Source organism: Blautia sp. AF17-9LB, assembly GCF_003479185.1.
Classification (GTDB): Bacteria; Bacillota; Clostridia; order Lachnospirales; family Lachnospiraceae; genus Fusicatenibacter; species Fusicatenibacter saccharivorans.
On the sequence record NZ_QUGU01000007.1, the window covers coordinates 115344 to 173014 of the forward strand.

At 50.9% G+C, this 57671-nt stretch carries 57 protein-coding genes and 2 tRNA genes (2 of these 59 cut by a window edge); 48 read left to right on the forward strand and 11 right to left on the reverse strand.

Annotated elements, in window-relative coordinates; genetic code table 11:
* Window positions 1–738, forward strand: partial view of a DUF6320 domain-containing protein gene (locus DWX00_RS09275; protein WP_117509492.1) — the 3' end only. 1071 nt of this gene lie to the left of the window's left edge; only the last 738 of its 1809 coding nucleotides appear in the window; its start codon lies beyond the left edge, outside the window; its stop codon occupies window positions 736–738.
* Window positions 739–857: 119 nt separating this feature from the next.
* Here the strand turns inward: DWX00_RS09275 and DWX00_RS09280 are convergent, their stop codons facing one another.
* Window positions 858–1289 (reverse strand): MerR family transcriptional regulator, encoded by a 432-nt coding sequence (locus DWX00_RS09280; protein WP_118595092.1) that lies wholly within the window; start codon window positions 1287–1289, stop codon window positions 858–860.
* A 244-nt stretch (window positions 1290–1533) separates the two neighbouring features.
* On the opposite strand from DWX00_RS09280, the gene DWX00_RS09285 reads away from it, so the two are divergent.
* A complete protein-coding gene (locus DWX00_RS09285) occupies window positions 1534–2502 on the forward strand; it encodes an AraC family transcriptional regulator (RefSeq protein ID WP_118595093.1) in 969 nt (322 codons plus the stop codon).
* Window positions 2503–2581: 79 nt separating this feature from the next.
* Here DWX00_RS09285 and DWX00_RS09290 read toward each other — a convergent pair whose 3' ends face one another.
* The 4 genes from DWX00_RS09290 to uxuA all read right to left on the reverse strand — a co-directional run bounded on the left by DWX00_RS09290 (window position 2582) and on the right by uxuA (window position 8212).
* Window positions 2582–3835 (reverse strand): HlyC/CorC family transporter, encoded by a 1254-nt coding sequence (locus DWX00_RS09290; RefSeq protein WP_118595094.1) that lies wholly within the window; start codon window positions 3833–3835, stop codon window positions 2582–2584.
* Window positions 3836–4073: 238 nt separating this feature from the next.
* On the reverse strand, window positions 4074–5468 hold the full coding sequence (uxaC, locus tag DWX00_RS09295) for a glucuronate isomerase (RefSeq protein ID WP_118595095.1): 1395 nt from the start codon (window positions 5466–5468) through the stop codon (window positions 4074–4076).
* 17 nt (window positions 5469–5485) lie between these two features.
* Window positions 5486–7120 (reverse strand): mannitol dehydrogenase family protein, encoded by a 1635-nt coding sequence (locus DWX00_RS09300; protein WP_118595096.1) that lies wholly within the window; start codon window positions 7118–7120, stop codon window positions 5486–5488.
* 15 nt (window positions 7121–7135) lie between these two features.
* Window positions 7136–8212, reverse strand: coding sequence for a mannonate dehydratase (uxuA, locus tag DWX00_RS09305; protein WP_117509484.1), 1077 nt, complete (start codon window positions 8210–8212; stop codon window positions 7136–7138).
* Window positions 8213–8962: 750 nt separating this feature from the next.
* Here uxuA and DWX00_RS09315 point away from each other — a divergent pair.
* The 9 genes from DWX00_RS09315 (at window position 8963) to DWX00_RS09360 (ending at window position 17985) form a co-directional block, all read left to right on the forward strand.
* Window positions 8963–10201 (forward strand): glutathione S-transferase C-terminal domain-containing protein, encoded by a 1239-nt coding sequence (locus DWX00_RS09315; protein WP_118595098.1) that lies wholly within the window; start codon window positions 8963–8965, stop codon window positions 10199–10201.
* Between the two features lie 102 nt (window positions 10202–10303).
* The gene (locus DWX00_RS09320; protein WP_118595099.1) at window positions 10304–11227 is read left to right on the forward strand and encodes a transporter substrate-binding domain-containing protein; all 924 of its coding nucleotides are present in this window, start codon (window positions 10304–10306) and stop codon (window positions 11225–11227) included.
* 95 nt (window positions 11228–11322) lie between these two features.
* A complete protein-coding gene (locus DWX00_RS09325; RefSeq protein ID WP_117509481.1) occupies window positions 11323–11823 on the forward strand; it encodes a GNAT family N-acetyltransferase in 501 nt (166 codons plus the stop codon).
* Between the two features lie 15 nt (window positions 11824–11838).
* On the forward strand, window positions 11839–12591 hold the full coding sequence (locus DWX00_RS09330; protein ID WP_118595100.1) for an amino acid ABC transporter permease: 753 nt from the start codon (window positions 11839–11841) through the stop codon (window positions 12589–12591).
* The gene (locus tag DWX00_RS09335) at window positions 12578–13336 is read left to right on the forward strand and encodes an amino acid ABC transporter ATP-binding protein (protein ID WP_022462084.1); all 759 of its coding nucleotides are present in this window, start codon (window positions 12578–12580) and stop codon (window positions 13334–13336) included. Before DWX00_RS09330 ends, DWX00_RS09335 begins: the two co-directional genes overlap by 14 nt.
* Before the next feature lie 35 nt (window positions 13337–13371).
* Window positions 13372–14490, forward strand: a complete 1119-nt coding sequence (locus DWX00_RS09340) for a M20/M25/M40 family metallo-hydrolase (RefSeq protein ID WP_179964632.1) — start codon at window positions 13372–13374, stop codon at window positions 14488–14490.
* A 359-nt stretch (window positions 14491–14849) separates the two neighbouring features.
* Window positions 14850–15824: a 1-aminocyclopropane-1-carboxylate deaminase/D-cysteine desulfhydrase gene (locus DWX00_RS09350; protein WP_055218684.1), complete on the forward strand. Its 975-nt coding sequence runs from the start codon at window positions 14850–14852 to the stop codon at window positions 15822–15824.
* Complete coding sequence (locus DWX00_RS09355) at window positions 15821–16768, forward strand: glycosyltransferase family 2 protein (protein ID WP_117509476.1); 948 nt, start codon at window positions 15821–15823, stop codon at window positions 16766–16768. Before DWX00_RS09350 ends, DWX00_RS09355 begins: the two co-directional genes overlap by 4 nt.
* The gene (locus DWX00_RS09360; protein ID WP_117509475.1) at window positions 16765–17985 is read left to right on the forward strand and encodes an ATP-binding protein; all 1221 of its coding nucleotides are present in this window, start codon (window positions 16765–16767) and stop codon (window positions 17983–17985) included. Before DWX00_RS09355 ends, DWX00_RS09360 begins: the two co-directional genes overlap by 4 nt.
* Window positions 17986–18080: 95 nt before the next feature.
* Here the strand turns inward: DWX00_RS09360 and DWX00_RS09365 are convergent, their stop codons facing one another.
* Together DWX00_RS09365 and DWX00_RS09370 are read right to left on the reverse strand one after the other, a co-directional pair.
* Window positions 18081–18398 (reverse strand): hypothetical protein, encoded by a 318-nt coding sequence (locus DWX00_RS09365; protein WP_226906320.1) that lies wholly within the window; start codon window positions 18396–18398, stop codon window positions 18081–18083.
* A 45-nt stretch (window positions 18399–18443) separates the two neighbouring features.
* Window positions 18444–18671, reverse strand: coding sequence for a hypothetical protein (locus DWX00_RS09370; RefSeq protein ID WP_117509474.1), 228 nt, complete (start codon window positions 18669–18671; stop codon window positions 18444–18446).
* A gap of 150 nt (window positions 18672–18821) precedes the next feature.
* On the opposite strand from DWX00_RS09370, the gene DWX00_RS09375 reads away from it, so the two are divergent.
* The 9 genes from DWX00_RS09375 (at window position 18822) to DWX00_RS09415 (ending at window position 27074) form a co-directional block, all read left to right on the forward strand.
* Complete coding sequence (locus DWX00_RS09375) at window positions 18822–19277, forward strand: putative ABC transporter permease (protein WP_158554976.1); 456 nt, start codon at window positions 18822–18824, stop codon at window positions 19275–19277.
* Between the two features lie 28 nt (window positions 19278–19305).
* Complete coding sequence (locus DWX00_RS09380; RefSeq protein ID WP_117509472.1) at window positions 19306–21255, forward strand: fructose-1,6-bisphosphatase; 1950 nt, start codon at window positions 19306–19308, stop codon at window positions 21253–21255.
* Window positions 21256–21355: 100 nt separating this feature from the next.
* Window positions 21356–22405 (forward strand): L-threonylcarbamoyladenylate synthase, encoded by a 1050-nt coding sequence (locus tag DWX00_RS09385; protein WP_118595102.1) that lies wholly within the window; start codon window positions 21356–21358, stop codon window positions 22403–22405.
* Between the two features lie 2 nt (window positions 22406–22407).
* Window positions 22408–22866: an arsenate reductase/protein-tyrosine-phosphatase family protein gene (locus tag DWX00_RS09390; protein WP_055218690.1), complete on the forward strand. Its 459-nt coding sequence runs from the start codon at window positions 22408–22410 to the stop codon at window positions 22864–22866.
* Window positions 22863–23306, forward strand: a complete 444-nt coding sequence (gene rpiB, locus DWX00_RS09395; protein ID WP_055218692.1) for a ribose 5-phosphate isomerase B — start codon at window positions 22863–22865, stop codon at window positions 23304–23306. The genes DWX00_RS09390 and rpiB overlap by 4 nt, the downstream gene beginning before the upstream one ends.
* Before the next feature lie 29 nt (window positions 23307–23335).
* Entirely contained in the window at window positions 23336–23965 is a 630-nt protein-coding gene (gene upp / locus DWX00_RS09400; protein WP_022462095.1) for a uracil phosphoribosyltransferase, read from the forward strand.
* A 43-nt stretch (window positions 23966–24008) separates the two neighbouring features.
* Complete coding sequence (locus DWX00_RS09405; protein ID WP_022462096.1) at window positions 24009–24497, forward strand: deoxycytidylate deaminase; 489 nt, start codon at window positions 24009–24011, stop codon at window positions 24495–24497.
* A gap of 94 nt (window positions 24498–24591) precedes the next feature.
* The gene (locus DWX00_RS09410) at window positions 24592–25491 is read left to right on the forward strand and encodes an AraC family transcriptional regulator (RefSeq protein WP_118595103.1); all 900 of its coding nucleotides are present in this window, start codon (window positions 24592–24594) and stop codon (window positions 25489–25491) included.
* Window positions 25492–25604: 113 nt separating this feature from the next.
* Complete coding sequence (locus tag DWX00_RS09415; protein ID WP_118595104.1) at window positions 25605–27074, forward strand: glycoside hydrolase family 30 protein; 1470 nt, start codon at window positions 25605–25607, stop codon at window positions 27072–27074.
* A 75-nt stretch (window positions 27075–27149) separates the two neighbouring features.
* On the opposite strand, the gene DWX00_RS09420 is transcribed toward DWX00_RS09415, so the two are convergent.
* Window positions 27150–28559 carry an AI-2E family transporter gene (locus tag DWX00_RS09420; RefSeq protein WP_158578793.1) on the reverse strand — a complete coding sequence of 470 codons (1410 nt, stop codon included), beginning with the start codon at window positions 28557–28559 and terminating at the stop codon, window positions 27150–27152.
* 141 nt (window positions 28560–28700) lie between these two features.
* On the opposite strand from DWX00_RS09420, the gene DWX00_RS09425 reads away from it, so the two are divergent.
* Window positions 28701–30029, forward strand: coding sequence for a CCA tRNA nucleotidyltransferase (locus DWX00_RS09425; RefSeq protein WP_118595106.1), 1329 nt, complete (start codon window positions 28701–28703; stop codon window positions 30027–30029).
* Window positions 30030–30103: 74 nt separating this feature from the next.
* On the opposite strand, the gene DWX00_RS09430 is transcribed toward DWX00_RS09425, so the two are convergent.
* On the reverse strand, window positions 30104–31969 hold the full coding sequence (locus tag DWX00_RS09430) for a beta-N-acetylhexosaminidase (RefSeq protein ID WP_118595107.1): 1866 nt from the start codon (window positions 31967–31969) through the stop codon (window positions 30104–30106).
* A gap of 248 nt (window positions 31970–32217) precedes the next feature.
* Here DWX00_RS09430 and DWX00_RS09435 point away from each other — a divergent pair, with 248 nt between their 5' ends.
* The 11 genes from DWX00_RS09435 (at window position 32218) to DWX00_RS09485 (ending at window position 43061) form a co-directional block, all read left to right on the forward strand.
* On the forward strand, window positions 32218–33195 hold the full coding sequence (locus DWX00_RS09435) for a CotS family spore coat protein (protein WP_118595108.1): 978 nt from the start codon (window positions 32218–32220) through the stop codon (window positions 33193–33195).
* Window positions 33196–33436: 241 nt separating this feature from the next.
* Window positions 33437–33709, forward strand: coding sequence for an HU family DNA-binding protein (locus DWX00_RS09440; RefSeq protein ID WP_022462103.1), 273 nt, complete (start codon window positions 33437–33439; stop codon window positions 33707–33709).
* Between the two features lie 10 nt (window positions 33710–33719).
* A complete protein-coding gene (locus DWX00_RS09445) occupies window positions 33720–33959 on the forward strand; it encodes an RNA-binding S4 domain-containing protein (RefSeq protein ID WP_022462104.1) in 240 nt (79 codons plus the stop codon).
* Window positions 33960–34046: 87 nt separating this feature from the next.
* On the forward strand, window positions 34047–34325 hold the full coding sequence (gene yabP / locus DWX00_RS09450; RefSeq protein WP_022462105.1) for a sporulation protein YabP: 279 nt from the start codon (window positions 34047–34049) through the stop codon (window positions 34323–34325).
* Window positions 34326–34327: 2 nt separating this feature from the next.
* Window positions 34328–34735 (forward strand): spore cortex biosynthesis protein YabQ, encoded by a 408-nt coding sequence (gene yabQ / locus DWX00_RS09455; protein ID WP_118595109.1) that lies wholly within the window; start codon window positions 34328–34330, stop codon window positions 34733–34735.
* A gap of 100 nt (window positions 34736–34835) precedes the next feature.
* Window positions 34836–35165: an FtsB family cell division protein gene (locus DWX00_RS09460; protein ID WP_022462107.1), complete on the forward strand. Its 330-nt coding sequence runs from the start codon at window positions 34836–34838 to the stop codon at window positions 35163–35165.
* A 74-nt stretch (window positions 35166–35239) separates the two neighbouring features.
* A complete protein-coding gene (locus DWX00_RS09465; protein WP_055218705.1) occupies window positions 35240–36721 on the forward strand; it encodes a SpoIIE family protein phosphatase in 1482 nt (493 codons plus the stop codon).
* Between the two features lie 15 nt (window positions 36722–36736).
* The gene (tilS, locus tag DWX00_RS09470) at window positions 36737–38158 is read left to right on the forward strand and encodes a tRNA lysidine(34) synthetase TilS (protein WP_118595110.1); all 1422 of its coding nucleotides are present in this window, start codon (window positions 36737–36739) and stop codon (window positions 38156–38158) included.
* Complete coding sequence (hpt, locus tag DWX00_RS09475; RefSeq protein ID WP_117801456.1) at window positions 38155–38691, forward strand: hypoxanthine phosphoribosyltransferase; 537 nt, start codon at window positions 38155–38157, stop codon at window positions 38689–38691. The genes tilS and hpt overlap by 4 nt, the downstream gene beginning before the upstream one ends.
* Window positions 38692–38700: 9 nt before the next feature.
* Window positions 38701–40563: an ATP-dependent zinc metalloprotease FtsH gene (ftsH, locus tag DWX00_RS09480; protein ID WP_117509464.1), complete on the forward strand. Its 1863-nt coding sequence runs from the start codon at window positions 38701–38703 to the stop codon at window positions 40561–40563.
* Between the two features lie 407 nt (window positions 40564–40970).
* Window positions 40971–43061: an alpha-glycosidase gene (locus tag DWX00_RS09485; protein WP_118595111.1), complete on the forward strand. Its 2091-nt coding sequence runs from the start codon at window positions 40971–40973 to the stop codon at window positions 43059–43061.
* Between the two features lie 399 nt (window positions 43062–43460).
* On the opposite strand, the gene DWX00_RS09490 is transcribed toward DWX00_RS09485, so the two are convergent.
* Window positions 43461–43546 (reverse strand) — tRNA-Leu (locus DWX00_RS09490).
* A gap of 3 nt (window positions 43547–43549) precedes the next feature.
* A tRNA-Tyr gene (locus tag DWX00_RS09495) sits at window positions 43550–43631 on the reverse strand.
* 180 nt (window positions 43632–43811) lie between these two features.
* Between DWX00_RS09495 and DWX00_RS09500 the strand changes: the two genes are divergently transcribed.
* From DWX00_RS09500 to guaA, 16 genes are all read left to right on the forward strand, one after another.
* Window positions 43812–44621 (forward strand): FAD binding domain-containing protein, encoded by an 810-nt coding sequence (locus tag DWX00_RS09500; protein ID WP_022462113.1) that lies wholly within the window; start codon window positions 43812–43814, stop codon window positions 44619–44621.
* On the forward strand, window positions 44621–45091 hold the full coding sequence (locus tag DWX00_RS09505) for a (2Fe-2S)-binding protein (RefSeq protein WP_022462114.1): 471 nt from the start codon (window positions 44621–44623) through the stop codon (window positions 45089–45091). The genes DWX00_RS09500 and DWX00_RS09505 overlap by 1 nt, the downstream gene beginning before the upstream one ends.
* Window positions 45088–47427 carry a xanthine dehydrogenase family protein molybdopterin-binding subunit gene (locus DWX00_RS09510; protein ID WP_082424894.1) on the forward strand — a complete coding sequence of 780 codons (2340 nt, stop codon included), beginning with the start codon at window positions 45088–45090 and terminating at the stop codon, window positions 47425–47427. The genes DWX00_RS09505 and DWX00_RS09510 overlap by 4 nt, the downstream gene beginning before the upstream one ends.
* Entirely contained in the window at window positions 47418–48005 is a 588-nt protein-coding gene (locus DWX00_RS09515; RefSeq protein WP_118595112.1) for a nucleotidyltransferase family protein, read from the forward strand. The genes DWX00_RS09510 and DWX00_RS09515 overlap by 10 nt, the downstream gene beginning before the upstream one ends.
* A 127-nt stretch (window positions 48006–48132) precedes the next feature.
* A complete protein-coding gene (locus DWX00_RS09520) occupies window positions 48133–48714 on the forward strand; it encodes a xanthine phosphoribosyltransferase (protein ID WP_055218716.1) in 582 nt (193 codons plus the stop codon).
* A gap of 12 nt (window positions 48715–48726) precedes the next feature.
* Window positions 48727–48978, forward strand: coding sequence for a hypothetical protein (locus tag DWX00_RS09525; RefSeq protein WP_022462118.1), 252 nt, complete (start codon window positions 48727–48729; stop codon window positions 48976–48978).
* Entirely contained in the window at window positions 48975–49454 is a 480-nt protein-coding gene (locus DWX00_RS09530) for a sensor histidine kinase (RefSeq protein ID WP_118595113.1), read from the forward strand. Before DWX00_RS09525 ends, DWX00_RS09530 begins: the two co-directional genes overlap by 4 nt.
* Window positions 49455–49609: 155 nt before the next feature.
* Window positions 49610–50707 (forward strand): glycoside hydrolase family 172 protein, encoded by a 1098-nt coding sequence (locus tag DWX00_RS09535; protein WP_055227238.1) that lies wholly within the window; start codon window positions 49610–49612, stop codon window positions 50705–50707.
* Window positions 50708–50985: 278 nt separating this feature from the next.
* Window positions 50986–51759, forward strand: coding sequence for a polyphosphate polymerase domain-containing protein (locus DWX00_RS09540; RefSeq protein WP_118595114.1), 774 nt, complete (start codon window positions 50986–50988; stop codon window positions 51757–51759).
* 287 nt (window positions 51760–52046) lie between these two features.
* Window positions 52047–52280, forward strand: coding sequence for a hypothetical protein (locus tag DWX00_RS20710; protein ID WP_330410108.1), 234 nt, complete (start codon window positions 52047–52049; stop codon window positions 52278–52280).
* Complete coding sequence (locus DWX00_RS20715) at window positions 52252–52500, forward strand: hypothetical protein (protein ID WP_330410107.1); 249 nt, start codon at window positions 52252–52254, stop codon at window positions 52498–52500. The genes DWX00_RS20710 and DWX00_RS20715 overlap by 29 nt, the downstream gene beginning before the upstream one ends.
* Window positions 52500–54482 carry a carbohydrate-binding domain-containing protein gene (locus DWX00_RS09550; protein ID WP_118595115.1) on the forward strand — a complete coding sequence of 661 codons (1983 nt, stop codon included), beginning with the start codon at window positions 52500–52502 and terminating at the stop codon, window positions 54480–54482. The genes DWX00_RS20715 and DWX00_RS09550 overlap by 1 nt, the downstream gene beginning before the upstream one ends.
* A gap of 138 nt (window positions 54483–54620) precedes the next feature.
* Entirely contained in the window at window positions 54621–55121 is a 501-nt protein-coding gene (locus tag DWX00_RS09555) for a GreA/GreB family elongation factor (protein WP_022462124.1), read from the forward strand.
* A gap of 28 nt (window positions 55122–55149) precedes the next feature.
* On the forward strand, window positions 55150–55629 hold the full coding sequence (locus DWX00_RS09560; RefSeq protein WP_118595116.1) for an S-ribosylhomocysteine lyase: 480 nt from the start codon (window positions 55150–55152) through the stop codon (window positions 55627–55629).
* Between the two features lie 90 nt (window positions 55630–55719).
* Window positions 55720–56598, forward strand: a complete 879-nt coding sequence (locus DWX00_RS09565) for an aldose 1-epimerase family protein (RefSeq protein ID WP_055218725.1) — start codon at window positions 55720–55722, stop codon at window positions 56596–56598.
* Window positions 56599–56758: 160 nt separating this feature from the next.
* Window positions 56759–57671, forward strand: the 5' portion of a protein-coding gene (gene guaA / locus DWX00_RS09570; RefSeq protein ID WP_117801446.1) for a glutamine-hydrolyzing GMP synthase. Its footprint extends 632 nt past the window's final position; the window shows 913 of its 1545 coding nt (coding positions 1–913); the start codon lies at window positions 56759–56761; its stop codon lies off the right edge, out of view.

A 57671-nucleotide genomic window follows, 5' to 3' on the forward strand; every position in this document is an offset into this window, starting at 1 on the left:
ATTGAGCGGTTCGGATTTTTCACCAGCACCGACAAAGTACAGATGTGTTCCTGTTCCTACGGTGACAGCATGGTGCTTGGAATCACATCTAAAATCGCTGATTCCAATATTGAACGGAACCTGATGCATCTGCTGCAGAAAGAGGGCATCGCCTGTGAACAGGAGGAAAATGATTTTCCGGGACAGAAAGAACAGCCGCACGGGACGGCCAAACTGGGATTGAAAATTTTTTCTTTCACCTGCATCGCGGCTGTCGTACTCTGCTGGATGATGAATTTCCTTGCAACGCCGCAGATGTGGTGGGCAGGTTATGCGACAGCGGGTGTGTTCTGCGCCTGGCTTCTGATCCGGGTGGGATATCAGAAACGGAAAAATCCACTCAAAAACAGTATGTGGCAATTGATCTTTATTATGATCGGTGCGATTCTGTGGGATTATGCGACGGGCTGGATCGGCTGGTCTGTCGATTTCGCAATTCCGCTCGCCGTTCTTATGAATGGCGCGACGATGCAGATTCTGGCAAGAGCGTACAAAATGGAGGTCAGTGAATATCTTTTTTATCTGATGCAGTCCGGAGCAGCAGGAATCGTTCCGGCGATTTTGTGGCTGACGGGAACTGTCCGCATTACCTGGCCGTCCGTGATCTGCGTGGGCCTTAGTGTGCTGTATCTGATCGGGCTGTTTTTTTTCCGCGGAAAAGATTTTATGCGGGAAATGCAGAAAAAATTCCGGGTATGAAGGGAAAAGGTGATAGAAAAAATAAGAAGAGCAGGTAAGAAAAGTGGATGTTGGTCCCTTTTCTTACCTGCTCTTTTGAAACTTGTGTGTGTCTGCGGCGGAAAAGCCTGGAGAGATATCTACTGCGCCTTCTCCTCACAGCCGCAGGAATCCCACGACGGCATTTCATCCCCATTTTTAATCGCATCGCGAACCGCGCTGTAATACCGCACTTTCTGCTGAATATGCTCGAGATCAGATTCCATGCGCTCGATTTTCTCGCGTGTATTCTGCTCATGTTCCTTGAGAATGGCAACCATCTGGTCAATATTTCCCGGGATATCGTTCTCAAGCCGGAAAAACTCCTGAATCCCCGCAATCGGAAGCCCGGTGCGTTTGAAGCAGAGAATTGCGGTCATGCAGTTAATGTGCTGCTGGGTGTAAATTCGTTTCTTACTTTCGGTATGAATGACATCCGTCAAAAGTCCGATCTCCTCATAATAACGAAGCGTAGAGGCCGGAAGTCCAAAACGCTCGGACATTTCACGAATGGTGTAGGTCTGCTGTTCCATGAAAAAACCTCCTTGAACGATAGAGTTTGAATAGTAGAATAACTTCTTAAAGTATACTTTAAGAAAGTGAAATTGTAAAGAGAGAATCTTCGTTACGTTTCACTTGGCAGTGCAGCACTTGCTGTTTTGATGCGTAGGAAAGGAATATTTATCAGAAAGTGAGAAGAAAAAGTACATTGCTTATTTGCACTAGAATGGAATATAATAAAAAGCAGAAAAAACGTGAAAAATGTGAGGAATAATCGTGAAACAGGAAATTATAGCAGACCTGTCCCGGATTACGGAGGAGGAACAGGCGATTCTGGACGGCAAGACGGAAGTGGAAAAGGAGCGGTATTCGAGCGGGCAGAAGTTTGTGATGGATGCGGGAAAGCTGCTGGAGCGGGGAAAATTGATTGATATTCGGCCGCACACGCGGTTTATTCGTTTTCCGGCGCACAGCCACAATTATGTCGAGATGATCTACATGTGCCAGGGAAGCACCGTGCACACCATCAACGGGGACCGGATCGAGCTGAAAACGGGTGAGCTGCTGATTCTGAATCAGAATGCAGTGCAGGAAATTGAACCGGCAGGGCGTGACGATATCGCGGTCAACTTTCTGATTCTGCCGGAGTTTTTTGACCAGACGCTGCGAATGATCGGGGCAGAGGAGAATCAGTTAAAGGATTTTGTCGTCGGCTGTCTGAAAAGCGGGGAGGTACCGCTCTGTTATCTGCATTACAGAATCGCGGATGTCCTTCCGGTGCAGAATCTGATCGAAAATCTCGTCTGGACGCTCTTACATCACCAGAGCAATAAGCGGAGCATCAATCAGATTACGATGGGCCTTTTATTCCTGCAGCTCATGAACTACACCGAACGCGTGCAGGTGGGAGAGCAGTATTTTGAACAGGAGATGCTGCTCGGCGTATACCGCTATATCGAGGAACATTACCGGGAGGGCAGTCTTTCGGAACTGGCGGAAGAACTGCACTACGATTTTTATACCTTAAGCCGCATGATCCGCCGTCTGACCGGGAAAAACTACACCGAACTCGTTCAGAACAAACGCCTGACCCAGGCCGCGTATCTGTTGGAAACGACGGGACTTTCCGTGGCAGACATCGGCGAGCGGGTCGGGTATGAGAACATGAGTTATTTCCATCGGATTTTCAAAGAGCGCTATGGAATATCGCCGAAGAAGTACCGGGTGGAGAAGAAAATACAATAGGACAAGAAAAACGGATCGAGAATCTGAACTTAAAACCAGATTTTCGATCCGTTTTTTGCGTGTAAATCGTATCAATTACTTACTGTTCATTTTCATCCTTCGGCAGCCGCACGATCCGTACCTTGTCGACTCTCCGGTCTGCCATTTTCAGTACGGTTACGTCGAGGCCATCCGAGACGAAATGATCGCCTTCCTTTGGCACGCGCTCGAGGATCCCCATGATCCATCCGCTGACCGTAAAGACGTCAAATTCTTTGTCAATATCGAGCTCTTCATACACCTTGTCGATGCTTGCCGTTCCGGTCACGAGGTATTCGTTTTCGGAAACTTTCTGGATTTCCTGTACAACCGCATCATGCTCATCCCAGATTTCGCCGACGAGCTCTTCGAGGATATCTTCCATGGTGATGATACCGTCGGTGCCGCCGAATTCATCAATGATAATGGCAATATGCGATTTCTTCGCCTGCATTTTTTTCAGCAGCGGGCCGACCTTCGTATTCTCGGTTACAAAGAGCGCCGGGCGGATGATGCTGCTTAGCGGTTTGTTGGTGTGGTAAATGTGGTTGTGGAAATCCTTCTGATACACAATTCCCACAATGTGGTCGATATCATCATCATACACCGGCAGCCGGGAAAATCCGGTGTCGGAGAAAGTCTTAGCGATCTCGGATTTCGTCGCATCGAGCGGAATGCCGATGACGTTGACACGCGGAGTAAAGATCTCTGCGGCCTCCATCTCCATGAAGCCGATTGCATTCTGAATCAGATCGCCTTCCTGGTCGTCGATGTCGCCCTCCTGGGTCGCCTCCTCGACGATGGTCATCAGTTCCTCATCGGTGATGCCGTGGTTTTCCGAGGATTTGAAGATGCGGGAGAGCAGCTTCTTCCACTGGGAAAAGAAAAACGTCACCGGGGTCAGCACGATCATCAGAATGTGGAGAAACGGTGCGGAAAATTTGGCGATCGTCTCCGGAGATTCTTTTGCAATGCTTTTCGGGGAAACTTCGCCGAAGATCAGGACCACGATAGTGGTTACGATCGTGGAAACCGTCGCACCGGAGTCGCCGCCGAGAAGCTTGATAAAAAGCACCGTGGCAATGGAGCTGAGTCCGATGTTGACGATGTTGTTGCCGACGAGAATCGTGGAGAGCAGCTTGTCAAAGTTCTCCAGCAGCTTTAACACCAGTTCCGCCCGCTTGTCGCCTTTTTCTGCCATATTTTTCATGCGGATGCGGTTCAGCGAGGTGAAAGAAGTCTCCGTCGCCGAAAAGTAGGCTGAGAGCATGACGCAGATAAGAATGATGATGAGTGACACAATGTCGCTGTTCATTTGTTTTTCCTTTCTTAGGAAACCGGGACACGATGCAAAAAATGTACAAAAAGACATAACCTATCTTGAATCTGGCAGAATCAAAGATAGATTATGTCTCCGTTTATCAAATGATGAAAATAAAGCATCGTCGAGGCATACTGCCTGAGTCGTCCATGTTTCTGTAATCCTTTCGTTGATCAGTAATCCCTTTTATTGTACGGTATGTGGGAATAATTGTCAATAAGGCATGCGAAAATCACAGGAAATACGAAACCGCATTGTTGTAGCTGATATTTTCCACCATCTCTTTCAGAAACTCCAGGTTCGCCGGGTACTCCCCGTTTTCCACCCAGTTTCCGATTTGATTGCAGAGAATCCGGCGGAAATATTCGTGGCGCGGGAAGGAGAGGAAGCTGCGGGAGTCGGTCAGCATGCCGATGAAGGTGGAAAGCATGCCGATGCTGGAAAGCGTCGCAAGCTGGGATTCCATGCCGTATTTGTGATCGTTGAACCACCATGCGGTACCGAACTGCACTTTCGAGCGGATGCCAGGCGCAGCAAAGTTTCCAGCCATGCTTGCAAGCATCGGGTTGTCGCCCGGGTTCAGAGAGTAGAGCACAGTTTTCGGCAGTGCGTCGTCCTCGTCCATATCGTTTAAGAAAGCGCCGAGCATCGGGGCAAAGGCGAAATCGTTCATGCTGTCAAAGCCGGTATCGGCACCGAGCGCACGGAACATCCGCTTCGAGTTGTTGCGGAGTGCTTTGATATGAAGCTGCATGGCGATATTGTGCTTATGATACAGCCGTCCGAGGTTCGTCAGAAGGAAGCCCTTGTACATGCCGAGCTCTTTTTCAGTGAGAGCACCGCCGTTCATGCGATTTTCAAATACATCATTCGCCTCAGCAGCCGTGCATGGCACATAGAAGCAGCCCTCAAGGCTGTGGTCGCTGACAACGCAGCCGGCGGAGAGGAAGAAGTCGAGGCGGCAGGAGAGGGCATGCACCATATCCTCTGCGGATGCAATCGTCCTGCCGGCGGCAGCGGCAAGCTTTTCCACGTATTCCGGGAAATCCGGCTTTTCGAGATGAACGGCGCGGTCAGGGCGGAAGGACGGCAGAACGCGGCAGGCAAAGTATTCCTTCTGTAATGCCAGATGGCAGTGCAGATCATCTGCAGGATCGTCGGTGGTGCACAAATGCGACACATGCTGGTTCAGAATCAGATTGCGCACGGTAAACTCCTTCGTCTGCAGTTTTGCATTCGCCTCATCCCAGAGCTCCTTCGCTGTTGCGCGGGAGAGCGGTGTCGTGATGCCGAAGTACCGCTGCAGCTCCAGATGTGTCCAGTGGTATAAAGGATTGCCGATCGCGTTCTCAATCGTCTCGGCAAACGCCAGATATTTGTCGTAATCATCGGCGTTTCCGGTGATCAGATCCTCCGAAAAGCCCATCGCACGCATGGCACGCCATTTATAATGATCCCCGCCGAGCCAGACGCGTGTCAGATTCTCCATCTGGCGGTCTTCGAGAATCTCCTGCGGATTCAGATGGTTGTGATAGTCAAAAATGGGCATTTTTTCAGCTGCCTCGTGGTACAGCGTTTTCGCCGTATCGGTCTGCAGCAGAAAGTCAGCGTCCATAAAAGGTTTCATATGGAAATACCTCCCTTTTAGAATTGAGCAGTCAGCGCAGCAAGCGTATCTGCCACAGCGCCAGGTCCCTGAAGCATCGAGACAAAAGCATTCAGCACACGGTCAGAAAGTCCGGCAGAAATCAGATCCACACCGAAAATCGAAGCATCGGAGAGCAGCGGAGCCAGAGTTTTGGAAAGCGCCTTACGGTCAGCCGGTGCGCCGAGTTTCAGATCCTGCACATACGGGCGGACCGTGGCAAGCAGCGGATCCGGGCTCAGATCAAATGCATCGCCGTTGTCATCCACGCCCATCAGATACCTCAGCCATCCCGCAAATACAGCCGGAATTGCCTGAAGATCCGAGAGTGACAGCTCCGGAGAAGCAAGATACGATTTGATCGTCTCACCGAACCGGATCGACAGCTTCTGTGACGTGTCGGTCGCAATTCGCTGCGGCGTATCCGGCATAAACGGATTCGGGATGCGGATGTTCAGCACTTCATCGATAAACTGCTTCGGAGAGAGAATGCCAGGATCGGTGACAACCGGAAGTCCTTCCACATATCCGATGCGCTCCACGAGCTTTTTCAGCACCGGATTTTTCATCTCATCACTGATCAGTTCATAGTCCAGCAGGCAGCCGAACACAGCGAGTGCGGTGTGCAGCGGGTTCAGGCAGGTGCAGACCTTCATGCGCTCTGTTTTGTTGACAGTTTCCCGGTCGGTAAAGATCCATCCGCTCTTTTCCATCGGCGGCCGTCCGTTCGGGAAATGATCTTCGACTACGAGGTACTGGCATTCCTCTGCATTGACGAACGGAGCAACGTAGGTGTGGCGGGAGGTGACGATCGGCTGTGCATCGGCGAGGCCGTCCTCCTCGAGCATCTTTTCGATGGAAGCATCCGGCCGCGGGGTGATCTTGTCGATCATGGTCCACGGGAAGCTGACTTTTTCCGGGTTCTGCAGATAGGAGAGGAAGCCTGGCTGTACCAGCTTGTTTTCTTCCCATGCAGAAGCGTAGGCTGTCAGGGCAAGGGAAAGTTTTTCGCCATTGTGGGAGCAGTTGTCGGTGCTGACCATCGCAACCGGTTTTTCGCCTGCAAGAAATCTTTCATATAAAAGAGAAGCAACTTTTCCCATATAGCTGGTAACGGAAGAAGGTCCGGCAGCAAAATTGGCAGCAACAGACGGAAGCAGTTCGCACGCACCGTTTTTCAGGGAATATCCCTTTTCGGTGATCGTAAACGTCGCCATCTGCAGGGAATCCTTGGTAAAGATTTCTTTTAACCGGGCAAAATCCGGAGAATCCGCCGTATCGGCAGCCAGCGATTCTGCGATGCTTCCAACAATGGTTTTCTCGACAGAACCATCGGCTTTTAAGGTCACCAGAATGCTTAAATTATCGTGCGGCTGGTACATATCACGGATGATTTCTGTATCGAAGCCCTCCGCAACGATGACACCGCGGTCAAAGGTACCGTTGTTCAGCAGTTCCTGTGCTGTATTTGCCTGGAAGGCACGGAAAATATTTCCGGCTCCGAAATGCACCCAGCACGGAGATTCTTTCGTGCGGGTGATCATTGCTTCGCGGTCATAGGATGGAAGCGCATAGCCTGCGGCTTCCCACGCTTTTTGATCTGCCAGTCCGGCAGCTGTTAAGTTAAGAGACATCAGTAGAAACCTCCTTTAAATTCCACGTTTGTGACTCTTGTCAATAGCTTCCCAGAGTCCGTTTAAATAAGTCGCGCCGAGTGCGCGGTCATACAGTCCATAGCCCGGCATTGCCTTCTCTCCCCAGATCATACGTCCGTGGTCCGGGCGGATCGGGCCGTCAAAGCCGATGTCGTACAGCGCTTTCATGATCTCATACATATCGAAGCTGCCGTCAGAGGAAAGGTGTGCGGCCTCCTCGAAATCCTGCTGGCTGTGGAATTTCAGATTGCGGACGTGAGCGAAGTGGATGCGGCCCTTTAAGGAACGGATCATATCCGGCAGATCGTTCTCCAGGTTCGTTCCGTAGGAGCCCGAGCAGAAGGTCACGCCGTTGTGCGGGTCATCGACCATCTTCATCATGCGCAGAATGTTTTCTTTATTAATGATGATTCTCGGAAGACCGAAGACACTCCATGCCGGGTCGTCCGGGTGAATGGCCATTTTGATGTCGTACTCGTTGCAGACCGGCATGATGCGTTCGAGGAAGTATTTGAGGTTGGCAAACAGTTTCTCATCATCCACATCGCGGTAAGCGTCAAAGAGCTCTTTCACTTTTGCCATGCGCTCCGGCTCCCAGCCAGGAAGAATTGCGCCGTTTGCATCACCTGCGATAGATTCAAACATTTTTTCCGGAACAAGTGCGTCTACGGCGGACTGTTTGTAGGCAAGTACGGTCGAGCCGTCCGGACGGACGCGTGCGAGTTCTGTTCTGGTCCAGTCGAAGACCGGCATGAAGTTATAGCAGACAAGGTGAATGTCTTCCTCGCCGAGGTGCTTTAACGTTTCAATATAATTATCGATGTACTGCTCACGGTCCGGGCTGCCGATTTTGATGGCGTCGTGGATGTTGACGCTCTCGATGCCGGAGATGTGAAGTCCAGAGGCCTCAACCTCTTCTTTTAACGCGTGAATCGCTTCGCGTGTCCACACCTCGCCCGGGGTAGTGTCGTACAGGGTTGTGATGACTCCGGTTACGCCCGGAATCTGGCGGATCTGCTCTAAGGTAACGGTATCAAATTTGGAACCATACCAGCGAAATGTCATTTCCATAAGAAAAACTCTCCTTTATTTTGTAATGTACTCTCGGAATCTTTCTGCACTTGCCTTTGCGGCTGATTTTCCGCCAGCTGCACCCGAATTTCATCAACGTACGCACCGCGTACGCCTCAGAAATTTGGGCACAACTGACAAAAAATCATCTCACAAAAACAAGCACAGAAAGATTCCGAGAGTACATTGTATTTTGCAAGTGGTGTTCTTTGCTTTTTATTGTATCGTTTCTTAAGAAAAAAGCCATGGCAAGAATTGTTGAGCACATTGCAAAAGTTGCGGCGGTTGGCCGGGAAAAAGCAAAATCAGACTACAGGTGTGATAAGTAATATCTTTCTGGTATGACTAACCAATAGGAAAAACCTATAAGCGATTCATCGAAATAACAATTACCAAAAGGCGTTTTAGGGGTTGCACATAGAAAAAATATGCATTATAATATGCCATGTAATCGAGAAACATATTAAACATATCGACTTAATAGGAAAGGAGAACAGCAAATGAAAAAAACAGACAACAGACGAATGCAGGAGAACAGAATGATGGAGATGTGTTGTTGCTGTTGCTGCAGCTCCAATCAGAATAAAGAAAAATAAGAAACATTCGCAGGCAGAAAAAGCATAGCAGAAATTGCATGTGCGGGCAGGCCGGAACGAATGCCTGCTATTTTTTTAACCTTTTTTAAAAGAAATGCGAATGAACAACATAAGAATAGTCAATAAACAGACATAGAAAACGGAGGACAAAAACATGAGCGGATGCGGATGCAGCTTCACCCCAGTTGAAAATAAAGAAACCGAAGAAATCAAATACACCGATGCACTGGCAGAACAGTTTGCAGCAGAAGTCGGAGTAGACCCAAGACCAAATGAAACCCTTGTAGAGATCGATGAGCGCGGCGCTTTCATCCGTCAGCCAAATGCATTTATCCAGCCATTCGGCGATAAAGAAGGCGACCTGAAAGCAGAAGCAAACCGCTTCGGGATCTACTGGGCAACCGGATGCAACTGGTCCAACCGTCCGATCATCGTGCGGGAGCTTTTAGGACTGCAGGATGTGATCTCGGAGACGAGAGTTTCTCCATCCGGCGAGACAAACCGTTACGGACATGCATTCGGACAGTATCCGGATTTCAAGGATCCGGCGACAGGCGCTTACTTCTTAAGTGAGTTCTATAAAAGAGCAAACCCGGACTTCAAAGGAAGAGCAACGACACCGACCCTGGTGGATGTCAAAGAGAAAAAGGCTGTGAACAACGATTATCACCGCCTGACGAACTACCTCGAAGTGCAGTTCCGTCCATTCCAGCCAAAAGATGCGCCGGACCTGTACCCGAAAAAATTCCGGAAAGAGATCGATAAGTTTAACGACTGGCTCTTCCCGCATGTCAACAACGGCCATTACCGCATGGCATTCTGCCAGTCACCGGAAGCATACGATGAGGCATACGAAGATTTCTATGAATCCCTCGATAAGCTGGACAAACGGCTGGAGACGAACCGTTTCCTGTTCGGCGACTACATCACCGACAGCGATGTCCGCGCTTACGTCACTCTGATCCGTTGGGATGTCAGCTACTTCCGCAACGTAGGACCGGTGAAGAAACCGATTCGTGATTACAAAAATATCTGGGGCTACTTAAAAGAGCTGTATGCGATCCCGGCCTTCCGTCACGGAAGCGATCCGCAGGTGCTGGCACTTTCGAGACCTGGAAAGAAATTAGGCGAGGTTCTCTTCCGCGGATACAACGAACGAATCCTTGCAAAAGTAGATTTCGAGAAGCTGATGGCAGACGATGGATCGAGAAGAACACTCAGCAAAACACCGGACGAAGTATTCCTTCGCCATCCGGAGGGAGAGACCTACGAGGATTACGCAGGAGAAATCTCAAAAACCATCTGGAACAGCCCGAAATGGGAAGACAGAAACCCGAAGAACGGCGTACTTTCCGTGGATGCATCGATTAATCCGCTGAAAGGACTTTTATAAAGAGATAAGACAGAAGAATCCGGAGCGCTCTGGTGGAACACTCTCAGGCAGCCGGGGCGCGGCCGGAACTGAAAAGAACGAGGAAATGAGGAGGATTTTATTATGAAAAAGACAAAGAAATTCTGGGCAGTATTGGCAGCGGCGGGCCTTTTGGCAGTAAGCTTTGCAGGATGCGGAAGCAATGCATCAGCAAATGCAGGAAGCAGCAGTGGTTCCGCAGCATCATCTTCCGCAGAAGGCAGCTCCGCATCGGATTCCGGTGAGAAAAAAGTGATCAAAGCTGTAACAAGCGGCACACTGGCACCGTACTTTTACGTAAATGATGACAACGAGCTGACCGGTGTCGATATCGATATCGTAAAAGAAGTGTTCAACCGCCTTCCGCAGTATGAACTGAAAATTGAGCAGGCAGATGCACTGCAGGGTGTGCTGAGCGGTCAGTACGACATCGCAGTCAACAACTATGGATATACCGATGAGAGAGCAGAATCCTACTACTTCTCTTTACCATATAAAACCAGCTTCAACGAATACATTCAGAGAACCGGCGATGAGCCGCTGACTTCTCTTACCGATCTGGCAGACCGCGGATACAAAATTGAGCTGAGTGCAGGAAGCCTTACCGCAAATGCACTGGAAAAATGGAATACAGACAACCCGGATCACCAGATCAATATCGTATATTCCAATGCAAACTTCCAGGTCCGCTACCAGCACATCGTAGATGGAACCGCTGATGTGGCAATCGACGACGGACCGATCATCGACAACCTGCTTCCGCAGTTCGGACTGGAAGGTCAGCTGGAAGCAAACGAGATCGACGAGGAGACCGAAGATTTCCTGTTCCCGCAGAACAATACCTACTTCCTGTTTGGAAAGAACGAAGAGGGCGCAGCACTCCGCGAGGATGTTGACAAAGCCTTAAAAGAGATGAAAGAAGACGGAACTCTTTCCAAGATCACAACCGAGTATCTCGGCGTGGACACCAGCCCGGACGAGAAATACTTTGATGAGACACCAAACTAGAATATCGTTTTCGAAATAAAAACAGAAGAGATTACAAAACAGACGGGAAGCGGATCGAGAACATCCGTTTCCCGATTCTAAAAGGAGCGAAAAACATGGCAGAAATTTACCGGGTAGAAAAGGGAAGCGAAGAGTGGAAATACAAAGCATATGATTACGTCAGAACCGATGCGTTCTGCTGCGGACAGAACATTCCGATTGAACTGGAATTCGGACAGGACGAGAGCAAAGATGATCTGCAGGCGATTCTGCTGACAGAAGATCACAAGCCGGTAGCCGGCTGCCGCATCGCATTTCCGGCGGAAAAGACAGGAAAAATCGAGCGTGTCTGTGTTGTCAGAGAAAAACAGAAAAGCGGATACGGCCGCGTGCTGATCGAAGCCGCTGAGAAATGGCTGAAAGAATACGGTGTCGATCACATCGTCATCACGAGCCAGGACCGCGCCGCAGGCTTTTATGAGAAATTAGGCTACAAACTGAATCCGGACGCTGACCTGTCGGTATACGACCACCATGCACCGAAGAAAGACGAAGAGCCGAAAAAGCCGAAGAAAAATCTTGGCTTTACCTGTGTACTGGTAGAAAAATACGTGTAAGAGAGGAAAAAAATCATGGGAAAATTATTTGACGTTTCACTGGTATTTTCATCCATACCAGAATTGCTGACAAAGCTGCCGATCACGCTGGAACTGGCCGTGGTTTCTATGCTGATCGGACTGGGACTGGGACTTGTGATGGCGATCATCAAAATGAAAAAAATCAGAGTGCTGACGCAGATTACGAATCTTCTGATTTCACTGCTCCGCGGCACGCCGGTCATCGTACAGCTGTACGTTGCGTTCTTTGGTATTCCCATGATGTTCAAGACAATCAACCAGCAGTTCGGAACGAATCTGGCGGTTGCCAATATTTCCGGTTTCGTCTATGCGATGATCGCTCTGGGACTGAACCAGTCGGGCTTTATGGCTGAGATTATCCGTTCGGCCCTGCAGTCCGTTGACCCGGGCCAGATCGAAGCAGCACATGCACTTGGCATGACGTATCCGCAGACACTGCGCCGCATCATTCTGCCGGAGGCCTTTGAGGTTGCGCTTCCGACCCTTGGAAACTCTTTTATCAGTATCATCAAAGGAACGTCTCTTGCTTTTACCTGCGCCGTTGTCGAGATTACCGCACAGGGCCAGATTATTGGAGGAAGAACGTATCGCTACTTTGAAGTTTACGTTTCACTGGCTATCATTTACTGGCTGGTAACGCTGGTGATCGAGCAGATCATCCGCGTAATTGAAAATAAAATCCGGATTCCGGACCAGGTAGAGCTGGCGTCCGCAAACGGGGAGGGTAAGAAAAATGATAAAAATTGATCATTTATCAAAAAAATATAACGACAACGTGGTGCTCGACGACATCAGCCTCGAGATCAAACAGGGCGATGTTGTGGGAATCATCGGTCCTTCCGGAACCGGAAAATCAACGCTTCTGCGCTGCGTCAACCGCCTTGAGACACCGGAGAAGGGAACGGTGACGATCGGGGACAAGGTGATCGGCCTTTCCGAGCGGAAACCGAAAGAGCTTCTGTATTTAAGACAGAACACAGGAATGGTGTTCCAGCGGTTCAATCTGTTTGAGAAGAAAACCGCACTGGAAAATGTGATGGAAGGCCTGATTGTTGTCAAGAAGATGAAAAAAGACGAGGCCAGAGCCATTGCATTAGAAGAACTGAAACTGGTCGGCATGGAGAAATGGGCAAACCATTATCCGAAACATATGTCCGGCGGACAGCAGCAGAGGGTGGCGCTCGCAAGAGCCCTCGCCATGAAACCGCAGATTCTGCTGCTCGACGAGCCGACTTCAGCCCTTGACCCGGAGCTGGTTGGAGAGGTTCTGGATGTTATTAAAAAAGTTGCGGCACAGGGATATACAATGCTTCTGGTTTCCCATGAGATGAACTTTATCCGCCATGTGTCGAACCGTGTGATCTTCCTTGATAAAGGACACGTAGTAGAAGACGGAACACCGAAAGAAGTATTCGAGCATCCGCAGAATCAGAGAACACGGGAGTTCTTCAGCAAGATGCATATTATGGCGCAGCCTGAGTATGTTATTTAAATTGCGGACACAGCCAAAGAGTAGGAGAAAAGATTATGATAGATGAGAAAAGAATTGCTGATTTTTTTGCGGAGCTGGTATCTATCAATTCGCCGTCCTTAGAGGAGCGCGAGATGGCGGACACCTTAAAAATAAAATTCGCCGAAATCGGGGTTACGCTTACAGAAGATCATACGCAGGAGCAGACCGGCTCCAATGCGGGCAATCTGTTCGCGCGCATTCCGGGCAGCCTTGCAGGAGCCCCGGTTCTCTTTGCGGCCCACATGGACACTGTTGAGCCTGCAAAAGGCAAAAAAGCCGTCTCCCATGAGGATGGAACCGTAACGAGCGATGGCACGACGGTTCTTGGCGCCGACGACCTCGCCGGTGTGACAGCCATCTATGAAGTTGTCCGCCACATCATCGAGACCAAAACACCGCACCGCCCGATCGAAATCCTGATCTCGACTGGTGAGGAGCTGTACTGCAAAGGCGCAAATGCCTTCAACTACAGCCAGGTGCAGGCAAAAGAAGCATACGTTCTGGATTTAAGCGGCGCGATCGGTGCAGCCGCCTACGCGGCACCGACACTCGTTTCCTTCGCGGCGAAAATCCAGGGAAAAGCCGCCCACGCCGGTTTCCACCCGGAGGACGGCATCAACAGCATCCAGGCGGCCGCCCGCGCAATCGCACAGCTTCCGCAGGGCCACGTGGATGAAAGCACCACTGCCAACATCGGAAAAATCGGCGGCGGCTCCGGTACCAACATCGTTTCGGAAAGCTGCGTGATCGAAGGCGAAATTCGAAGCCTGAACCACGAGACGGCCATGGAGCTTCTGGAAACATATCACAGAACCTTCCAGCAGGAAGCAGAGAAGATTGGTGCGAAGCTGGTCTGGGAAGAAAAGCTGAATATCCATGCGTATGAGACGCCGCTGACAAGCGATGCCGCAAGGCATTACGAGAGCGCCGTTGCAGAAGAAGGCCTGACCGCTGCATTCGAAAAAACTTTCGGCGGCAGCGACAACAACGTCTTTGCACAGCACGGCATCGAAGGGCTTGTCATCGCAACCTCGATGAATCAGGTACACAGCTGCGCCGAGTACACAAAAATCCCGGAGATAGCCCAGGTGGCGCGGATTGTGGCCAATCTTGCCGCACCGCAGGAAGCCTGAACAGGTCCCGGACGAAAAAACAGAATACGTAAAAAATCCCCAAAGCCCGCCGGCAGATGTGAAAACAAAAACCGGCGGGCTTTTCCTGTTTCCGGCACGGCTTGCCACGCAGAGAAAAATAGTCTATAATAGGGAAAAGCTTCCGGTACATGCCGGAATTTAACACCAGTAGACAAGAAGTCCCCAGCTTCTAAAGCGGTGGGATGAATTGTTAAAAGAAACATAACGGAAGTGGCGGGCGGAGAAAAATCGGTATCCTCCACTGACATGAGGCAAGTCACAGTCGAACTATTTTCGGCATGTCAGACTCCGTGAAAATACCGACTGTGAGTTGAAACAAGAATAAAAGAGGAGAAACAATGATACAGACACCAATTCAGAAACTGGAATTTCCAAACGACAGAGGCGTCCGCCTGTACTGCAAGCGGGAGGATCTTCTTCCGTTTTCCTTAGGCGGAAACAAAGTCCGCATCGGACGTGCTTTTTTCCAGGATATGCAGGAGAAAAACAAAGACTGCATGATCATCTACGGAAACAGCAGATCCAACCTCTGCCGCGTGCTGGCCAATCTGTGCTGTGCCGAGAAAATTCCATGCTATATGATCTGTTCTTCTGAAGAAAACGAAGAACACCCGATCGAAACCAACAACAGCCGTCTGATGAAATGGCTCGGAGCCGAAGTCATTCCGTGCAGAAAAACAGAGATTGCACAGACCGTCGAGAAGACGATGAACCGTTTGACAGAAGAGGGATATCACCCATATTATATTTTCGGGGATAAATTCGGAACGGGCAATGAAGGCACACCGGTACAGGCCTACGTGGACGGCTACCGCGAGATTCTTGCGTGGGAGAAAGAACAGAACATTTCTTTTTCTCATATCTTTGCAGCATCCGGAACCGGCTCGACCCAGTGCGGCCTGGTAAGCGGAAAACTGCTCGAGCAGGGAACGGAGCAGATCATCGGCCTTTCGATTTCATCCCGCGAGTACGACCGAGCCATCCGCATCATGGAGAGCGGCATTTCCGATTATTTTGCGAAGAATCATCTCGTGCTGCCGGAAGGATGGGAGAGTGAACTTCATCTGGAAATGGGATACCGCCAGGGCGGATACGGCCAGTACGATGAGCGGATTTTACAGGTGATCCGGGAAGAGTTCTGCCGGAACGGCCTTCCGCTGGATCCGACGTACACCGGAAAGGCATTCTGGGGAATGAAGCAGTACATAGAAGAACATCAGTTACAGGACTGCGATGTGCTTTTTATCCATACCGGAGGCACGCCGCTGTTCTATGACTGCATTCTGAACGATACCGATGGAGGAAAAAAATGAAACTGATTTCAATAGTCATCCCATGCTACAATTCCGAGGCAACGATCCGGAAAGTTGTAGAGATGGTGATGGAAGAATTCAAGAAAATGGACGGATATGACTGCGAATTTGTCCTGGTGAACGACGGTTCCCCGAAAGACAATACGTATGGGGAGATCAAGAAGCTCGGTGAGCAGTATCAGAATGTCAAGGGCATCAACCTGCTGCGCAATTTCGGCCAGCACAATGCGCTGATGGCGGCACTCCACTACACCGAAGGAGATTTTATTCTCGGCATGGACGATGACATGCAGACACATCCGTCCCAGATCAGCAAACTGATCCACAAGATGGAAGAAGGATACGATCTGGTTTACGGCTGCTATCCGAAACGGAAAAATTCGTTCCTGAAAAATGTCACCAGCAAACTGAACGAAGTTTCCTCCCGGATTCTTCTCGGACGGCCAAAAGACATCGTTTCCAGCAATTTCTGGATGATTACCCGCCAGATCAAGGACGAGGTGGTAAAATACGACAGCTTCAATCCCTATATTGACGGCATTTTCTACCGCACGACACACAAAATCGGAAATGTAGAGGTGGAGCATTTCAAACGTGCAGTGGGAACTTCCAACTATACGTTAAAGAAATTGATCAAATTGTGGCTTGCCTACTGGAACTATTCTGTAATTCCGCTTCGCATATCGTCCGTTCTCGGCGGAGTTTCTGCAGCCGGCGGTTTTCTGGCAGCCATCATGATTGCCATCCGAAAGCTCATCAATCCGACCGTGATGGTTGGCTGGTCTTCGACGATCTGCGCCATCGTTGTTTTTTCCGGATTGATTCTGATGGTGCTCGGCATCATCGGAGAATACCTCGGAAAGATGATTCTGATTCTGAACCGCACGCCGCAGTATATTGTGCGGGAAACCATTAACGTATCTGATGAGGAAGAAAAAAAGTGAAAAAAATCATGATTTTAGGTGCCGGTATTTACCAGGTGCCGCTGATCCGGACTGCACGCAGAATGGGTCTTTACACGATCGTAGTGAGTATTCCCGGCGATTATCCGGGTTTTGCACTTGCAGATAAAATTTATGAACTGAATACGCGGGATAAAGAAGCGATTCTTGCGGCGGCGGAAAAAGAACAGATCGACGGAATCTGTACATCGGGAACCGATGTGGCCGTCAGCACAATCGGCTATGTCTGTGAAAAGATGCATCTGTCCGGCATTCCGTATGAGGCGGCGGAAATTCTGACCGATAAGGCAAAGATGAAAGACGCATTCCGGCAGGGCGGCGTTTCCGCGGCAGACGGGATGCGGGTAAGAAGCGCAGAGGAGGCACAAAAAGCCGCAGAACAGCTTGGATACCCGGTTGTCGTAAAACGGGTGGACAGTTCAGGAAGCCGCGGAATTACCGTGGTGGAGCATTCCGGACAGATCGAAGAAGCGTATGAAAATGCGAGAAACGGTTCGGCAAGAGATTATGTGCTGGTTGAAAAATTCCTCCGCGGAACGGAAATCGGCGTGGATGGATTTGTGCAGAACCACAAACTGGTCTTTCTGGCACCGCACACGAAATTTGTATACCGCGGTGCACACACGACCGTTCCGGTCGGCCACGCATTTCCGTATGGATGCAGCGGGGCACTGCGGGAAGAAATTGCCCGCCAGATGCAGCTGGCCGTCACCGCATCCGGTGCCGATCAGTGCTCCGTCAATGCGGATGTCTTTGTGGACGGAGAGAAGGTCTGGATCATTGAAATGGGCGGAAGAACCGGGGCAACCTGCATTCCGGAACTGATTTCAACGTATTACGGATTTGATTTTTATGAGCAGATGATCAAAAGCGCCCTCGGGGAAGAAACGGATTTTCAGCAGACGGAAAGCTGCCCGTGCATGGCAAAACTGCTGCTGAGTCCGGTAAGCGGAACCATCACACAAATCGACCGGGATCAGGTCGAACGTCTGCGTCAGGAAGGGCTGGAGCTTGTCCTGGATTATCCGGAGGGGCATGAAGTTTCTGCCATGGCAGATGGAACTGACCGGATCGGCCATGTGATTGTAAAGACGGACCGGGAAGCGGAACTGGATGAGCAGATGAAGCGGGTGTACCGCTGTATCTGGATTGATGGAAAAAATCTGGAGACAATCTGGGAAGAGAAAACAGCAAAATAAAAAACCCGGAATCTTTTCAAGACCTCAGAAGAGGAGCGAAAGGATTCCGGGTTTTGCGTTGCCAGGCATATCAATATCCGGTGGACCAATTTTGATTACACTGTTTTTACAGGCTTCATCATCATCCGATAGTAGACTGGAATCAGCAGTGCAACCGCACCGAACCAGGCAAACGGTGTGCGTCCGTTCTGCATACTCTGAATCGAGGTGCGGTAGACGGCGAGAAGGCCGAGCAGGAAGTAGAACGGCGCTTCGATCGTCAGGAATGCATCGGAGTAATGGTAAGAATCCGTGATTTCGCTCGAAAAGCTTGGTGAGCAGGTGCATCTGTCCCGCGAGGTCTGCTGCCGCCGCTTCCGGAAAATGACGGGAAAGACGGTGACGCAGTATCTCGAGGAATATCGTGTGTCCAAAAGCCTGCCGCTCGTCGAAAGCGGCTTTTTGCCACGAAAAATATGTTACATCTGTTTGATTGCCTGCAGCATTTCAAGATCCGAAGCAGTCACCTTGATATTGGAAACCATCGTTCGGCCGTCCGGTTTTTTCACCGTGACTTCGAGAATCGTTCCCTCCTCGATCTGCGAGGATGCGAGATCGCTCATGAATTTTACGAACTTCGGGTGGTTTTGGGCGAAACGGTTTCTCAGATTTTTTAATTCCATTAACTTTATTGGGTTAAATGCCATTCTTTTTTCTGTCCTTTCTATTCGAAACTTCTTTCGAAACATGAAAGTATTGTAACATGGAAAAGAAAAAATGCAAGCGGATAAAAAGAGAAAAGACAGAGATACTGGGAATAAGAGAAAAGATTCTCAATTAGAATGGGAGAAAAACGAATGAAAGCGAAGAAGTATCTGCTGTTTTTTCTTTTGGGCTACTGTATTTATATTGCCATCGAAGTCACCTACCGGGGTTACAGCTTCCGCCTGATGGGCATTGCCGGAGGAATGTCCCTTGCAGGAATCGGAATGCTGGAAGACGCCGGGCTGCGCCGCTTTCCGCTGGCGTTTCAGATGATGGTATCCGCCGTCCTGATTACGGCCATTGAACTGTATTCGGGGATGTTTTCCCTGAGGGTGCTGCATTACCGCATGTGGGACTATGGTACGCTGCCGTTTTCCATCTGCGAAGGATTAATCTGCCCGTGTTTTTTCGGGATCTGGTATCTGCTCTCGGCGGTTGGGATTTTTCTTACGGACTATGTGAGCTATTATATCTTCCATGAGGGGACGCACCCGGTGTATCGAAAGAAGAAAAAGGGTTGTGCCGAAGGGGAGTTCGTTATAAAATAAGAAAAAACAACCCAGGCAGGAGGTCCTCATGGAAAACGAAAAAAATTATCTGGAATATCTCGCAGAATTGTACCCGACCATCGAAAAAGCAGCGACCGAAATCATCAATCTGCAGTCCGTTATCAACCTTCCCAAAGGCACGGAGCATTTCCTTTCGGATATTCATGGCGAATACGAAGCCTTTTCTCATGTACTCCGCAACGGTTCCGGTGCCGTGCGAAAGAAGATTGACGATGTCTTCGGCCACACGCTCGGCATTTCGGAAAAACGTGCGCTTGCAACCCTTATCTATTACCCGAGAGAGCGCCTGGAGATGGAGAAAAAGCAGCAGGAGGACATCGATGACTGGTACAAGGTCATGCTGTACCGCCTGATCGACGTCTGCAAAATCGTTTCTTCCAAATACACCCGTGCCAAAGTGCGGAAAGCCCTGCCGGCGGATTATGGCTATATCATCGAGGAGCTGATCACCGAAAAGCCGGAGGTGCTCGACAAAGAAGCATACTACGAGGCGATCATCCAGACTATCCTCGAAATCGGAAGCGCCGAGAACTTCATCATTGCCGTGGCAGAGCTGATTCAGCGGCTCGTTGTTGATCATCTCCACATCATCGGCGACATCTTTGACCGCGGTCCGGAGCCGTATAAAATCATGGACTGCCTGATGAATTACCATTCCCTCGATATCCAGTGGGGCAACCACGATGTGCTCTGGATGGGCGCTGCGACCGGCCAGCCGGCGTGCGTGGCCAGCACGATCCGCATCTGCCTCCACTACGGCAATCTCGATGTGCTGGAGGACGGCTACGGCATCAATATGCTTCCGCTTGCCACCTTTGCTCTCGAGACGTACGGCGATGATCCGTGCGAATGCTTTGCCGCAAAAGGCGGCGAGGACAGCGGAAATTCCCAGCAGATGCTGGAGCGCCGCATGCACAAGGCCATCACCGTAATGCAGTTAAAGCTCGAGAACCGTCTGATCCGTGAGAACCCGGAGTACGGCATGGAAAACCGCCGTCTGCTGGAAAAGATCGATTACCAGAACGGAACGGTGACGATTGGGGAGAAAACATATGCTCTGCGCGACAAGAGCTTTCCGACGATCGACCCGGCGCATCCGGACGAGCTGACAGAAAAAGAGGCAGAAGTGCTCGATAAGCTGATCTTCGCCTTCCGAAACAGCGAAAAACTGCAGGCGCACGTCGATTTCCTGCTCAAAAAAGGAAGCCTCTACCGCGTCTACAATGGAAATCTGCTGTACCACGGCTGCATGCCGATGAATGAGGACGGCACCTTAAAAGAGGTACAGGTCGACGGAAAGAAATACAAGGGAAAAGCACTGTACGATATCCTCGAGCACAACGTGCGCCGCGCATTTGTAAGCCGCGATCCGAAAAAACGGGAGCAGGGCCGCAATACGCTGTGGTATCTGTGGACTGCGCCGAATTCCCCGCTGTACGGCCGCGACAAGATGACAACATTTGAGCGGTATTTCCTCGCAGAAAAAGAGACCTGGACCGAGGTGAAAAACGCGTATTACCGCCTGATCGAGAAAGAGGAGACGGCGGACCGGATCTTACAGGAGTTCGGGCTTGCCGGTGAAAATGTACATATTATCAACGGCCACGTCCCGGTACACCAGAGTGCTGGTGAAAGCCCGGTCAAATGCGGCGGCAAGGTGCTGATCATCGACGGCGGCTTCTGCAGGGCGTACCACAAAGAAACCGGCATCGCGGGTTACACGCTGATTTACAACTCGTACGGCCTCAGCCTCACCGCGCACGAGCCGTTTGAATCGACAGAAAAAGCAATCCAGGAGGAGAAGGATATTGTCTCCCGCCAGGTGGCGGTGCGGTACAACATGAAGCGCCAGTTAGTCGGCGATACGGATCAGGGACGGCAGATCCGGCAGCGCATCCGTGAATTAAAGGAACTGATCGAGGCGTACCGCACGGCTCAGTTAAAAGAGCTTCTTTAAATCAAGGGTTTTCAACTGCGCCGGAAAATGGTATAATCAAAACAGTGTGCGCAGATGGAAACACTGTGCGCTGGAACAGATGGAAAGAAGGAAGAAACATATGAGGGCATGGATTGCCAGGATGACAGAAGATAACATAGATCAGAGCGCGATCGAAAAAGCAGGAGAGATTCTGAAAAACGGCGGTCTGGCGGCATTCCCGACCGAGACCGTATATGGTCTTGGCGGAAATGCGCTGGATGCCAAAGCTTCCGAGAAAATTTATGCGGCAAAGGGCCGTCCGTCGGACAACCCGCTGATCGTCCACATCGGAAGAATGGAGGACCTCGAAACCGTAGCGGCAAACGTGCCGGAGAGTGCACGCAAACTGGCAGCTGCATGCTGGCCGGGACCGCTGACGATGATTTTTGAGAAAACAAATGCCGTTCCGCTCGAGACGACGGGAGGCCTTACCTCCGTAGCCGTGCGCTACCCGAGCAACAAAGTGGCAAACGCACTGATCTTAGCCGGAGGCGGCTTCATCGCAGCGCCGAGCGCCAATACATCAGGCCGGCCGAGCCCGACGAAAGCCGAGCATGTGATCGAGGACCTTGGGGACAAAATTGACTGTATCATCGACGGAGGAGACGCCGAGATCGGCCTCGAATCCACCATCGTCGATTTTACAGAGGAGATTCCGACGATTCTCCGCCCGGGCTATTACAACAAAGAGATGCTGGAAAAAGTGCTTGGAACCGTGCGTGTCGATCCGGGAATCCTTGCGGAGGACAGCCATGTGCGTCCGAAGGCACCGGGCATGCGCTACAAACATTATGCGCCGAAGGCAGACCTTACGATTATCCAGGGCGAGATGGAACGGGTGATACCGGAAATCAACCGCCTTGCCGCAGAACAGGAAAAGGCAGGAAAGAAAGTGGGCGTAATCTGCACCGATGAGACACGGGAGCAGTACACCACAGGAGATATCAAGAGCATCGGGCTGCGCGCCGAAGATGCGACGATCGCGCATCACCTGTTTGCGATTCTGCGCGACTTCGATGAGGACGGCGTGGAAGTGATTTATTCCGAGGCTTTCGACACCCCGCGTATGGGGCAGGCGATCATGAACCGCCTGTTAAAAGCCGCAGGCCACAAAGTAGCAGAGGTATAACAGTGAAACATTACAGCAGGATTTTATTTGTGGACGCGGACGATACCGCGCGCGCACCGATGGCGAAGGCGATTCTGCAGAGCAAAGAGCTTCCGTGGCCGATGGAAATTGGTTCCCGCGGGCTTGTCGTTCTGTTTCCGCAGCCGGTCAACCAGAAGGTAGAGGCAGTGCTTGCGCGCAACGGGCTTTCGGCCAAAGACCACACCACCACACCGCTTACCGCGGAGGACATCAACGACGACACGCTGCTTCTTGTGATGGAGGACAGTCAGAGGGAAAAGATCCGTGAGGACTTCCCGGATGCGCCCCATCTGCAGACGATCGCCGGATTTCTGCGGCTGGCAGGAGACATCCCCGCCCTTTACGGGGAACCGCTTACCGAATACGGAAAATGTTATGAAGCGCTGGAATTCCTGATTGAAGGTGTTCTTGCGCGGCTGAAAGAGGAGGAAGAACAATGATAGCTTTAGGATGTGACCACGGCGGATATGAGCTGATGCAGGAGGTAAAAGCATATCTGGATAAACAGGGACTGGAATATCAGGACTTCGGATGCTACAGCAACGAGGCAGTTGATTATCCGGTTTACGCCAGAAAAGTAGGCCATGCGATCCAGAACGGAACGTGTGATAAGGGAATCCTGATCTGCGGAACCGGAATCGGCATTTCTATCACGGCAAACAAAATGGAAGGAATCCGTGCAGCACTCTGCACCGACTGCTTCTGCGCAGAGGCAACCCGCCTGCACAACGATGCCAACGTACTGGCGATGGGAGGACGCGTTGTAGGCCCTGGCCTTGCAATCAAAATCGTAGAAACCTTCCTGAACACTCCATTTTCCGGAGAAGAGCGTCACGAACGCCGGATTCATTTGATTGAGCATGAAGGAGAAAATGAATAAATTTTAAACAAAACAAAGGAGAAGGGAAAATGGCAAGAACAGTCATCATGGATCACCCGCTGATCCAGCACAAAATCGGTATTATCAGAAAGAAAGACACAAGCTCCAAGGAGTTCCGCGAGATGATCAGCGAGATTGCAATGCTGATGTGCTACGAGGCAACCAGAGAGCTGCCGCTCACAGACGTTGAAATTGAAACCCCGATCTGCAAAACAACCGTAAAAGAGCTCGAAGGAAAGAAAATGGCAGTTGTGCCGATCCTCCGTGCCGGTCTTGGTATGGTAGAAGGTATGCTGGCTATGATTCCGGCAGCAAAAATCGGACACATCGGTCTGTACCGTGATCCGGAAACCCTGGCACCGGTTGAGTATTACTGTAAACTTCCGTCAGACATCGCAAGCCGTGAAGTATTTGTAACCGACCCGATGCTGGCAACCGGCGGTTCTGCAACGGCAGCCATCACCATGCTGAAAGAAAAAGGCGCAAAGAAGATCCACTTCATGTGCATCATCGCATCTCCGGAAGGAATCGAGAAAATGCATGAGGTTCACCCGGATGTCGATGTTTTCGTCGGAGCACTGGATGACCATCTGAACGAGCACGGCTACATTGTACCAGGCCTCGGCGATGCCGGAGACCGTATCTTCGGTACGAAATAAGAGCGGAAGCAAAGTACGTTAAGAAAACACAGGGGAAATGGGTATGAGCGATAAACGAGAGGATTATATTTCCTGGGATGAATATTTCATGGCAGTTGCCCAGCTTGCCGGTATGCGCTCGAAGGATCCGCACACACAGGTGGGAGCCTGCATTGTGAGCGAGGACAACAAGATTCTGTCCATGGGATACAACGGTTTCCCGAGAGGCTGCTCGGACGACGAGTTCCCGTGGGGAAAGACAAGTGAAAATCCGCTGGAAAACAAGTATCTTTACACAACGCACAGTGAACTGAACGCCATCCTGAATTACCGCGGTGGAAGCCTCGAGGGAGCCAAGCTGTATGTGACATTGTTCCCATGCAACGAGTGCTGCAAGGCGATTATCCAGGCGGGAATCAAAACGGTGATCTACGACTGCGACAAGTACGCGGACACCCCGTCCGTGATCGCATCGAAACGGATGATGAAGGCGTCCGGAGTCACTTTTCAGAAATACCACCGCACAGGGCGGGAAATTACCATGTCCCTGTAGCAGAAAAGATAATAGAAGGAGCGCGCCTGAACGAACAGAAAGTTCAGACGCGCTTCGTCTGTATACACGAAAAGACAAGAAACGGGAGGGCACCATGGAGAGCAATTTCGAATGGATTACGGCAAACGGGGATATCGGCATCCGCTTTTTCCACAGCATCGACGACGGCGGCTACAGCAACCCGCCGCACTGGCACAACGATCTGGAGATCATTTATCTTCTGGAAGGCCGTCTGAAAGTGCGTTTCGGTGACGGCGGCGAGCGGCAGATCGGGGCAGATGAACTTCTCGTCATCAACTCCGGCACGATCCACGCCGTGACGGCCTATCCGAATCAGGCCATCGTCCTGCAGGTTCCGTACGAGATGCTGCTGCAGTACATGGAGCATTACGATCAGCTTTACTTTGTTGTGGATGAAAGATCGGCCAGTGAGGCGGAAAAACAAAAACTTGCAGAATTCAAAGCAGTTCTCCGGGAGATGGATGAGGTGTACGGTGCGCAGAAAGAAGGGTATCAGTTAAAATTCGACAGCCTTCTTCTTGAAGCGCTGTACCGCTTACTGGTGGACTATGCGGTGCGGATCGGAAAAGAACACATTCCGCAGAATCAGAAGGCCGTACAGCAGATCCGCGAGGTCATGCGGTATATTGAGGAGCATTACGCCAAAAAGCTGACGGTGGCGCAGGTCGCGGAGCACTTTGGTTATACGCCGAATTATCTGTCGAAGCTTCTGAAACGGTACCTCGGTCTGACGGTCTACCAGTATCTGTATGAAATCCGGCTCGACCGGATCTGCCGCGACCTGCAGCATCCCGAGGCGCGGATCATGGAACTTCTGCCGAAACACGGCTGCGAAAACTACAAGTCGGTGTCGCGTCTGTTTAAGGAGCGGTACGGCTGCAGCATGAAGGAAATGCAGAAGCGGTATGAAAAGGAAAAAGGAGACCGCCCGATGGGCCAGTGGGTAAGAATCAGAAAAGCGGAAATGCCCTAATTTTCTGCCGAAAAAGGCACTAAACAAGAAGATGAGAGCATGGTATAGTGGAAGCATGAAACAGCGGATTTTCAGTAAATGCCGCAAAACATGTGAAAAATGGAGTGTAGAAAATGAAAGCAAAACAGATTACAACGTACCATGTAAAAGGGGAAGCAAAAACCTGGGAAAAAGCGCTGGCACCGGAAGACGAGTCCAAGAGCGTAAAAATGATTGAGTCGAACGTCATCAACCTGTATCCGGACTTTGCGTTCCAGACCATCGAGGGCTTCGGCGGCGCCATGACCGAGAGCAGCGCATACCTGCTGTCCCGTATGGATGAGGAAACACAGAATCAGGCATTACAGGATATTTTCGGACCGGACGGCCTTCATGCAAGATTTGTCCGCGTGCCGATCGACAGCTGTGATTATTCCCTTGAGGAGTATCAGGCAGTCGCAGACCCGATCGCAGACCCGGATCTGGCAACCTTCTCGATCGACCGCGACCGCAAATATGTCCTTCCGATGCTGAAAAAAGCCATCGAAATCTCCGCAGAGCCGATCAGTGTTCTGATGAGCCCGTGGTCTCCGCCGTATCAGTGGAAAACTGCACCGAAGATCGCAAAGAATGATGCTGCTGTTTACGGTGCAATGGGAATGCCGGTTCCGGAAGAGATTCCGCAGAGAAACCACGGCGGCAGCCTGAAACCGGAGTATTACGGAAGCTGGGCAAAATACGTCGTAAAATATCTGCAGGCATACCTCGATGAGGGAATCCCGGTGACGATGCTGAGCCTGCAGAACGAGACCGTAGCGGCTACCACCTGGGACAGCTGCGTATGGACACCGGAAGAGTCCAAAACCTACCTGAAAGATTATCTGTATCCGGAGATGAAAAAAGCAGGCCTGACGGACAAGATCGGCATCTTCATCTGGGATCACAACAAAGAGCGTATGATCGAGCACGTTCTGACCGTCCTTGACGAGGAGACCATGGACATGGTAGCCGGTATCGCATTCCACTGGTATTCCGGCGACCACTTCGAGGCTGTTGAGCTGATGAAACAGAAATACCCGGACAAAACCTTCATGCTTTCCGAGTGCTGTGCCATTCACATGCCGGGCAGAATCGGTTTTGGCGACGGTGGTTTCGGACCGGTGAACTTCCAGACACCAGAGTACGTCGATTACCTTGACGCCGCAGATTATGCACACGATATGATCGGAAACCTGAACGCCGGCATGAACCGCTGGATCGACTGGAACTTCCTCGTAGACAAAGACGGCGGCCCGCGCCACGTACCGATGGGATTCACCTCAGGTCTGATTGTAGATGATGATTTCCATTACCGCAAACCGATCATGTACCACTACATCGGCCACATTTCCAAATATATTGCTCCGGGTGCAAAACGCATCGGCTGGAGCAAATACGGAGCAAACCTGGATGTAACGGCCGCAGTCAATCCAGACGGAAGCTACGTTGTGATCCTGCTGAACCGCACAAAAGAGGATTCCGGCTGCTTCCTGCGTGTCAACGGACATATCATGCGTGTCGATCTTCCGGCAGAGACACTCAGCACGGTTGTAATCGAGAAATAAAAAGCAAAAATAAGAAAATGCCTTCTGTGCAGAATGGAAACAGTCTGCACAGAAGGCATTTTTGTAAGATACGATTTATTTTTGATCGGAATCGGAAGAATCTGAGTTTTTCTCTTCGGTCGAAGGCTTTGCCGGTGTATACGGCGCATCAACCGGAGACTCTTCCGTGGTCAGCTTTGTCAGCGCTTTGCGCAGCCGGTAGCCCGGAAAGTGGAAGACTTCGGCCTCGTCGATCTTCTTTTTCTGATATGGGATCGCCTGTCTCGTTTCCGGATCAATGTGGTCCATGTGGAAGTAAAACGCATCGTCATCCGGCAGGTGATATTTTTCAAGACGACGGTTGGCGAAGTTGCGGCAGACCGTGCAGATAATGGCACAGACCGGAACGGCGATGATCATGCCAAAGACACCCCAGAAGCCGCCGCCGATCAGAATCGAGATGATGATAAGGAAGCTGGACACGCCGGTCGTCTCGCCGAGGATTTTCGGTCCTAAGAAGTTTCCGTCAAACTGCTGCAGGAGAACGACGAAAATCAGGAAATACAGTGCCTGCAGAGGGTCGATCAGAAGGATCAGCAGAAGACACGGAACGGCGCCGAGGAACGGGCCGAAAAACGGAATGATATTCGTCACACCGATGATTACGCTGACCAGCAGTGCGTACGGGGTGCCGATCAGGCTCGTCACAAGATAGCAGATGGCACCGATGATGATCGAATCGATGACTTTTCCAACGAGGAACCCGCTGAATTCCTGGTTCACATACTGGCAGTCGCGGATCACGGCATTTCCGTGATCCAGACCGAGCAGCGCGTAGACTGCTTTTTTCAGCTTGGCAATGTAGCTTTCCTTGTTGTACAGCATGTAGATCGCAACGATCGCGCCAAGCAGAATGTTTTTGAAAAACGTAACCATGTTGACGAGCTGTCCGGAGAGGTTCAGAAGGAACGTACGGAGCATCGGCATCAGGTCATTGGTCAGCCAGTTGGAAAGCTTTGCGGAGAACGTGGAGATGTACTGGTCTGCCGTCTGCTGCATCTCCGGGTAATTCGCCAGCACTTTTGTGGCAAAATCCTGAATGTTGTTTGCGTAGTTGGAGAAGTTGGAGACGATGTTTGTGATACTTGAGAACAGCTCCGGGATCAGGGTCGCAATGAGTCCGTACAGCGCGAAAAGCATGGAGACGTACGTCAGAAGAATCAAAAGCGCCCGCGCAAGCTTTTTACAGCGTACCGACTGTGTTTTTCCGTGCCGGGCAAAGAGTCTGGCGATGATCCGCTGTTCTATGAAGTTAATGATCGGGCTGATCACATAGGCGAGAATCAGGGCTGCAATCAGGGGGGAGAGAATGTTGAGGACATTGTGAAAGGCGGTCCGCACAGAAGTCTGGTGGAAGAGCAGGTAGTAAAAAATCATGGACGCTGCAAGTACCAGAAAGGCAGTAACGCCGGCCCGGACATATTTTCGGTAACGATCCAGTTTCATAAAAATGTAAATCCCCTTTCGAATTTTATTAACCTCTATTATACACATGCAATCCCCAAAATACAACCGCAACCACACTTGCGGTAAAAAAAGGAAACTGCTATACTGGAAAAGCAGATTTAGAAAAAGGAGATAACAAATTTGAAGATAAAAATGCCGCCAAGCGTAAATATGGTAATCGATTCCCTGCATGCGAAAGGCTTCGAAGCGTACGCGGTCGGAGGCTGTGTGCGCGATACGATTCTTGCGCGGGAGCCGGACGACTGGGATATTACAACCTCTGCTTCCCCACAGCAGGTAAAAGAAATTTTTGACCGCACCGTGGATACGGGACTGGAGCACGGAACGGTAACAGTTCTGGCCGGAAGCGGCGCGCACGAGGTCACGACGTACCGCATCGACGGAGAGTATGAGGACGGCCGCCATCCGAAAGAAGTGGTCTTTACCTTCAGCCTCGCCGAGGATCTGCGCCGCCGTGATTTTACGATCAATGCGATGGCATACAACAACGAAGAGGGGCTTGTGGATCTGTTCGATGGAATCAGGGATTTACAGCGCAAAGTCATCCGCTGTGTCGGAAATCCGACCGAGCGGTTCAGTGAGGATGCACTGCGGATCCTGCGTGCCCTCCGCTTTTCCGCACAGCTCGGCTTCAAACTCGATCCGGCAACACTGGATGCCATCATAGCACTCGCGCCGACGCTTGAAAAAATCAGCGCTGAGCGGATCCGTGTGGAACTGAATAAACTGCTGATCTCGAAGCGGCCGGAGTACATGGAGGCCGTCTATGAGGCGGGTATTACAAAAATTGTGCTGCCGGAGTTTGATGAACTGATGAAAACGCCGCAGAACAATCCGCACCACTGCTATAATGTCGGTGAGCACACGATTGCCGCTCTGCAGCACGTTCCGGCAGATCCGATTCTGCGCTGGACGATGCTGCTCCACGACATTGCAAAACCGGCGTGCCGCACAACGGATGAGGCTGGCATCGATCATTTTAAAGGCCACGCACCGGCGGGGGAGAAAATGGCGAAAGCGATTCTGCGCCGTCTGAAATTCGACAACGAAACCATCCGCCAGGTCGCAGCATTGATCCGCTGGCATGACTGCCGCATGGCTCCGGAGAAACCGGTGATCCGCCGTATTCTGAACAAACTCGGCCCGGAGCTGTTCGAAAAACTGATGATCGTGCAGGAAGCCGATACGATGGCCAAAAGCCTGTACCAGCGGGAGAAAACCCTGGAACGGATCGGAAAGGTAAGGGAGTGCGTCAGAGAAATTCTCGATAACGGCGACTGCTTTACGTTGAAAATGCTGGCCGTTTCCGGCAAAGATCTGATGGAACTCGGTGTCCCAAAAGGCCCGAAAATCGGCGAATGCCTGAACGCGGCGCTGGAAGAAGTGATGAAAGATCCGGCGAAGAATACAAAAGAATACCTGACAGAGTACGTAAAAACACTGCTGTAAAGCCAAAACGGCAAACAAAAGAGAGCCGGGGACAGAACAATCCGTCCCCGGCTCTCTTTTGTTTTTTGCTGGTTTTATACGTTCAGATCACGCAGCAGATCCGCATACCAGCAGAACACATGGGCAATGCGGTACAGTTCGCTCTCCTTGGAGACGGTGCGCCACAGCTCTTTATAGCTGTGCAGCCACCGTTCGAGATCTCCGGCGAGTGCAAAACAGTCTTCTTTCTCCGGCAGAGTGCCCTCGGAAAGAAGGGAAGCGCGCAGGAACGGCAGCAGGCGGTTCAGCACTTTCAGGCCGTCTGCGGCGAGCAGGTACGCATAGATCATCGGACGGTTCTCCGGGCGGACGGTGCCGGCTTTCTCGTACAGAACGGCGCAGAGCGCGTCGATTGAAGCATTTGCTGCATCCGCATCGCCTTCCGCGCAGGAGCGGAGCAGTTCGGCAGCCTCTTCTTTGTCCTGATGCAGTTCGAGTGCTTCCTGTACCATAACGGCAGTGCGCCACGGATACGCATCCTGATGGCAGAGAAGATCGAGCACGGAAACGAGTTTTCCGGAAGCATCACCAAATTCCAGCACGGAAATCTGGCGGTTGATTTCCTCCTCCGGCAGAATGTCTGCATTCCAGGAGAACGCCGCGCCGTAGATCATGCCGATGCGGGAGAAGTCCGGGTGATTGATGTGGCCGTAATCGCCCCAGTCAGTGTTCAGAAGTCCCATCGCATGGCATTCGTGGCCGTAGCGCGCCATTCTGGAAATGTTTTCATACGCCTCATGATACTTGTTGATGAGCTGGTTCCATCCCTGTACGCCCGGGCACACATACAGATGCTCGGCACCGGAATTGGCAAGGCGGGTCAGACGCTCCGATGAAACATTTGACGCATAATCCCAGTGGAGGCAGATCAGGTTCTTCGGCAGGAGATGATAAACTTCCGGCTCCTGGCTGATGACATCACTCCAGAACATCGGCGTGCGGCCGGATTCAGTGATATAGTTGGCAAGCTCTGTCACAAACTCGGTGTAGATGACGGTGGTTCCCTTTTCCTCGGCGAGTGCGCGGGAAGCCCCTTTTCCAAGGTCAAACGTTTCATCCGCGCAGAGATTGAAATACTTCGAGGAGAAGAGCTGCATATATTCGGAAAGAATGTGTTTGGCAAGGGAGAGGCTCTCCGGGTTTGTGATATCGAGCGTATGGTGCGCCTGGCGGTCATAGAAGGAGAACGGAGCCGAAGCAGAGCCTTCCAGTTCGCACAGATGTGCATACGATTTCGTGCAGAGCAGCTTGTACAGATGGCCGAAGCTTGCAAGCGACGGAACGAGATCAATGCCAAGTCCCTTGCAGTAACGGTCCAGCTCGAGGATGTCCTCTGCAGTGAGCGGCGTATCGTCGCGCCACATCTCGGTCAGATCGTCGAAGAGATAGCTGTGCTCGATGTAGAGCTGAAGCTGATTGATTTTATAGAAGCTCAAGGTGTCGGCAAGCTGTTTCAGATAGGAAAGCGTCGGAACACGTCCGCGGGTCGCATCGTGGTAGAAGCCGCGGTTTTCCATGGCCGGTTTGTCGGAGATCAGGACGGTTGGAAGAACAGCACCTGCCTGGCGGATCATCTGACGGAGTGTCTGCACGCCGTAGAGAACGCCGCTTTCCAGAGATCCGCAGATCGTGATGTTTTCCGGTGTGACAGCGAGGGTATAAGCCTCACGGGATAATTCCGGAGAGGCAGTCAGATAGATCAGGTGTGATCCCACCGGCTGATGACGGCGGCAGATGGCAGGACGGAATCCCGTCTGTGTCTCAATCTCCTGCTGCAGAAGCTGTGCGGCAGAAAAAAGCTCAGCCGGGCTCTCGGAATCGAGAAAAATGCGGCTGTCATAGTGAATTGTAAAGGTGCCCTCTCCGTAGGAAAGGGAAGATGGCTGTGGTAAGAAAATCATAAAAACCCTCCTTAAAATAAAATGATTTTAGAGAACCCCATAACAGGTGTTTTTCATCCTGTCAAGTTTGGAATATTTTACCATGCGGTGAAATTAAAAACAATAAAATAAGAGAAAAAGAAAACACTTTCAACATTGCTTTTGGGATGAAAGAAAAAACAGAAACCAGTATGCATGGCACAGGGCGGATACGCATACATTGAATCGTGACCCCAAAAACGATCACAACAGGGAAAGGAGTCAGGCTCTTGTATGATTATGGATTGAGTGTGCTGTCCCATTACGGTCTTACGGCTTCCGGCACAATGCGGGTGCGGGGCGCTTTATTGTGCCACACCGAACAGGGGGATAAGCTGATCAGCGAGTTCGGGACGGCGGCAGAAAAACTGGAGCAGCGGTATCTTCTACAGTGCCGCATCACGGAGTCGGGGCTCCTGCGGTGCGATCAGATTCTGCGGAACGAAGATGGAGCGCTTGCAACGCGCGGGGACGACGGAGGAACGTACATTGTGCGGAACTGGTACCCGGGCCGGGAATGTGAGACGGGAAACAGTGAGGATCTTATCCGCGCCTCGGACGCGCTGGCGCGGCTACATACGGCAGCTCATCTGCCGGTGAAAATGGAATACCGGAGGGAATCCATCGTGGAGGAGTGCATCCGCCACAATGTGGAAATTCGAAAGATCCGAAAGTATTTGCAGACAAAAAAGAAGAAAAATGAGTTCGAAAAACTGCTGCTGGCAAGCGCCGGTCCGTATCTGGAACAGGGAGAGCGGGCGGCCGCGGAAATGAAAGCTTCTTCCTATGAAAAACTGCGGCAGCGGGCGGACGAAGAAGGCGCCGTCTGCCACGGGGAATTCAGCCAGCACAATATTCTGCTGGAAAACGGCAGAGGCGAAACGGCGGTCAATTTCGACAAGTGGAACTTCGATCTCCAGGTGGCAGATCTTGGCTATTTTATGCGGAAAATTCTGGAAAAACACGGCTGGAGCGAGCGCGCGGCAGAACGGATTTTAAACGCCTACAGCGCCAGACGGCCGCTCGATGAGGGGGAAATCGAGACACTCCGCCTCTATCTTTCCTATCCGTGGAAATACTGGAAACTGGCAAACCGCTACTACGGAAGCAGAAAATCGTGGATATCCGGGCGGAATACGGAGAAACTAAAAACACTCAATGCGCAGCAGGCAGACTGGCTGCGGTTTGTTAAGGGATCCTTCTTTTAGCCGTGCGGTGGAAAAGAGTCTGTTTTGGGCAGAAATCGCCATAAAACCGCTGGTATGGGGGACTTTTTTCTTGACAAGAGAGACGCATTAGTATATAAATATATACAGCTACGCGAAAAAGCCGGTCAACGTAACAGACTGATCATCCGGAAGAAAAACAGCCGGCAGGGCAGGTCGTGTGTATCAGCGGGCCCGCGTACCATGTAAAAAACAAATGTAAGATACAGGAGGAGTAAAACTCATGAACAAAACAGAATTAGTTGCAGCTATGGCTGAGCAGACAAATTTATCCAAAAAAGATGCAGAGGCTGCTTTAAAAGCATTTATCGATGTAGTATCTGAAGAATTAAAGAAAGGTGAGAAAGTTCAGCTGGTAGGCTTTGGTACCTTCGAAGTATCCGAAAGAGCAGCAAGAGAAGGAAGAAATCCGCAGACTGGCGAGACCATGGAAATCAAAGCTTCCAAAACTCCGAAATTCAAAGCAGGAAAAGCTTTAAAGGACATGATGAACTAAGTAAAAATCTATGCGCTTAGATAAATTTTTAAAAGTATCACGACTGATCAAGCGGCGTACCGTAGCCAATGAAGCCTGTGATGCAGGCCGTGTCCTCGTCAATGACAGACCGGCAAAAGCATCCGCACAGGTCAAGGCAGGAGATGTACTGGAAATTCAGTTCGGAAGTAAATCCGTCAGGGTAGAAGTGCTGAATGTGCAGGAAACCGTGAAAAAAGAAGAAGCACAGGAGCTTTACCGCTACTTATAAGAAGTGCGGCAGGATTCATGTGCAGCGAATAAAAAGAGAAAACCTTCATATAATGGGTGTATAGACCATTGTATGGAGGTTTTTTGCATGGGGGAGATGAACGAACAGGTGCACCGCCTTTTGCTGGAACAGCGGAAAACACTTTCTCTTGGCGGCGTGCAGGATGTGAAAAGCTTTGATGAGAACGAAGTTCTGCTCGTGACCGTCTGCGGTGTTCTTACCATCCGCGGAAAAGAGCTGCATGTGGGCCGCCTGGAGCTGGAAAAGGGAGAGGCGGATATCGAAGGCAGCATCGACAGCCTGGTCTATACGGAACATGGGCCGCTGCAGAAGAAGGGGTCTGCGCTTGCGCGGCTGTTCCGGTAAAAATGAGTGAGTATGTCACCCGGGAGCTGATTCTGCTCGCCTGTTCCATCTGGCAGGGGGCAGTCCTGGGGTTCTGGTACGATCTGATCAAGACAGCGCGGAAACTGATCCGCCACAGCCATGCGGCGGTATCAGCAGAGGACCTCTGCTACTGGATTGCGGCAGCGCTGTATCTGTTTGTACGGATTTACGGAGAGAACAGCGGCATTCTCCGCGGGTATCTGTTTGGCGGCATCCTTGGGGGCGCTGCATTGTACCACGCATCGTTTGGACGCTTTCTTCCGGAATTTCTGGCAAAGGGAATCAAAAAAGCAGGGCGAATCCTCGCTTTTCCAGGAAAATGGCTGGTAAAAAGTATGAAAAAACGGAGAAAAAGGTTGAAATTTCATGGGAAGAACGGTAAGATGTAACTACACATGTAAGAACAAAAGAAACAAGTCTGCGGACGAAAAACAACAGATAGTTTGGCTGCAGACGGTTGGAAAATAGAAAGCAAGGGTAAAGAAAAGAATGAAAGAAAGGGAAGAAAAGAATTCTGGCCGAAAGAAAAAAGTCAGAAAGAAGAGCCGTACAACAGAGTTCTCAATTACCGTAGTCCTGTGCTGCCTGGTTGCAGTCCTTACCGTAAAGGGAATCAGCCTTCAGCAGAAGGTCAATGCAAATGCATCCCGTCTTTCCAGTCTGGACAGCCAGATTGAAGAGGAGAAGCAGCGCACCGATGATATTACCGCCTTGAAAGAATACATGCAGACCGATGAGTACATAGAAAAAACGGCAAGAGAAAAACTTGGCATGGTAAAGGATAATGAGATTTTATTTAAAGAATCCCAGTCGAAATAAACAAAACAGATAAAGAAAGGGCATGATTTCGCAGTCCCCTTTGAAGTCCAGAACAAAGAGAGGAGGAGCGGAACATGCCGGAGTGGATCATTGCCATGTTCCTGATCGGCGCATTGCTGTCAGCAGGGGACATGGCTAAAATTTTTTTGGAAGCCAGAAGAAGCCGCCGGGAAGCGGCCGTCTATGACAATCATCCGCAGAAACTGCAGATGGAGCACTACGCCGATTCGTTCCGCGTTCTGGCAGAGAGCTTTTACCAGATGCCGTCAAAAAGTGTGATGCCGGAGACGGGCCGGGTGGACAAGATTCTGGAAAAAGAACAGCAGGAAGTCTGTAGCCGCTGTGCGAAGGCGTCGTGGTGCTGGGAGCAGTACGGAAACCTGACGCGCGAGCGGTGCCAGGAACTTCTTCAGACAATCGCCGACGGGGATGAGGACGAGATCAGCCGTGCAAAAGGCGAATGGAACGCCTCCTGCCTGAACGGCTCCCGCTTTCTGGAACTGTTCTGGAACCGCTACCAGCAGGAACGCCAGACGGCGCTCTGGTCGGGGCGTGTGGCGGAGAGCCGCCGCGTGGTGGCAGAACAGTTAAGTGAAGTCGCCGGGATTATGGACCGCGCCGCGTGTGATCTGTACAGCCTCAATAGTCTGCCGGACGAGCTCTCGGAAAAAATCTGCCGCCAGATGAAGAAAAACGGGGCTTTCGTCCAGAAAATCTGGCTCCAGGAGCGGCCGAAAGAGCATTTACAGATCTATATGACGGTCAAAGCGGGCCGTCACTGCCGGATCACGCTTCGCCAGACGGCGGAACTGATCGGTTCCCTGTGCGGAATCCCGATGGTTGCGGTACGCGACGGGGCACAGGTCTTAAGCGGAGAATACCAGACGGTGCTGTTTCAGGAGGATGTGAAATTCCAGGTTCTCTACGGTGTGGGACGCATCACCAAGGAGCAGGAGAGTATCTCCGGGGACAATTACAGTGTGCTCTGCGAAAACGGCCAGTTTGTCCTCTGCCTGTCGGACGGCATGGGTTCCGGGATCGAGGCAAACAGGGAGAGCGAGACGGTGGTGGAGCTGTTTGAACAGTTCCTGCGCGCCGGATTCCCGCGGATCATGGCGGCACGGATGATCAATTCGATGCTTCTGCTGCAGCCAAAGGAAGGGATGTTTTCCACGTTTGATGTTGCTTCGATTAATCTCTACACAGGCGTCTGCAGCTTTTTGAAAGGAGGTGCATCGCCGACGTTCCTTAGGCGGGATACGTGGGTGGAGGTTGTGGAGTCGACCAGTCTTGCCGCAGGTCTCGTTTCCCAGACGGATTTTGATACCACAACGAAAAAGCTGTACGACGGTGATTACCTTGTGATGATGACGGACGGAGTGCTGGACGCGCTGCCCGGGGACAGGACGGAGCAGATGAAGCAGCTTCTTCTCGAAGTGAAAAACAGCGAGCCGCGGGAATTTGCCCGGGAGCTTTTGGAACGCGTGCTGCGCCTCGGCGGCTGCCGCGCACGGGATGATATGACGGTTCTGGTCGCCAGAATCTGGAAAAAATAGGAGTAAAAACGAAGGATGCGAGAGAAAGTAAGAGCCTTTATGGAACAGTATCATATGGTAATGGCAGGCGAACGCGTGCTGCTCGGCCTTTCCGGCGGCGCGGATTCCGTCTGCCTGTTTCATCTGCTGCGGGAACTGCAGGAGCCGCTTGGCTTTTCGCTGCTGGCTGTCCACGTCAACCATAATCTGCGCGGCGCGGAAGCCGGGCGGGATGCGGCATTTGCAGAAAATCTGTGCCGGGAATATGATGTTCCGTTCTATCTCTATTCCTGTCCCGTGGAGAAGATCGCAAAAGAAAAGCATCTCTCGACGGAGGAGGCGGGACGCGCGGCGCGGCAGGAAGTTTTTGCAGCGTGCGCAAAGGAGCAGAGGGCAGTGAAAATTGCGCTCGCCCATCACCAGGATGACGTTGCGGAGACGATGCTGCATCACCTGGCACGGGGAACGTCGCTGGCCGGACTTGCCTCCTTACGCCCCGTGCGGGGGAATGTGATCCGTCCGCTTCTCTGCGTCGGACGAAAAGAGATCCGGCAGGAACTGGAAAGCCGTAAGTGTTCCTGGTGTGAGGACAGCACGAATGCAGAGGATGCTTACACGAGGAACGGAATCCGCCACCATGTGCTGCCGTATCTGACCGAAGAGGTCAATCCGCGTGCCGCCGCGCATATGGCACAGACATCGCTGGACCTGCTGGAAACGGAGGAATATCTGGAGCAGCAGACGGATCAGCTGATGGAGCGGTATGCATCCGCAGAGAAAAATGCGGTTGTGCTGCGTGATGCGGTGAGCAGCGAAGCGCCTCTTCTGCAGCGCTACGTGATCCGGCGCGTTCTGGAACAGCTGGCGGGAAAACGGAAGGATCTTACCAGGGAGCATCTGGAATCTGTGCGGGAACTTTTTGAAAAGCAGGTCGGAAAAAGTGTCTGCCTGCCGTATGGAATCACCGCCGTGCGCGGATACGAGACGCTCCGCCTGGAAAAGCAGGGAGTGCATTTAAAAGAAGAACGGAAAAGGAAAAGCGGCGAAGAAGTTCCAATTCCGGTTCCGGCCGGGTGGAAAGAGGAAAAAAGTCTCGCATTTGCAGAAAATCCAGTCACGATTGTGAAAAAAACATCGGTTTTTCCCGAAAGAATTGAAGAAAAAAAGTATACGAAATGCTTTGACTGTGATAAAATAAAAGACGGTCTTGTCCTCCGCACGAGAAGAAGCGGAGATTATCTGAGAGTAACCGCAAAAGGCGGGAAAAAGAAACTAAAAGATTATATGATTGATGCCAAGATACCGAAAGAGGAGCGGGATTCCATTCTGCTGCTCGCCGACGGACCGGAGATCTGGTGGGTCGTGGGGTATCGCAGAGGAGAGAGCGGCCGTGTCGGGGAAGACACGAAAGCAGTTCTGCAGATACAGATTGGCGTTGGTAAGGAGGAAAACAGATGAAAGAGACAATCAGAGTATTATTAAGCGAAGAAGAAGTAGACAGACGAATTAAAGAAGTAGCAGACCAGATCAACCGCGATTACGCAGGAAAGGAAGTGCACCTGATCTGCGTTTTAAAAGGCGGCGTATTCTTTATGTGCGAGCTGGCAAAACGCATCACAGTGCCGGTAAGCCTTGACTTTATGTCCGTATCAAGTTACGGCGATGACACCAAGTCCAGCGGAGTTGTCCGTATTGTAAAAGACCTGGATCAGCCGCTGGAAGGAAAAGACGTTCTGATCGTGGAGGATATCATCGATTCCGGAAGAACGCTTTACTATCTGATCGACATCCTGAAAAAGAGAAATCCGAAATCCGTACACCTGTGTACTCTGCTCGACAAGCCGGAGCGCAGAGTGCGCGATGTCAAAGTAGATTATACCTGCTTTGATATCCCGGACGAGTTCGTCGTAGGCTACGGTCTGGATTACGCACAGAAATATCGGAATCTTCCATACATCGGAGTAGTGGAGTTTCACGAAGACGAGGAGTAAAAAGAAAATATGAACAGACAGCGCAGTGGATTTGGACTCTACGCGGCGTTTATGGTGATTATCGTGCTTGCCATGTTCTATATCACCGGAAAAATCAGCGCAGGCAGCAGTCCAAGTCAGCAGAAATTTGAAACCGCCGTAAAAGACGGCAAAGTGACATCCGCGCAGATTGTCCAGAACAAAGAAGTGCCGACTGGCTCCGTCGTGGTACAGGAGCAGGGCGGTGACAGTTATACGGTCAATGTGACTGACGTAAACGCAGCTATCAGCCTTCTGGAGGATGCTGATGTAACGTACACCGTACAGAATGTCCAGAGAGACAGCATTTTCATGACGTCCGTCCTGCCGGCCCTGCTGCTCGGTATGATCCTTCTTTTCGGCATGTCGATGATGAACCGCTCCATGGGCGGCGGTGGAGGCGGCGGAAACAAAATGATGAATTTTGGAAAAAGCAACGCCCATATGTCCACCGACAAAGACAAAAAAGTCCTGTTCCGCGATGTTGCGGGCTTAAAAGAGGAAAAAGAAGACCTCGTTGAGGTGGTCGATTTCCTGAAAGCACCGGAGAAATATACACAGGTCGGCGCGAGAATCCCGAAAGGAGTTCTTCTTGTGGGCCCTCCTGGAACCGGTAAAACCCTTCTGGCGAAAGCTGTTGCAGGAGAGGCAGGCGTGCCGTTCTTCAGCATTTCCGGATCCGATTTCGTGGAAATGTTCGTCGGCGTCGGCGCTTCCCGTGTCCGCGACCTGTTTGAGGAAGGAAAAAAACATGCGCCGTGCATCATCTTCATCGATGAGATCGACGCCGTGGCAAGACGAAGAGGCACCGGTATGGGCGGCGGCCACGATGAGAGAGAGCAGACCTTAAACCAGCTTCTCGTTGAGATGGATGGTTTCGGCGTCAATGAGGGCATCATCGTGATGGCAGCGACGAACCGTGTCGATATCCTGGATCCGGCGATTCTCCGTCCGGGCCGTTTTGACCGCCGCGTGGTTGTAGGACCGCCGGATGTCATGGGCCGTGAGGAAATCCTGAAAGTCCATGCAAAGAACAAACCGCTGGCCGAGGATGTGGATCTGAAACAGATCGCGCAGACGACCGCAGGCTTCACCGGCGCAGAGCTGGAGAACCTGCTGAACGAGGCAGCAATCATGGCGGCAAAGGACCGCAGAAGATTTGTGCGCCAGGCCGATATCAAGTCTGCTTTCATCAAAGTGGGCATCGGTGCGGAGAAGCGCAGTAAAGTCATTTCGGATAAAGAAAAACGGATCACCGCATACCATGAGACAGGCCATGCGATCCTGTTCCATATGCTGCCGGATATGGAGGCGGTCTATACGATCTCCATTATCCCGACAGGTCCTGGCGCAGCGGGCTACACGATGCCGCAGCCGGAGAATGACGATATGTTCCAGACGAGAGGCAAAATGATGCAGTACATCACCGTATGCCTCGGCGGCCGTGTGGCAGAGGAGCTGATCTTCGACGATATCACAACGGGTGCATCCCAGGATATCAAACAGGCGACGGCAACCGCCCGTTCCATGATTACGAAGTACGGTATGTCTGAGAACCTCGGTCTTGTTGCATACGATTCCGACTCGGACGAGGTATTTATCGGTCGTGACTGGGGCCATACGAAGAGCTACAGCGAGAATGTAGCCGCAGCCATCGACGAGGAAGTCCGCCAGATGATCGAGAAATGCCACGATCAGGCGAAACAGATTATTCTGGAGCATTCCTATGTGCTGCATGAGTGTGCAAAGCAGCTGATGGAAAAAGAGAAGCTGAGCCGTGCTGAATTCGAAGCCATTTTTGAGCAGGAAGCACAGATGACAGGAACAGCACCGGAAGTTTCTGGAGAAATCTGATATCTTTTTATTTGCAATAGAAAACAAAAAAAGTTTTTTGCAGGTTTTTTTCTGCGATTTTACGGGCGTTTGTGCAAATTAAAACAGAAAATCCGAAACGCCGGAAAAATTCATCGTTATTTTGAATAAGAATCAAATGAAAAAAAATCGCGATTTGTGCAGACTTTTCGAGGGACGTATGGTACTATAATAACTGTAAAAACCCCCCAATACATTATATAGTTTTTGCTACACCCCATAAGAGAAATACCTTCTCCAAAAGAGCCAGCGTACCCCGCTGGCTCTTTTACTATATAAAAATCCAATAAACACAATCGTTACATGTGTTCAGAAAAAGGTTGTATTACATGGCAGTGTGGGGTAAAATATAAGGAATGAATGATTGAGAAAGACAGAGGCGTTAGTTCATGGATAAAACAAGAATGCAGCAGTATATGTCACAGATGCGGGCGATGTTCAACAAGCATGCGCTCTACAGCGATGAATCCCCGCAGTATCAGATTCCGTTTGAGCCGAACCCGGGCGACACGGTGAAGATCCGGTTCCGTACCCTGAAAAATAATGTAGATGCGGTTTATTTCATCAGCGGTTCCATCCGTGCACAGATGCAGGTCGGTTTGGTCCGGAACGGTTTTGATTATTACGAGATCGAGATTCCGGTCGGAAATGAGCCGATCCGCTATTTCTTTGAGATTCAGGCAGGCCGTGTTGTCTGTTATTACAACAAGCTCGGCGTGACAAGAGAGCTTCAGGAGATGTATTCGTTTGGTATTATTCCAGGTTTCCATACGCCGGACTGGGCGAAGGGCGCTGTCATGTATCAGATTTTTGTGGACCGCTTCTGCAACGGAGATCCGTCCAACGATGTGCTGACGGGAGAGTACAGCTACATCGGTGAGCAGGTCAACAAGGTGGATGACTGGAACCGCTTCCCGGAGCAGATGGATGTCCGCAATTTCTACGGCGGCGATCTGCAGGGCGTCATTGACAAGATGGATTATCTGCAGGATCTCGGTGTGCAGGTCATTTATCTGAATCCGGTGTTTGTTTCGCCGTCGAACCATAAGTATGATATTCAGGATTATGACTATATTGATCCGCATTTCGGAAAGATTGTCTCCGACGAAGGCGATCTGCTCTGGCCGGGCGACAAGGACAATACGCGGGCAACGCGGTATATTGACCGTGTGACGAACAAGGCGAACCTGGAGGCGAGCAATGAACTGTTTATCCACCTGGTGGAGGAGGCGCACAAGCGCGGCATGAAGGTGATTCTGGACGGCGTTTTCAACCACTGTGGTTCGTTTAACAAGTGGCTGGACCGCGAGCGGATTTATGAGGCCGGAAAGGGCTATGAGCCGGGCGCGTATGTGGCGCAGGACAGTCCGTATCACACGTTTTTTAAGTTTTATAATGAGCATAACTGGCCGTACAATGAGTTTTATGACGGCTGGTGGGGCCATGATACGCTGCCGAAGCTGAACTACGAGGGTTCGGAGAAGCTGATGGAGGATATTATGCGCATCGGCGCGAAGTGGGTTTCTCCGCCGTTTAATGCGGACGGCTGGCGGCTGGATGTGGCCGCTGACTTAGGACACAGCCCGGAGTTTAACCACAAGTTCTGGAAGGAGTTCCGGCGCGTTGTGAAGGAGGCGAATCCGGAGGCAATTATTCTGGCTGAGCACTACGGCGATGCGATGAGCTGGCTGCAGGGCGACGAGTGGGATACGGTGATGAACTATGATGCGTTTATGGAGCCGGTTTCCTGGTTCCTCACGGGTATGGAGAAGCACAGTGATGAGTTTAACCAGGGACTTCTCGGAAACAGTGAGAGTTTTATCGGGGCGATGACGTATCATATGCCGGCGTTTTATGCGCCTTCGCTGTATACGGCGATGAATGAGCTGGATAATCATGATCATTCGCGGTTCCTCACGAGAACGAATCATCGTGTGGGGCGTGTGGCGAATGTTGGGCCGTATGCGGCTGCGGAGAATACGAATAAGGCGGTGCTGCGCGAGGCGGTTGTGATTCAGATGACGTGGCCGGGGGCGCCGACGCTGTATTATGGGGATGAGGCCGGCCAGGTTGGGTTTACGGATCCGGATAACCGGAGGACGTATCCCTGGGGACAGGAGGATCAGGAGCTGATCCGATTCTATAAAGAAATGATTGCGGTGCATCGGAGATTTCCGGTGCTGGCGATGGGATCGCTGAAATTTTTGTGCCATGATTATAATGTGCTTTCTTATGGACGGTTTAATCAGGAGGAGCAGGTGATTGTGATAATTAATAACCGGAATGAGAGGGTGCATGTGGAGATTCCGGTGTGGCTTACCGGGATTAACCGGAGTTCGGTGGCGAAGCTGACGCAGGTGTTTGCGACGGATGCGGTGGGATTTTCTTCGGAGGAGAAAGAAATCGAGGCACCGGCGGGCATACTGGAGATGGATTTGCTGCCGCTTTCGGGGGTTGTGCTGCATCGGTGTGAAGAGTAAGGATTTGGGGGACGCCTCGCCGCCGCACACCCGGTGGTCTTGCGTGATGCGCAGGGCAGCGGTGGAAAAGCGGTGGAAAAACGTAGAAAAAACGGAGGTCTTTCGACAGGCACCGGCATTATTCGCCGGGAAATCTGATGATTTCCCAGCTCAGAATGCCTTGAAATCTGGTGTTGAGCACCAGATTTCAGTCTTTCGAAAGGCCTCCGTTTTTTCTGGTTTTTCCAACCCGCTTTTCCAATGTTGCCCTGCGCATCACGCAAGACCACCGGGCGCGCGGCGGCGAGGCTGGTAGTGGGAACGGGAGATGGGGCTGGATCCGCTGGGCGGATCGGTGTAAGATTGTTGGGGGAGAATGGAAAAAGAGCTCCGATTCGTATGAATCAGAGCTCTTAATCGTGCCGCAAACCGGGATCGAACCGGTACGGGTATCACTACCCACGGGATTTTAAGTCCCGGGCGTCTGCCAGTTCCGCCACTGCGGCATATGGACGGAGATGGATTCGAACCATCGAAGCAATTTGCAGCAGATTTACAGTCTGTCCCCTTTGGCCACTCGGGAATCCGTCCATGTATTTTGTTTTGTGTCAGAATGACTTCCGACATTGAATGATTATACTGGATGTGGAGGGAAAATGCAAGGGTTTTTTTGAAAAAAATAGAAAAAAGTTGAAAGGGGGGAGCAGGTCGGGTATAATATCAAATATAGGGGCTTCTATATTGAGTAAAAATGGAGGATATAGGGTAAGTATGATTAAGATTAAGGATTATGTCCGGGTGGGGTCGCTGGAGGAGGCGTATGAGCTGAATCAGAAGAGAAGCGCCTGTATCCTGGGTGGGATGCTCTGGACGAAGATGGGGCAGAGGCAGGTGCAGACGGCGATTGATTTGTCCGGGCTGGGACTGGATCAGATTGAAGAGTCCGAGGAGGAGTTTTCGATTGGATGTATGGTGACGCTGCGGCAGATGGAGGAGCATGAGGGGCTGAATGCTTATACCGACGGTGCGGCACGGGAGAGTGTGCGGAGTATTGTCGGAGTGCAGTTCCGGAATCTGGCTACGGTGGGAGGCAGTATTTTCGGCAGATTTGGATTTTCGGATGTGCTGACGCTGTTTCTGGCGCTGGATACGGAGGTGGAGCTGGTTCATGCGGGACGGATGCCGCTGGCGGAGTTTGCCTGTTCAAAGAGAGACAGGGATGTGCTGGTAAGGCTGATTGTGAAGAAGCATGAGGGTGTTACGGTTTATCAGAGTCATCGAAATTCCAGAACGGATTTCCCGGTGCTGACGTGTGCGGTGCGGGTGGAAGACGGAAAAGGATGTGCGGTGCTTGGGGCAAGACCGGCGAAGGCGGCACGTGTAGAGCTTCCGGCGGAGCTGGCGGAAAAGCTGGCGGCTGGAAAGGCATCTGCGGAGGAGCTGAAGGCGGCGGCTTCGGAGATTTCTGATCAGTTTACATATGGCAGTAATATGCGCGGAAGTGCAGAGTATCGTCATCATCTGGGACGGGTGCTGCTGCGCAGATGTATGGAAGAAATTCAGAAGAAGGAGGAGCAGTGATGAAGATTTCGATGATCTTAAATGGAAAGAAGACGGAAGCGGAGATCGATGCAGACATGCTCCTGATCGATTTTGTGAGAAGCCAGGGATGCTACAGTGTGAAGCGCGGCTGTGAGACGTCGAACTGCGGGCTGTGTACGGTTTTTCTGGAGGGAAAACCGGTGCTGTCGTGTTCGGTGCTTGCGGCGCGGGCGAATGGATGTAAGGTGGATACGCTGGAAGGCCTGCAGGAGGAAGCAGAAGAATTTGGTTCCTTTATTGCCGGACAGGGCGCCGAGCAGTGCGGGTTCTGCAATCCGGGGATGATTATGAATGCGATTGCGCTGTTCCGGGAAAATCCGGATCCGAGTGAGGAAGAAATTAAAGAATATCTGGCGGGAAATCTCTGCCGCTGTTCCGGATATGAAGGACAGCTTCGGGGAATTTTGAATTTCCTTGCCTGGAAAAAGCAGCAGGGAGGTGCGTCATGAGCAGAGAAAATCATATCTATGAACCGGACTGGTCGGGAAGAACCGATCAGCTCTGCAGTGTGAATAAGCCGGTGATCAAAAAGGATGCCCTCGCGCTGGTAACCGGAAAGCCGGTTTATGTAGATGATCTGGCGCCGAAGGATTGTCTGATTGTCAAGGTACTGCGGAGTCCGCATGCCAATGCAATCGTAAAATCCGTGAAAAAGACGGCAGCAGAGCGTGTTCCGGGCATTGAGGCGATTTATACCTGGGAGGATGTGCCGAAACAGCGTTTTACAATGGCAGGACAGACTTACCCGGAACCAAGCCCGTATGACCGTCTGATCCTCGATCAGCATGTGCGCTACGTGGGAGATCCGGTGGCGATTATTGCCGGAAAAGATGAAAAATGCGTGGACCGTGCGCGGAAGCTCCTGAAAGTAGAGTACGAAGTGCTTCCGGCCATTCTGGATTTTCATCAGTCCAAGGATAATGAACTGCTGGTGCATCCGGAGGAAAGCTGGAAATCGCTCTGTCCGGTCGGTGCGGACAATCAGAGAAATCTCTGTGCAAGTGCGGAAGATCACAACGGAGATGTGGAAGCCGTGCTCGCAGAGTGCGATGAGGTCGTAGAGCATACGTATCATGTACGCGCAGCCCAGCAGGCGATGATGGAGACGTTCCGGACATACTGCTTTATGGATACCTACGGACGGCTGAATGTGCTGAGCTCGACCCAGATCGTTTACCATGCGCGCCGCATTCTGTCCAATGCACTCGGCATTCCGAAATCGAAGATCCGTGTTTCCAAGCCGAGAATCGGCGGCGGATTCGGAGCGAAGCAGACGGTGGTTGCCGAAATTTTCCCGGCGTTTGTAACCTGGAAAACCGGAAAACCGTCGAAAATGATCTTTACGAGAGAAGAGTCCCAGACAGCATCCACACCGCGCCATGAGATGGAAGTAACGATCCGCCTCGGTGCGATGAAGGACGGAAGAATCCGTGCGATCGATCTGTATACACTTTCCAACACGGGTGCATACGGCGAGCATGGACCGACAACGGTCGGCCTTTCCGGCCACAAATCAATTCCGATGTATGGATCTCTTGAGGCTTACCGGTTTGCGTATGATGTTGTGTATTCCAACGTAATGTCAGCCGGTGCTTACCGCGGATACGGTGCGACGCAGGGTATCTTTGCTGTAGAATCTGCTGTCAGTGAGATGGCAGCGCGTCTTGGCATCGATCCGATCCGGATCCGGGAGCAGAACATGGTCCGTGAGGGACAGTTCATGCCGGCTTACTATGGCGAAACGGCAAACAGCTGTGCGCTTGACCAGTGCGTGGAGCGTGCGAAAGAGATGATCGGCTGGGATGAGAAATATCCGTGCCGTGATATGGGAAATGGAAAGGTGCGCAGCGTCGGCATTGCGATGGCGATGCAGGGCTCCTGTATTTCCAATCTCGATGTCGGATCGGCAACGATCAAAGTCAACGACGACGGCGGCTACACGATGCTGATCGCAGCGGCCGATATGGGAACCGGCTGCGATACGATTCTGTCCCAGATGGCGGCAGAGTGTCTGGAGTGTGATGTGGATGACATTACCGTTGTCGGCGCAGATACCGATACGTCCCCGTATGACTCCGGTTCCTATGCATCGAGTACGACGTATATTACCGGAAAAGCGGTGGAAAAAGCCTGCATGACGCTTCGGAAACGAATCTGTGCCCTGGCGGCAGAGCGGATGAACGTGCCGGAAGATGAGACAGAATTTACCGGTACCGGCGTCGTGCATGAAAAGAGCGGAAGCAGCATGACGATGGAAGAAATCGCAACAGCGGCCATGTGCAATAACGGAATCGCGCTGGAAGCGACGGAAAGCAACTGCTCACCGGTATCGCCGCCGCCTTATATGGCTGGTGCGGTCGAGATCGAGCTGGATAAAGAGACCGGCGAGGTCAAGATTCTCGATTATGCCGCCGTTGTCGACTGCGGAACCGTCATCAACCCGAACCTTGCGCGCGTACAGGTCGAGGGCGGTCTGGTGCAGGGCATCGGCATGACGCTGTTTGAAAGTATCCAGTACACGGACAAGGGTCAGATGATCAATAATTCGTTTATGCAGTATAAATTGCCGACCCGCCTCGATATGGGCAAGCTGCGCGTCGAGTTTCGGAGCAGCTACGAGCCGACTGGTCCGTTCGGTGCAAAATCGATCGGCGAGATCGTCATCAACACACCGGCTCCGGCGCTGGCACATGCAATCTACAATGCGACGGGTCTGTGGTTCCGCGAACTGCCGATCACGAGCGAGCAGATTGCAATGGGAATTGCGGAAAAAGAATGCGAGTAACGATACTTTATCTGGCAGCCGGGAACAGCAGACGGTTCGGGGAAAATAAGCTGCTCTATCCGCTGGATGGAAAGGCGGTGTACCGCCATCTGCTGGACCGGCTGGCCCAAATTGCCGGAAGGCATGAGAACTGGGAACTGCTGGTTGTGACGCAGTATGAAAGGATTCTGGAGGAGCTTGCGCCGCTGGTAAAAGCCGGGCGTCTGCAGACGGTGTTTTCGCCGGACAGCGAAAAAGGAATTTCCTATACAATCCGCGCGGGAATCGAGGCGGCGGAGAAGCAAAATGCCGATGCCTGTGCGTGTTTTGCGGCGGATCAGCCGTACCTGAAGGAAGAGACGGCGGAGCGCTTTCTGGAATCCATGGAGATGCAGAAGGCTCCACTTGGCTGCGTTTTCTGCGGCGGCGAGAGCGGCAATCCGGTGTGGTTCTCAAAACCTTATTTTTCAGAACTAAAAGAACTTTCCGGCGACCGAGGCGGGAAAAAGGTGCTGAAACGGCACTGGGAATCGGTAATTCCGTTCCGGGTCGAAGCCGCGTGGGAATTAAAGGATCTGGACCGGAAAGAGGATCTCTGATGCAGAGACACCGGCGGCTGCCATGAATAAAATTTGAGACAGTGCGAAATTTGATGGATTTGGACTTGCATTTCCAGTGAGAAGTAAGTACAATGGGTATAATAAAAATTCGGGAGGCTTCAAAAAAATGCAGTTATTGGAAGACAGAATCCGCAAAGACGGAAAAGTACGCGAGGGAAATGTCCTGAAGGTGGACAGCTTTTTAAATCATCAGATGGACGTCAATCTGTTCCGGGAAATCGGAAAAGAGTTTCAGCGTCGTTTTGCGGGAGAGGAGATCACGAAAATCCTGACCATCGAGGCATCTGGAATCGGAATTGCCTGTGTTGTGGCTGAAATTTTTAATGTTCCGGTTGTGTTTGCAAAGAAAACACAGACCAAAAATATCGCCGGAGATGTTTATACCACAAAAGTAGAATCTTTCACCCATGGAAGAGTTTATGATATCATTGTTTCCAAAGAATTTCTGGGAAAAGGAGACAAAGTTCTCCTGATCGATGATTTCCTGGCAAACGGAAAAGCGCTGGAAGGACTGGCAACCCTGGTACAGGATTCCGGTGCAGAGCTCGTAGGAGCAGGCGTTGTCATCGAAAAAGGGTTCCAGATCGGAGGAAAACTGCTGCGTGACCGCGGCATTCATCTGGAATCTCTTGCCATCGTCGATGGTATGGATGATAAAACCGGGGAAATTACCTTCCGGAAACAGTAAGGAGGCGTCAAAATGGCAAATCTGATTGCAAGAATTGCCGTTCTTCTGGTTCTGGCGGCCGCAGGAATGGTGCTGGCCGACAGAAAAGAAAAAATTGATCTCAGTGTGTCACTGCTGCTGTTTCTGGCGGCAGTCAATGTGACCTCTTTTTTCAGCCTGAAAGATAACAGGATTGTAGTTGTCATGATTCTGACGGTATATTTTCTGTTGTACGCAGGCGCAAAAGAGCTGCTGCGGAGACGGGCAGAGAAAAAAAGAAAATGAATGCAAACCGAACATCCGGCTGCGAGCACCCATGCAAAAGTGCCGGCCGGATGTTTTTGAATTTTTCTGTAAATTCAAAAAGCCCTCCGGGCAGGATCGCGCTGCAGAGCGATATTGCAGAAGAACTCCATATGGAAGGGGATGCCGCAAGAATCCACCAGCTCGTTTCTCTTCTTGTGGATAACGCCGTTAAATACACTCCGGAGGGTGGAAAAATCCACATTTTCTGGCGAAAAAACGGCAAAAAAGCAGAATTTTCGGTGCAGAATACCTGCGATATCCTGCCGGAAGGTGATCTCAACCGCCTCTTTGACCGCTTCTACCGTGCGGATGTGTCGCGGGCCAGGGAAAGCGGCGGCTATGGAATCGGCCTTTCTGTGGCAGCTGCAATTGTAAAGGCATATAAGGGAAAAATCACCGCAAAGCGGACACGAGATGGCATCTGTTTTAAAGCAGTCTTTCCGGCAAAAGGATGAAAGAAACAAAATTCCGGAAAAATGGAAAAATGACGGCAGGGCAGGAAAGGCAGACACACAAAAAAGCAGAAATCAAAAGCTTCCAAGAGAGAAAAAACAAAAGAAAACAAAAGAAAACAAAAGAAAACAAAAGAAAACAAAAGGAGGAATATATGATGTTTGATTGTGGTTTACAAAACATTTTCCAGCTGAAAAGCGGACAGTCCCGTTCTATTAACTGGGAAAACCGGAATGGAGAAAAAGGAAAAGGCGGCATGGCATCCAGCGATCTTGGTCCGTCCAGAAAAGGTTCCCCGTGTATCCCGAAAATAGAAGCAGGAGAGACCGTAACACTTGGTGAGATCCAGGGAGAAGGCATCATTCAGCACATCTGGATCACCGTCACAGACCGTACCAGTGAACGTAACCGTTATGTTCTGCGGGATCTTGTTCTGCGCATGTACTGGGATGACGAAGAAGATCCATCCGTGGAATGCCCGCTTGGCGATTTCTTCTGCTGCGGCTTCGGTGTTTCCTACCAGGTAAACTCCGTCCCGATTGCTGTCAATCCGACCCGTGGTTTCAACAGCTATTTCCCGATGCCGTTCCGTAAAAACGCCCGTATTACCATTGAAAATCAGTGTGATGAGCCGATTCCGGCCTTCTTTTATCAGATCGACTATTGCCTGACAACGGTTCCGGAGGATGCTGCCTATTTCCATGCCCAGTGGCGTCGTCAGCGCATAACGGAAAAGGCAAAAGACTACGTTGTCCTCGACAACATCAAAGGGAAAGGCCAGTACGTTGGAACGTATCTTGCACTTACCAGCCTCGAACGCTACTGGTACGGAGAAGGTGAGATGAAATTCTACATCGATGGAGACAAGGATTATCCAACCATCTGCGGAACCGGAACAGAAGATTACTTCGGTGGTGCCTGGAGCTTTGCAACACAGCAAAATGGCCAAACCGTTGAAAATCAGTACTGCACTCCGTATCTTGGATATCCTTACTACTCTACCCACGATACCTTCCTTCATAATGATTACCACAATGATGATCAGATGCCACAGCGCAGCTTCTACCGCTGGCATCTTCTTGATCCCATCCTTTTTGAGAAGGATCTTAAGGTAACCTTGCAGCAGATTGGTGTCAGTCACGGAGGCCTCTTTGAACGTCAGGATGATGTCGCTACCACAGCTTACTGGTACCAGACGCATCCTCATGTACCATTCGCGCCACTCATGTCCAGAAAAGAGCGCTGGCCAAGATGATTTTTGACGCTTTTCCTATTTTATATGTTTCATGACGTTGCATATCGGCTGCAAGAGTCCGTTCCGAACAAATCCGCTTCCAACGAATTTGTCCGGAAAAGGGCTCTTTCTTTTTTTATATGGTATTCAAAAAGCGATCCGGATTACAGAGGTCCGTCTTTTCACAAACCTTTCACATTTTCCGTCCATTCTTTAAGGTTCCTTTAAAGTTTCCTCATTATACTTAAAAATGTAAAAAACATTTCCGGAAGTAAATCAAACGAAAGGATCAATCGATTATGATGCAAAGCCAACAGATTCCCATGACCTTCCAACGGTATGAAACAAAATACATGCTTTCCCCGATCATGGCTCGCAAGCTTCGCAAGAGCCTTCCGGGTCATCTGCAGATGGATAAATACGGCCTTGATACCATCTGCAGCCTCTATTACGATACCCCGGATCACCAGCTTATCCGCCGTTCGCTGGAAAAACCCGTCTACAAAGAAAAACTGCGACTCCGCAGTTATGGTCCGGTCAAAGAGACCAGCCCCATATACGTAGAACTAAAGAAAAAATATGAAGGAATCGTCTACAAACGCCGCGAGCGCATGATATTATCAGAAGCGGTTCCCTATCTTGCGGGAAAATCAGAACCGGGCTTCGACAGCCAGATTCTCCACGAAATCACTTGGTTTCGCAACTACTACCGGGGGCTTGCTCCCGTTATGTACATCGCCTACGACCGCATCGCCTGCTTCGGCACGGAAGACAGGAACTTTCGTGTTACCTTAGACACCAATATCCGATGGCGTACCGACAATCTGTGTCTTGACGGTCCAACGGAAGGAACCAGGCTTTTAGAACCAGGCTGGTATCTCATGGAGGTGAAAACACCAGGTGCTGTGCCCCTATGGTTCAGCAAAATTCTGGATGATCTTGCAATCTATCCGGCATCATTTTCTAAATACGGCTTTGCCTATCAGATCGAAAATCAGAAAGCATCAGAAGAAAAAGCTCTCATACCATTCACAGATATCCGGCAAACCGTATCAAAAACAGCATTCCGTTAGCTGAATCAGGTAAGTCCTCTGCGGCCATTGCGAAAAGCAAGAAGCAGTGGGTGGACTCACAGCTTGCGAAAAGCCTTTTTCAAACATAATCTGCTTCACAAAAAAAGAAAATGTAACTATTCAGAGCCATGCAAAATAGAAGAAAAATCGCGAATCATGCTTGCATGAATGAGCGGTTTTTCTGGAACTTCATATGGCGAGAAGTAACATCGCGATGTAGCGTAAGCGGAATCGAGATGGGGATCTGAATAGACAAGAAAATAAAAAAAATCTGGGAGGAATTTGCTATGCTTAACGCAATATTCAGTTCCGTTTTTACAGAAACAACCGCCGCCTTCACCTTTGGTCAGTTCCTTGCTTGCACAGCAGTGTCTCTGATTCTGGGACTGTTGATCGCTGCTGTTTACAGGTACAAAAGCGAATGCACCAAAAGCTTTGCTGTCACGCTTGTTCTGATGCCTGTGATCGTACAGAGGGTGATCATGCTCGTCAATGGAAATCTTGGAACCGGAGTCCCTTGATTATACCAGTGTTTTTGACGATATCTTTGCCAGGTATCTGACCCGTTGCGAGCTTGTACAGGTAAAAACCACGAATATGGGAAGTCTTTTCAAGCTGGAGTATCGCATCGTATTCCGCGAGGAAGGCGAAGAGAAAAACATGATTGACCAGCTCCGCTGCAGAAACGGAAACCTTGAAATCCTGTGTAGTCGTGCGCAGACCGGAAGGGAGGAATTATAATGAATCGAAACAGAAAGAAAAAAAACAGAAAAAAAGAGACCGGCGCAGTCGTCAGCCTGCTTCTTGCATCATCGCTGGCCTTCGGCGGATGCGGCACAGCAGTGACATCAGCCAGCTTTGTCAATACCGAATCCGCCAGTACAGAGTCAACCGGCGAAACATCTGCCGACAACGCGGCGGCCACATCAGAGAGCACAGCTTCGGAAAATGCAATGGAAAGTGCTTCCGATATTAATTTTGACCTGGAACTGACCGAATCCACTATCGACACCGAATTCACAGACCGTGAGAAGAGCGGAAGCTATAAAGCATTAGAAGCCGTAAAAATTACACTTAATAAGACGACAGCTACCGTCTCCGGCAGCGGAGCCAAAGCAGACGGCAGCACAATTACCATCACGGAAGAAGGTGTTTACGTCGTAAGCGGAACACTTGAGGATGGCCAGATTATCGTAGATGCATCCGATTCCGACAAGGTTCAGATCGTACTCGATGGAGTCCATATCAACTGTGAGACAAATGCTGCCATCTACGTTCGCGAAGCGGACAAAGTTTTCATCACGCTTGCCAAAAACAGCAGCAACACGCTTGGCGGTGGAAACGAGTACACTCAGATTGACGACAACACGGTAGACGGCGTTATCTTCTCCAAATCAGATCTTGTCTGCAACGGGACAGGAAGTCTGACCATCGAGGCAGACTACAAGCACGGGATTGTATCCAAAGATGACCTTGTGATTACCGGCGGAACCTACAAAATCGCCGCTGCGGACAACGGGATCACAGCCAAAGATCAGATTAAAATTCTGGATGGAAGCTTTGATATTGATGCTGCAAACAGTGCGGTCAAAGCGAAGAATACGGATGACACAGAGCTTGGAAATATCTATATTGCCGGTGGAATTTTTACGATCGAGGCGGAACAGGACGGCTTCCATGCAACCGGCAGCATTGTTGTCGATGACGGAACCATCACCGTAAACTCCGGTGATGACGGTTTCCATGCGGATCTCGACACCGTCATTCATGGCGGAACGATCCTTGTTGAAAAAAGCTACGAAGGACTGGAAGGAAAACGCGTTGTGGTCAATGGTGGTGACATTACCGTAAATGCCAGCGACGATGGCGCCAATGCTGCCGGTTCCGGTGACGATGACAGCAATGCCGCAAGCTCAAACGACGATAGCAGTGCTGTCGTAAACTCCGGTGATGATAGCAGCATATCCGGTACGGCAGACGGAAAGGAACCTCCGCAAATGCCGCCTGATACAGAAAACGGCAGCGATATGCAGCCATCGCAGGACTTCGATCCGGAGAACGCTCCGTCTGGCGGAAATGCGCCGCAGGACTTCGATCCGGGGAATGCTCCTTCTGACGGCGATGCTCCACAGATGATGCAGGGAGGCCCCGGCGGCGGGGGAAACTCTGAGCTTTACATTAAAATTACCGGCGGAACCCTGACCGTATCTGCCGATGGTGATGGTCTTGATTCCAACGGCGGTCTTCTCGTGACCGGCGGAACCACGATCGTGTACGGGCCGACCAGCGATGGTGACAGTGCCCTCGATTACGACGGAAGTGCAATTGTGACCGGCGGAACCTTAGCTGCTATCGGCAGTGCCGGCATGACGGAAAGCTTCGACGAAGCTTCCACCCAGCCCGTTATCACCTATTACTGTACGGAAACCCAGTCCGCTGACACTGCCATCACACTGACAGACAGCGATGGAAGTGCCCTCTTCACGGTCACACCCGAAAAAGCCTACGCCAGCATCGTTTTGACCTGCCCAGAAATGAAACTGGGCGCAACGTATACTCTGGCTGCCGGTACCGACAACGAAGAGATCACCCTCACGGACATCATCACCACCGCCGGAACCCGGTCTGTTAAAACGATGAGCGATCCCGAAGGTGGAAAAATGCCAAATAACAGCGACAACAAAGGAATTCCGCCTTCAAAACCAAGCAACACGGCTGAGTGAACCGTTATAGTTCATTCAGCACCGGAACATTTGCTGTTCCGGTGCGTAAGAAAGTGATTCTACCGTGGCTGTCTTCCTACTTCCAATTTACCGTATTCTGTGCTAAAATAACCTCACAAGAAAAGAGGTAGAAAAATCATGTATGATAAACTGACCGAAAACGATATTAAAAAAATGCAGGAAGAAATCGACTACCGCAAACTGGTTGTCCGTCCAAAAGAACTCGAGGCTGTAAAAGAAGCCCGTGCCCAGGGCGATCTCAGCGAAAACTTTGAATACAAAGCTGCCAAACAGGACAAAAACCGCAACGAAAGCCGCATCCGCTATCTGGAAAAAATGATCAAAACCGCTCACGTTATTTCAGATACCTCAAAGGACGACGAAGTCGGCATCAACAATACCGTCCAGGTTTACATCGAAGAAGATGATGAGACAGAAACCTACAAACTTGTCACCACCGTTCGTGGTAATTCTCTCAAAGGATACGTCAGTATCGACTCGCCATTAGGAAAAGCCATTCTGGGTCATAAAGTCGGCGACCGCGTCACTGTAAAAGTAAGCGATGCCTATAGTTATGATCTCATCATCAAATCCATCGAAAACACTGCGGATACCGATGATGAACTCCGCAGCTATTAAAGGACAGAAAGAAAGGAAAATACCAGTCATGGAAAAAATTGCAAGCTTTACGATCGACCATATCAAACTTAAACCAGGCGTCTACGTTTCAAGAAAAGATCACGTAGGTGACAGTGTCATCACAACCTTCGACCTGCGCATGACATCTCCAAACGATGAGCCTGTTATGAATACCGCTGAGGTTCACACCATCGAGCATCTTGGCGCAACGTTCCTTCGCAATCACGAAGAATGGAAAGATAAAACCGTATATTTTGGTCCAATGGGCTGCCGTACAGGATTTTACCTGCTGTTGGCCGGTGATTACAGCTCGAAAGATATCGTTTCACTCGTAATAGAAATGTATGAATTTATCCGCGATTTCAAGGGCGAAGTCCCGGGTGCATCCCCGAAAGACTGCGGAAACTATCTGGATATGAATCTGTCCATGGCAAATTACCTTGGCAAAAAATACCTGGATGAGGTTTTGTACGGAATTGATGAATCCCGTCTCGTCTATCCGGAATAAATTCTAAAAATGGTAACTATTCAGCGCCATGCAATTTCGCATGGCTCTGAATAGTTACAAAAAATGAAAGAAAACAGGGGGAAACAGAGTATGAGAACCATGGAAAACGAAAACCTGCGCGTGCAGATCAGCGATCACGGCGCAGAACTTAGCAGCATCTACGATAAAGCGGCTGACCGTGAGGCAGTCTGGATCGGCGATCCGGCCTTCTGGAACCGCCACGCACCGGTCCTGTTCCCGTTCGTCGGAAAAGTAAACGGCGGCTTCTACACCCATAAAGGAGTCAAATACCCGATGGGCCAGCACGGTTTCGCCCGCGACAACGAATTCGAGTGCATCGAAAACACCGAAAACAAAACAGTACACCGCCTGGTATCGACCGAAGAAACAAAAAAAGTCTACCCGTTCGATTTTGCCTTCACCGTAACCCAGGAACTCTCCGGCAGAACCCTGACCATCACCTGGAACGTAGAAAACACCGGTGATGATGACATGTACTTCTCCGTCGGCGGACATCCTGCATTCATGATTCCGGAACAGTATGACATCGTCTTCAACAAAGGCCTGGAAAACCACACCGAGACCGAACTCGAATACGTCCTGATCGACCCGGAAACAGCAGGCGTCGATGTCGCACATCCGAGAAAACTGAAACTTCAGGACGGCAGAATCCCGTACACCAGAACCCTTTTCGACGAGGACGCCCTGATCTTCGACAACACCCAGGTCGAGCGCGTCGGCGTAGAAGTGGATGGAAAACCGTATGTCACTCTCACCTGCAAAGGCTTCCCGAGCGTCGGCGTATGGTCCAAGCCAAAAGCAGATGCCCCGTTCGTGTGCCTCGAGCCATGGATCGGCCGCTGCGACAACGTCGGCTTTGACGGCGAATTAAAAGACAAATACGGCGAACAGCACCTGAAAGCCGGGGAAACCTTCCAGGCAGGCTACACCATCACCATCGGAGAATAAGGACCCGAAAAAAAGAAAAACCTCCGAAGTACAGCGAAAAGAACACGATTCCTGTACTTCAGGGGTTGAAATTTTACGGTTTCTTTACTATAATTAGCATCAAACCCAAAAAACGCATGTAGTTCATCATGCACAGAAGAAAAAACAGGAGGGAACGTTCTTGAAAAGAGAAACGGTTATCGTACTTGATTTTGGCGGTCAGTACAATCAGTTAATTGCAAGACGTGTACGTGAGTGCAACGTTTACTGTGAGATTTATTCTTACAAAACAGACATCGAAAAGATCAAAGAAATTCAGCCGAAAGGTATTATCTTCACCGGCGGCCCGAACAGCGCATATCTGCCGGATTCCCCGACTTATACAAAAGAAATTTTTGAACTTGGAATCCCGATCCTCGGCATCTGCTACGGATCACAGCTGATGATGCATCTGCTCGGCGGAAAAGTAGAAGTAGCACCGGTCAGAGAATATGGAAAAATTGAGGTAACCGTAGATACCAGTTCCGCACTGTTTGAGAACGTATCCGAAAAAACCATCTGCTGGATGAGCCACAACGACTACATCTCCAAAGCAGCTCCGGGATTCGAAATCATCGCCCATACGGATGACTGTCCGGTAGCAGCCGTTGCAAACGTAGAGAAAAACCTCTATGCAACCCAGTTCCATCCAGAAGTTCTGCACACCAAAGAAGGAAAGAAAATGCTTTCCAACTTTGTATACAATGTCTGCCGCTGCGCCGGCGACTGGCACATGGACTCCTTCGTAGAAGAATCCATCAAAGCTATCCGCGAAAAAGTAGGCGACGGAAAAGTCCTCTGCGCACTGTCCGGCGGAGTCGATTCCTCCGTAGCAGCTGTTATGCTTTCCAAAGCAGTCGGAAACCAGCTGACCTGCGTATTCGTAGATCACGGCCTGCTGCGTAAAAACGAGGGCGATGAAGTAGAAGCAGTCTTCGGACCGGACGGCCCATACGACCTGAATTTCATCCGCGTCAACGCACAGGAGCGTTTCTATGCAAAATTAAAAGGCGTAGAAGAGCCGGAGAGAAAACGTAAAATCATCGGCGAAGAGT

Excerpts from the sequence above, each read along its gene's own strand:
- yabQ (WP_118595109.1), top strand. The coding sequence starts at position 34,328 with ATGAGTGAGTATGTCACCCGGGAGCTGATTCTGCTCGCCTGTTCCATC.
- DWX00_RS09560 (WP_118595116.1), top strand. The coding sequence starts at position 55,150 with ATGGAAAAAATTGCAAGCTTTACGATCGACCATATCAAACTTAAACCA.
- hpt (WP_117801456.1), top strand. The coding sequence starts at position 38,155 with ATGAAAGAGACAATCAGAGTATTATTAAGCGAAGAAGAAGTAGACAGA.
- DWX00_RS09500 (WP_022462113.1), top strand. The coding sequence starts at position 43,812 with ATGATTAAGATTAAGGATTATGTCCGGGTGGGGTCGCTGGAGGAGGCG.
- DWX00_RS09565 (WP_055218725.1), top strand. The coding sequence starts at position 55,720 with ATGAGAACCATGGAAAACGAAAACCTGCGCGTGCAGATCAGCGATCAC.
- DWX00_RS09375 (WP_158554976.1), top strand. The coding sequence starts at position 18,822 with ATGAAAGCGAAGAAGTATCTGCTGTTTTTTCTTTTGGGCTACTGTATT.
- DWX00_RS09385 (WP_118595102.1), top strand. The coding sequence starts at position 21,356 with ATGAGGGCATGGATTGCCAGGATGACAGAAGATAACATAGATCAGAGC.
- DWX00_RS09530 (WP_118595113.1), top strand. The coding sequence starts at position 48,975 with ATGAATGCAAACCGAACATCCGGCTGCGAGCACCCATGCAAAAGTGCC.
- DWX00_RS09410 (WP_118595103.1), top strand. The coding sequence starts at position 24,592 with ATGGAGAGCAATTTCGAATGGATTACGGCAAACGGGGATATCGGCATC.
- DWX00_RS09325 (WP_117509481.1), top strand. The coding sequence starts at position 11,323 with ATGGCAGAAATTTACCGGGTAGAAAAGGGAAGCGAAGAGTGGAAATAC.
- DWX00_RS20710 (WP_330410108.1), top strand. The coding sequence starts at position 52,047 with ATGCTTAACGCAATATTCAGTTCCGTTTTTACAGAAACAACCGCCGCC.
- DWX00_RS09510 (WP_082424894.1), top strand. The coding sequence starts at position 45,088 with ATGAGCAGAGAAAATCATATCTATGAACCGGACTGGTCGGGAAGAACC.
- DWX00_RS09370 (WP_117509474.1), bottom strand. The coding sequence starts at position 18,671 with ATGGCATTTAACCCAATAAAGTTAATGGAATTAAAAAATCTGAGAAAC.
- DWX00_RS20715 (WP_330410107.1), top strand. The coding sequence starts at position 52,252 with ATGGAAATCTTGGAACCGGAGTCCCTTGATTATACCAGTGTTTTTGAC.
- DWX00_RS09320 (WP_118595099.1), top strand. The coding sequence starts at position 10,304 with ATGAAAAAGACAAAGAAATTCTGGGCAGTATTGGCAGCGGCGGGCCTT.
- DWX00_RS09335 (WP_022462084.1), top strand. The coding sequence starts at position 12,578 with ATGATAAAAATTGATCATTTATCAAAAAAATATAACGACAACGTGGTG.
- DWX00_RS09355 (WP_117509476.1), top strand. The coding sequence starts at position 15,821 with ATGAAACTGATTTCAATAGTCATCCCATGCTACAATTCCGAGGCAACG.
- yabP (WP_022462105.1), top strand. The coding sequence starts at position 34,047 with ATGGGGGAGATGAACGAACAGGTGCACCGCCTTTTGCTGGAACAGCGG.
- upp (WP_022462095.1), top strand. The coding sequence starts at position 23,336 with ATGGCAAGAACAGTCATCATGGATCACCCGCTGATCCAGCACAAAATC.
- DWX00_RS09415 (WP_118595104.1), top strand. The coding sequence starts at position 25,605 with ATGAAAGCAAAACAGATTACAACGTACCATGTAAAAGGGGAAGCAAAA.
- uxaC (WP_118595095.1), bottom strand. The coding sequence starts at position 5,468 with ATGAAACCTTTTATGGACGCTGACTTTCTGCTGCAGACCGATACGGCG.
- DWX00_RS09430 (WP_118595107.1), bottom strand. The coding sequence starts at position 31,969 with ATGATTTTCTTACCACAGCCATCTTCCCTTTCCTACGGAGAGGGCACC.
- DWX00_RS09300 (WP_118595096.1), bottom strand. The coding sequence starts at position 7,120 with ATGTCTCTTAACTTAACAGCTGCCGGACTGGCAGATCAAAAAGCGTGG.
- DWX00_RS09280 (WP_118595092.1), bottom strand. The coding sequence starts at position 1,289 with ATGGAACAGCAGACCTACACCATTCGTGAAATGTCCGAGCGTTTTGGA.
- DWX00_RS09405 (WP_022462096.1), top strand. The coding sequence starts at position 24,009 with ATGAGCGATAAACGAGAGGATTATATTTCCTGGGATGAATATTTCATG.
- DWX00_RS09555 (WP_022462124.1), top strand. The coding sequence starts at position 54,621 with ATGTATGATAAACTGACCGAAAACGATATTAAAAAAATGCAGGAAGAA.
- DWX00_RS09445 (WP_022462104.1), top strand. The coding sequence starts at position 33,720 with ATGCGCTTAGATAAATTTTTAAAAGTATCACGACTGATCAAGCGGCGT.
- DWX00_RS09350 (WP_055218684.1), top strand. The coding sequence starts at position 14,850 with ATGATACAGACACCAATTCAGAAACTGGAATTTCCAAACGACAGAGGC.
- rpiB (WP_055218692.1), top strand. The coding sequence starts at position 22,863 with ATGATAGCTTTAGGATGTGACCACGGCGGATATGAGCTGATGCAGGAG.
- DWX00_RS09380 (WP_117509472.1), top strand. The coding sequence starts at position 19,306 with ATGGAAAACGAAAAAAATTATCTGGAATATCTCGCAGAATTGTACCCG.
- DWX00_RS09315 (WP_118595098.1), top strand. The coding sequence starts at position 8,963 with ATGAGCGGATGCGGATGCAGCTTCACCCCAGTTGAAAATAAAGAAACC.
- DWX00_RS09420 (WP_158578793.1), bottom strand. The coding sequence starts at position 28,559 with ATGAAACTGGATCGTTACCGAAAATATGTCCGGGCCGGCGTTACTGCC.
- ftsH (WP_117509464.1), top strand. The coding sequence starts at position 38,701 with ATGAACAGACAGCGCAGTGGATTTGGACTCTACGCGGCGTTTATGGTG.
- DWX00_RS09440 (WP_022462103.1), top strand. The coding sequence starts at position 33,437 with ATGAACAAAACAGAATTAGTTGCAGCTATGGCTGAGCAGACAAATTTA.
- DWX00_RS09460 (WP_022462107.1), top strand. The coding sequence starts at position 34,836 with ATGAAAGAAAGGGAAGAAAAGAATTCTGGCCGAAAGAAAAAAGTCAGA.
- tilS (WP_118595110.1), top strand. The coding sequence starts at position 36,737 with ATGCGAGAGAAAGTAAGAGCCTTTATGGAACAGTATCATATGGTAATG.
- DWX00_RS09340 (WP_179964632.1), top strand. The coding sequence starts at position 13,372 with ATGATAGATGAGAAAAGAATTGCTGATTTTTTTGCGGAGCTGGTATCT.
- DWX00_RS09330 (WP_118595100.1), top strand. The coding sequence starts at position 11,839 with ATGGGAAAATTATTTGACGTTTCACTGGTATTTTCATCCATACCAGAA.
- DWX00_RS09515 (WP_118595112.1), top strand. The coding sequence starts at position 47,418 with ATGCGAGTAACGATACTTTATCTGGCAGCCGGGAACAGCAGACGGTTC.
- uxuA (WP_117509484.1), bottom strand. The coding sequence starts at position 8,212 with ATGGAAATGACATTTCGCTGGTATGGTTCCAAATTTGATACCGTTACC.
- DWX00_RS09550 (WP_118595115.1), top strand. The coding sequence starts at position 52,500 with ATGAATCGAAACAGAAAGAAAAAAAACAGAAAAAAAGAGACCGGCGCA.
- DWX00_RS09540 (WP_118595114.1), top strand. The coding sequence starts at position 50,986 with ATGATGCAAAGCCAACAGATTCCCATGACCTTCCAACGGTATGAAACA.
- DWX00_RS09535 (WP_055227238.1), top strand. The coding sequence starts at position 49,610 with ATGTTTGATTGTGGTTTACAAAACATTTTCCAGCTGAAAAGCGGACAG.
- DWX00_RS09525 (WP_022462118.1), top strand. The coding sequence starts at position 48,727 with ATGGCAAATCTGATTGCAAGAATTGCCGTTCTTCTGGTTCTGGCGGCC.
- DWX00_RS09290 (WP_118595094.1), bottom strand. The coding sequence starts at position 3,835 with ATGAACAGCGACATTGTGTCACTCATCATCATTCTTATCTGCGTCATG.
- DWX00_RS09485 (WP_118595111.1), top strand. The coding sequence starts at position 40,971 with ATGGATAAAACAAGAATGCAGCAGTATATGTCACAGATGCGGGCGATG.
- DWX00_RS09520 (WP_055218716.1), top strand. The coding sequence starts at position 48,133 with ATGCAGTTATTGGAAGACAGAATCCGCAAAGACGGAAAAGTACGCGAG.
- DWX00_RS09505 (WP_022462114.1), top strand. The coding sequence starts at position 44,621 with ATGAAGATTTCGATGATCTTAAATGGAAAGAAGACGGAAGCGGAGATC.
- DWX00_RS09465 (WP_055218705.1), top strand. The coding sequence starts at position 35,240 with ATGCCGGAGTGGATCATTGCCATGTTCCTGATCGGCGCATTGCTGTCA.